Origin of the sequence: Pseudomonas sp. 34 E 7, from assembly GCF_900005715.1 — a bacterium.
In the GTDB taxonomy this organism is placed as follows: domain Bacteria; phylum Pseudomonadota; class Gammaproteobacteria; order Pseudomonadales; family Pseudomonadaceae; genus Aquipseudomonas; species Aquipseudomonas orientalis_A.
Genome location: NZ_CVTX01000112.1, coordinates 1 through 52,522 on the forward strand (window position 1 = coordinate 1; position 52,522 = coordinate 52,522).

At 63.1% G+C, this 52,522-nt stretch carries 40 protein-coding genes and 1 pseudogene; 11 read left to right on the forward strand and 30 right to left on the reverse strand.

The genetic code is table 11. The annotated features are described in order from the left end of the window. The 15 genes and pseudogenes from BFP96_RS09425 to BFP96_RS09495 form a co-directional block, all read right to left on the reverse strand. Positions 1-405 (reverse strand): annotated as a pseudogene (locus BFP96_RS09425) (urea ABC transporter permease subunit UrtB); the annotation flags it as partial. Positions 406-543: 138 nt separating this feature from the next. Next, complete coding sequence (urtA, locus tag BFP96_RS09430) at positions 544-1,809, reverse strand: urea ABC transporter substrate-binding protein (protein ID WP_065894564.1); 1,266 nt, start codon at positions 1,807-1,809, stop codon at positions 544-546. A gap of 183 nt (positions 1,810-1,992) precedes the next feature. Continuing rightward, on the reverse strand, positions 1,993-3,003 hold the full coding sequence (locus tag BFP96_RS09435) for a FecCD family ABC transporter permease (RefSeq protein ID WP_065895738.1): 1,011 nt from the start codon (positions 3,001-3,003) through the stop codon (positions 1,993-1,995). Continuing rightward, a complete protein-coding gene (locus BFP96_RS09440) occupies positions 3,000-3,947 on the reverse strand; it encodes an ABC transporter substrate-binding protein (protein ID WP_065936082.1) in 948 nt (315 codons plus the stop codon). The genes BFP96_RS09435 and BFP96_RS09440 overlap by 4 nt, the downstream gene beginning before the upstream one ends. Beyond that, a complete protein-coding gene (locus tag BFP96_RS09445) occupies positions 3,944-4,732 on the reverse strand; it encodes an ABC transporter ATP-binding protein (protein WP_065894568.1) in 789 nt (262 codons plus the stop codon). Before BFP96_RS09445 ends, BFP96_RS09440 begins: the two co-directional genes overlap by 4 nt. Next, entirely contained in the window at positions 4,732-6,840 is a 2,109-nt protein-coding gene (locus tag BFP96_RS09450) for a TonB-dependent receptor (protein WP_065936083.1), read from the reverse strand. The genes BFP96_RS09445 and BFP96_RS09450 overlap by 1 nt, the downstream gene beginning before the upstream one ends. Before the next feature lie 158 nt (positions 6,841-6,998). Further along, positions 6,999-8,375, reverse strand: a complete 1,377-nt coding sequence (locus tag BFP96_RS09455; protein ID WP_065936084.1) for a PepSY-associated TM helix domain-containing protein — start codon at positions 8,373-8,375, stop codon at positions 6,999-7,001. Between the two features lie 139 nt (positions 8,376-8,514). Then, positions 8,515-10,575 (reverse strand): TonB-dependent copper receptor, encoded by a 2,061-nt coding sequence (locus tag BFP96_RS09460; protein ID WP_065936085.1) that lies wholly within the window; start codon positions 10,573-10,575, stop codon positions 8,515-8,517. Positions 10,576-10,668: 93 nt separating this feature from the next. Continuing rightward, positions 10,669-11,058: a DUF2946 domain-containing protein gene (locus tag BFP96_RS09465; RefSeq protein ID WP_065894574.1), complete on the reverse strand. Its 390-nt coding sequence runs from the start codon at positions 11,056-11,058 to the stop codon at positions 10,669-10,671. 10 nt (positions 11,059-11,068) lie between these two features. Next, positions 11,069-11,551 (reverse strand): copper chaperone PCu(A)C, encoded by a 483-nt coding sequence (locus BFP96_RS09470; RefSeq protein ID WP_065895732.1) that lies wholly within the window; start codon positions 11,549-11,551, stop codon positions 11,069-11,071. A gap of 47 nt (positions 11,552-11,598) precedes the next feature. Continuing rightward, the gene (locus tag BFP96_RS09475; RefSeq protein WP_065894578.1) at positions 11,599-11,991 is read right to left on the reverse strand and encodes a DUF2946 domain-containing protein; all 393 of its coding nucleotides are present in this window, start codon (positions 11,989-11,991) and stop codon (positions 11,599-11,601) included. 282 nt (positions 11,992-12,273) lie between these two features. Further along, positions 12,274-12,597, reverse strand: a complete 324-nt coding sequence (locus tag BFP96_RS09480) for a helix-turn-helix domain-containing transcriptional regulator (RefSeq protein WP_065883425.1) — start codon at positions 12,595-12,597, stop codon at positions 12,274-12,276. Positions 12,598-12,602: 5 nt separating this feature from the next. Continuing rightward, positions 12,603-12,935: a type II toxin-antitoxin system RelE/ParE family toxin gene (locus BFP96_RS09485; protein WP_065936086.1), complete on the reverse strand. Its 333-nt coding sequence runs from the start codon at positions 12,933-12,935 to the stop codon at positions 12,603-12,605. A gap of 56 nt (positions 12,936-12,991) precedes the next feature. Next, entirely contained in the window at positions 12,992-13,717 is a 726-nt protein-coding gene (locus BFP96_RS09490; RefSeq protein WP_065894582.1) for a cobalt-precorrin-6A reductase, read from the reverse strand. Further along, positions 13,714-14,919: a bifunctional cobalt-precorrin-7 (C(5))-methyltransferase/cobalt-precorrin-6B (C(15))-methyltransferase gene (locus BFP96_RS09495; protein ID WP_065895728.1), complete on the reverse strand. Its 1,206-nt coding sequence runs from the start codon at positions 14,917-14,919 to the stop codon at positions 13,714-13,716. The genes BFP96_RS09490 and BFP96_RS09495 overlap by 4 nt, the downstream gene beginning before the upstream one ends. A gap of 38 nt (positions 14,920-14,957) precedes the next feature. Between BFP96_RS09495 and cobG the strand changes: the two genes are divergently transcribed. The 5 genes from cobG (at position 14,958) to BFP96_RS09520 (ending at position 20,309) form a co-directional block, all read left to right on the forward strand. After that, positions 14,958-16,304, forward strand: coding sequence for a precorrin-3B synthase (gene cobG, locus BFP96_RS09500; RefSeq protein ID WP_065936087.1), 1,347 nt, complete (start codon positions 14,958-14,960; stop codon positions 16,302-16,304). Continuing rightward, entirely contained in the window at positions 16,297-16,923 is a 627-nt protein-coding gene (locus BFP96_RS09505; RefSeq protein ID WP_065894588.1) for a precorrin-8X methylmutase, read from the forward strand. Before cobG ends, BFP96_RS09505 begins: the two co-directional genes overlap by 8 nt. Beyond that, entirely contained in the window at positions 16,923-17,654 is a 732-nt protein-coding gene (locus tag BFP96_RS09510; RefSeq protein ID WP_065883437.1) for a precorrin-2 C(20)-methyltransferase, read from the forward strand. The genes BFP96_RS09505 and BFP96_RS09510 overlap by 1 nt, the downstream gene beginning before the upstream one ends. Beyond that, a complete protein-coding gene (cobJ, locus tag BFP96_RS09515; protein WP_065936088.1) occupies positions 17,654-19,291 on the forward strand; it encodes a precorrin-3B C(17)-methyltransferase in 1,638 nt (545 codons plus the stop codon). Before BFP96_RS09510 ends, cobJ begins: the two co-directional genes overlap by 1 nt. Before the next feature lie 238 nt (positions 19,292-19,529). Continuing rightward, complete coding sequence (locus tag BFP96_RS09520; protein WP_065894591.1) at positions 19,530-20,309, forward strand: hypothetical protein; 780 nt, start codon at positions 19,530-19,532, stop codon at positions 20,307-20,309. Here the strand turns inward: BFP96_RS09520 and BFP96_RS09525 are convergent. The 13 genes from BFP96_RS09525 to BFP96_RS09585 all read right to left on the reverse strand — a co-directional run bounded on the left by BFP96_RS09525 (position 20,306) and on the right by BFP96_RS09585 (position 37,723). Then, a complete protein-coding gene (locus BFP96_RS09525) occupies positions 20,306-20,902 on the reverse strand; it encodes a MarC family protein (protein WP_065883442.1) in 597 nt (198 codons plus the stop codon). The genes BFP96_RS09520 and BFP96_RS09525 overlap by 4 nt on opposite strands. A 161-nt stretch (positions 20,903-21,063) precedes the next feature. After that, positions 21,064-23,835: a hybrid sensor histidine kinase/response regulator gene (locus BFP96_RS09530; RefSeq protein WP_065894592.1), complete on the reverse strand. Its 2,772-nt coding sequence runs from the start codon at positions 23,833-23,835 to the stop codon at positions 21,064-21,066. Between the two features lie 101 nt (positions 23,836-23,936). Further along, positions 23,937-25,229 carry a phosphoribosylamine--glycine ligase gene (purD, locus tag BFP96_RS09535; RefSeq protein ID WP_065883445.1) on the reverse strand — a complete coding sequence of 431 codons (1,293 nt, stop codon included), beginning with the start codon at positions 25,227-25,229 and terminating at the stop codon, positions 23,937-23,939. A gap of 134 nt (positions 25,230-25,363) precedes the next feature. Further along, entirely contained in the window at positions 25,364-26,971 is a 1,608-nt protein-coding gene (purH, locus tag BFP96_RS09540; RefSeq protein WP_065936089.1) for a bifunctional phosphoribosylaminoimidazolecarboxamide formyltransferase/IMP cyclohydrolase, read from the reverse strand. An 81-nt stretch (positions 26,972-27,052) separates the two neighbouring features. Further along, positions 27,053-27,373, reverse strand: coding sequence for a DNA-binding transcriptional regulator Fis (fis, locus tag BFP96_RS09545; protein ID WP_007250933.1), 321 nt, complete (start codon positions 27,371-27,373; stop codon positions 27,053-27,055). Beyond that, the gene (dusB, locus tag BFP96_RS09550) at positions 27,370-28,383 is read right to left on the reverse strand and encodes a tRNA dihydrouridine synthase DusB (RefSeq protein ID WP_065883448.1); all 1,014 of its coding nucleotides are present in this window, start codon (positions 28,381-28,383) and stop codon (positions 27,370-27,372) included. Before dusB ends, fis begins: the two co-directional genes overlap by 4 nt. 185 nt (positions 28,384-28,568) lie before the next feature. Next, on the reverse strand, positions 28,569-29,816 hold the full coding sequence (locus BFP96_RS09555; RefSeq protein ID WP_065936090.1) for a DUF3426 domain-containing protein: 1,248 nt from the start codon (positions 29,814-29,816) through the stop codon (positions 28,569-28,571). Positions 29,817-29,846: 30 nt separating this feature from the next. Continuing rightward, entirely contained in the window at positions 29,847-30,725 is an 879-nt protein-coding gene (gene prmA, locus BFP96_RS09560) for a 50S ribosomal protein L11 methyltransferase (RefSeq protein ID WP_065936091.1), read from the reverse strand. Positions 30,726-31,001: 276 nt separating this feature from the next. Continuing rightward, positions 31,002-32,363 (reverse strand): acetyl-CoA carboxylase biotin carboxylase subunit, encoded by a 1,362-nt coding sequence (gene accC, locus BFP96_RS09565; protein ID WP_065894600.1) that lies wholly within the window; start codon positions 32,361-32,363, stop codon positions 31,002-31,004. 17 nt (positions 32,364-32,380) lie between these two features. Beyond that, complete coding sequence (gene accB, locus BFP96_RS09570; protein ID WP_065894602.1) at positions 32,381-32,842, reverse strand: acetyl-CoA carboxylase biotin carboxyl carrier protein; 462 nt, start codon at positions 32,840-32,842, stop codon at positions 32,381-32,383. A gap of 24 nt (positions 32,843-32,866) precedes the next feature. Next, complete coding sequence (aroQ, locus tag BFP96_RS09575) at positions 32,867-33,322, reverse strand: type II 3-dehydroquinate dehydratase (RefSeq protein WP_057724120.1); 456 nt, start codon at positions 33,320-33,322, stop codon at positions 32,867-32,869. Positions 33,323-34,037: 715 nt separating this feature from the next. Continuing rightward, positions 34,038-35,999: a methyl-accepting chemotaxis protein gene (locus BFP96_RS09580; protein WP_065894605.1), complete on the reverse strand. Its 1,962-nt coding sequence runs from the start codon at positions 35,997-35,999 to the stop codon at positions 34,038-34,040. 53 nt (positions 36,000-36,052) lie between these two features. Continuing rightward, entirely contained in the window at positions 36,053-37,723 is a 1,671-nt protein-coding gene (locus BFP96_RS09585) for a response regulator (RefSeq protein WP_065897679.1), read from the reverse strand. A gap of 298 nt (positions 37,724-38,021) precedes the next feature. On the opposite strand from BFP96_RS09585, the gene BFP96_RS09590 reads away from it, so the two are divergent. From BFP96_RS09590 to speA, 4 genes are all read left to right on the forward strand, one after another. Continuing rightward, positions 38,022-39,089, forward strand: coding sequence for a DUF2333 family protein (locus BFP96_RS09590; RefSeq protein ID WP_065883460.1), 1,068 nt, complete (start codon positions 38,022-38,024; stop codon positions 39,087-39,089). Between the two features lie 2 nt (positions 39,090-39,091). Then, positions 39,092-39,628, forward strand: coding sequence for an NUDIX hydrolase (locus BFP96_RS09595; RefSeq protein ID WP_065897678.1), 537 nt, complete (start codon positions 39,092-39,094; stop codon positions 39,626-39,628). 88 nt (positions 39,629-39,716) lie between these two features. Beyond that, on the forward strand, positions 39,717-40,088 hold the full coding sequence (locus BFP96_RS09600) for a translation initiation factor Sui1 (protein WP_057724111.1): 372 nt from the start codon (positions 39,717-39,719) through the stop codon (positions 40,086-40,088). Positions 40,089-40,230: 142 nt separating this feature from the next. Beyond that, on the forward strand, positions 40,231-42,144 hold the full coding sequence (speA, locus tag BFP96_RS09605) for an arginine decarboxylase (protein ID WP_065883466.1): 1,914 nt from the start codon (positions 40,231-40,233) through the stop codon (positions 42,142-42,144). Between the two features lie 110 nt (positions 42,145-42,254). Here the strand turns inward: speA and BFP96_RS09610 are convergent, their stop codons facing one another. Beyond that, positions 42,255-43,598: an MATE family efflux transporter gene (locus tag BFP96_RS09610; protein ID WP_065936092.1), complete on the reverse strand. Its 1,344-nt coding sequence runs from the start codon at positions 43,596-43,598 to the stop codon at positions 42,255-42,257. 947 nt (positions 43,599-44,545) lie between these two features. Here BFP96_RS09610 and BFP96_RS09615 point away from each other — a divergent pair. Continuing rightward, on the forward strand, positions 44,546-49,444 hold the full coding sequence (locus BFP96_RS09615) for an alpha-2-macroglobulin family protein (protein ID WP_065936093.1): 4,899 nt from the start codon (positions 44,546-44,548) through the stop codon (positions 49,442-49,444). A gap of 137 nt (positions 49,445-49,581) precedes the next feature. Here the strand turns inward: BFP96_RS09615 and BFP96_RS09620 are convergent, their stop codons facing one another. After that, entirely contained in the window at positions 49,582-49,875 is a 294-nt protein-coding gene (locus tag BFP96_RS09620; protein ID WP_065886472.1) for a hypothetical protein, read from the reverse strand. Between the two features lie 91 nt (positions 49,876-49,966). On the opposite strand from BFP96_RS09620, the gene pbpC reads away from it, so the two are divergent. Further along, complete coding sequence (pbpC, locus tag BFP96_RS09625; protein ID WP_065934758.1) at positions 49,967-52,297, forward strand: peptidoglycan glycosyltransferase PbpC; 2,331 nt, start codon at positions 49,967-49,969, stop codon at positions 52,295-52,297. Positions 52,298-52,522 lie beyond the last annotated feature (225 nt).

The following is a 52,522-nucleotide window of genomic DNA, read 5'->3' on the forward strand; positions in this document are numbered from 1 at the left end:
GCTGAGGGCGCTGTGCACCTCCTCATCGGTTTCGGCGGCGACCTGCTGGTCGAGGAATTTCAGTTGCGCAGGCACTGCGCTTCTTTGAAGGGTACGCGCAGCACTCAAGCGCACCTTGGGGTCGGCGGCGAGCAATTGCTGGCTGGCTTGTACATTGTCGATCAGGCCGCGCAGACGGTTGTTCAGGCGCAGGGTTTTGGTTTCGCCGTTGAACGTGAGCTGGCCTTGCTGCAGGGCGTCCACCAGCTCGATGCGCGCAGGGTCGGGGTTGGCGGCCCACGCTTGAAGGAGTTTGGCTTGCTGCACCGGGTTGGCGGCAAGGAAGTCGTCGGCGTCGCTGGCGTGTGCGGCCAAAGGCAGCAACAGCAGCAATGCCAGGAAGCAGCGTTGGAGGGCAGTGGGCATACACAATGTCCTGATCATGCGGGGACAGTGTGGGAGGGGGCTTGCCCCCGATTGCAATGTGTCAGTTGATGAATATAGGTCTGACACTCCGCTATCGGGGGCAAGCCCCCTCCCACATTTTTAGCCTGTGGTGGGGCTTCAGTTGCTCTTCACGGCGTAGTCTGGTTTTTTGTCATTGCCCGGAATGTACGGGCTCCACGGCTGCGCCCGAATCGGCGCTTCGGTCTGCCACACCACCGAGAACTGCCCGTCGGCCTGGATCTCGCCGATCATCACCGGCTTGTGCAGGTGGTGGTTGGTCTTGTCCATGGTCAGGGTGAAGCCCGACGGCGCGGCGAAGGTCTGGCCGGCCAGGGCTTCACGCACTTTGTCGACGTCGGTGGACTTGGCTTTCTCCGCCGCCTGGGCCCACATATGGATGCCCACATAGGTGGCTTCCATCGGGTCGTTGGTCACGGCTTTGTCCGCGCCCGGCAGGTTGTGTTTCTTGGCGTAGGCTTTCCAGTCGGCGACGAATTTCTGGTTCACCGGGTTCTCCACCGACTGGAAGTAGTTCCACGCCGCCAGGTTGCCCACCAGCGGCTTGGTGTCGATGCCGCGCAGTTCTTCTTCACCCACGGAGAATGCCACCACCGGTACATCGGTTGCCTTCAGGCCCTGGTTGGCCAGTTCCTTGTAGAACGGCACATTGGAGTCGCCATTCACGGTGGAAATCACTGCGGTCTTGCCGCCGGCGGAGAACTTCTTGATGTTGGCGACGATGGTCTGGTAATCGCTGTGGCCGAACGGGGTGTAGACCTCTTCGATATCCTTGTCCGCCACGCCTTTGGCATGCAGGAACGAGCGCAGGATCTTGTTGGTGGTGCGCGGGTACACGTAGTCGGTGCCGAGCAGGAAGAAACGCTTGGCGCTGCCGCCTTCCTCGCTCATCAAATATTCCACCGCCGGGATCGCCTGCTGGTTGGGCGCCGCACCGGTATAGAACACGTTCGGCGACATTTCCTCGCCTTCGTATTGCACCGGGTAGAACAGCAAGCCATTGAGTTCTTCGAACACCGGCAGTACGGATTTACGCGACACCGAGGTCCAGCAGCCGAACACCACGGCGACCTTGTCCTGGGTCAGCAACTGCCGGCCTTTTTCCGCGAACAGCGGCCAGTTGGACGCCGGGTCCACCACCACCGGCTCAAGCATCTTGCCGTTCACACCGCCCTTGGCGTTGATCTCGTCGATGGTCATCAGCGCCATGTCTTTAAGCGAGGTTTCGGAGATCGCCATGGTCCCGGACAATGAGTGCAGGATGCCGACCTTGATGGTCTCGGCGGCCTGGACGGTCCAGGTCAAGCCCATGGCCGCAATGGATGCCGACAGGGTGAATGCCTTGATCAAACTGCGACGCTTCATAGTGCGATCTCCGTGAACTCAACAAGGGTGTGAAGGACAAGTTGAGCAGGAGATTGCAAGCGCTGTGCCGAGTCGCCAAACCCCATGAAATGCTTGGTTTGCCCGCGTTTTTGCAAGCGTGACGCACCAGGAAATGGCAGGCGCAAGTGTCGGTGCGTGGCTGTGCGCTACAACGGGGCGCGCTCAGCGCCTGCGCATCAAGCCGATAAAAAACAGCCCGCCAATCGCTGCCGTCGCCACGCCAATCGGCAGGTCTTCAGGGGCGATCAGCGTGCGTGCCGCGACGTCGACCCATACCAGGAACACACTGCCCAGCAGCACGCACACCGGCAGCAAGCGCCGGTGCTCGGCGCCTACCAGGCGCCGGGCGATGTGCGGCACCATCAGGCCGACAAAGCCGATGGAGCCGCTGATCGACACCAGCACGCCGGTCATCAGCGACGCGATCAAAAACACCTTGAGCCGCACGTTGCGTGCGTTCAGGCCCAGGGTCACGGCGGTCTGTTCGCCGGCCATCAGGGCATTGAGCGGGCGCGCCATGCCCGATAGCAGGGCCAACCCAAGCACCACGGTGGCGGCGGGAATCGCCAGCAGTTCCCAGCGCGCCAGGCCCAGGCCGCCGAGCATCCAGAACATCACTGCTGAGGCGGCGCGGTGGTCGCCCATGAACAGCAGCAGGTTGGCCACTGCCATCATCACGAATGACACCGCCACGCCGCACAGCAGCAGGCGATCACTTTCCAGGCGGCCATTGCGACTGGCCACGGCGAGCACCACCAGCATGCTCAGCAGCGCACCGATAAAGGCCGCAATGGGCAGGGTCAGCAGGCCGATGACTTCGCCCACATGCAGCACCACGATCACCGCACCGAGGGTGGCGCCGGAGGTCACGCCGAGCAAATGTGGATCGGCCAACGGGTTACGCGTCACGGCCTGCAACACCGCGCCGATCAACGCCAGCCCGGCGCCCACCAAGGCGCCGAGCAGCATGCGCGGCACGCGGATCAGCCAGACGATATGTTCCTGGCCCGCGCTCCAATCCACTTCACCGATGCCGCACGTCTTGTGCAGCAGGATCCGCCACACCACGTCCACGGGCACCCGCGCCGAGCCGAACCCCAGCGAGATCACGCAGGAGATCAGCAAAAACGCGCCCAGGGCACTCAGCAGCAAGGCGTAGCGACGGTCGATCATTCGCCGTGGAACCCCTTGGCCAGGGCTTGCACCGCCAGCACGTTGTCGATACCCGGCGTGGCCTGCACGTACGGGATCACGATAAAGCGCTGTTTCCTGATGGCGTCCACCGATTGCAGGGCCGGGTTATCGAGCAGAAATTGCTCTTTCTGTTTGGCCGTGATTTCGCTGTAGTCGACGATCACGATCACCTGCGGGTTGCGTTCCACCACGGTTTCCCAGTTGACCCGGGTCCAGCTGGCGTCGACGTTGTCGAGGATATTGCGCCCGCCAGCGGCGTCGATTAACGCGTGTGGCATGCCCAGGCGTCCTGACGTCATGGCGCGGTCTTCGCCGCTGTCGTAAAGAAACACCCGTGGCTTGTCGGCGGGCAGGTCTTTTTGTACCTCGGTCACTTGCGCCTGCATCTGGGCGATCAGCGCGTTGGCACGGTCTTGTACGTCGAAGATCCTGCCCAGGTTGCGCAGGTCGTTATAGGTGTCTTCGAGTGTGGCAGCGGGGCGCTTCATCACGAACGCACACGACTCGGTCAGCTCATACACGTTGATACCCAAGGGTTGCAGGGTGTGCGGCGTGAGGTCGCCGCCCACGCGCATGCCGTAGTCCCAACCGGCGAAGAAGAAATCCACGTTGGCATTGAGCAAGGTTTCCACTGATGGGTACTTGCTCGCCAGCTCCGGCAGGCCGTCGAGGATCGCGGCCATGTCCGGCGGCACTGACTTCCAGCCCGTCACGCCGCTGTAGCCGGCCATGTGTGGCTTGAGGCCCAGGGCGAGCATCATCTGGGTCATGTTGATGTCGTGGCTGACCGCGTGTTGCGGGGCTTGCTGGAAGGTCACGTCGCGGTTGCAGCTCTTGATGGTCAGCGGGTAGTGGGTGGCTTCGGCGAGCGCTTGGGCAGTGGCGAACATCAGGGCGAGAGACAGCAGGGCGCGCAGGATCATGGTTGGGTTATCCAGGTGATTCGGGGGTAGCCGGACAAGGGATGGGTGTCGATCAGGGCTTGGACGCCAAACACGTCGCGCAGCAACGCGGCGGTCAGCACTTCATGGGGCGTACCGCTGGCGACGATGCGCCCATGATGGATCACGTACAGGCGATCACAGAACGCGGCGGCCAGGTTCAGGTCGTGGATGCTCGCCAGGGTGCCGATGTTCAACTGCTTGACCAGCCTTAACAGCTCCAGCTGATAGCGCGGGTCGAGGTGGTTGGTCGGCTCATCGAGGATCAGCAGTTGCGGTTGCTGGGCCAGGGCGCGAGCCAGGATGACGCGCTGCTTTTCACCGCCCGAGAGGGTGGCGAACGCATGGTCTGCGAAACCCTGCATCCCCACCGACTGCAGTGCGTTGCGGATCAGTTGCTGGTCGTGCTGGGTGTCGCTGTCGAACAAACCCTTGTGGGGCGTGCGGCCCATGGCGACCACTTCATCCACGCGCAAGCCGAACGCGTCGGGGAATTCCTGCAGCACCACCGCGATGCGTCGCGCACACCACTTGGCGCTTTGCTTCCAGACGTTCTGGTGCTCAAGCATTACCTCGCCGCGCTCCGGCCGGGTGAATCGATAGGCGCAACGCAACAGGCTGGTCTTGCCGCTGCCGTTAGGCCCGATCAGGCCGACAAACTCCCCGGCAGCGACCTGCAGGCCGGCGTCACGCAGTTGGAACCGGTGAAGGCAGTGGTCGTGGCCGGGTGGAGTCCAGGCCAGGTCGGTGAGGGTGAGCGAGGTCATTAAAAGGTGTAGTCGGCAGTAATGAACATGGAACGAGGTACACCCAGAATCCACTGCTGCCCATCGTTGTACTGGCTGACTGCGTAAGTGCGATCGAACAGGTTGTTGAGTTGCAGGCCCAGTGTGGTGTTGCGCATGGCGTTCCACGACAGCGTTGCATCGACCACGGTGTAGCTCGGCACCTCGTTCTGGTTGGCCATGTCGGCATACCGTGCATCTACATAACGCACACCGGCACCGGCACGCACGTTGTCGGTCACGGCCTTGCTCAGCCACAGGTTGGCGGTGCGGCGCGGCACGTCCACTGGGCGGTTGCCGTCGCGCGACACCTGCACGCCGCCGACGTCCTGTTTGAAGTCGTCATACTGCGCTCGCACGATGGCGGCGTTGGCTTGCAACTGCCAGGCGTGAGGCAGTTGCAGGTCGAGGCTGGCCTCCAGGCCGTTGGAAGATTGTTGGCCGACTTGCTGTTTGAACCCCGGGACGCCCGGCACGTCCGTCAGCAGCTTATCCTTGACGATGTGGTAGGCCGCCAGGGTCCATTCACCCCGTGCGTCCCAGAATGCTTGCTTGATACCGACCTCGGTCTGCCTGGCGCTGGACAGGTCGAACTGCTGCTGGCTCGGGCTCAGGGAAATCAGCCCGCCGACGCCGTCGGTGCTGGTGGCGTACTGGCCGTAGACCGAAGTCTGCGGGGTGATCGCGTAGACCAGGCCGGCTTTCCAGTTATTGCCGGTGAGGGTTTTGTCGGATTGGCCACCGGTGCGCAGATCGTCGCGGTCGATGTGCGCGTAGTCGCGGCGGACGCCGGTGACCAGCGCGAGTTTATCCGTGAGTTGCAGGCGGTTTTCCGCGAAGCCGGCCACCGTCCTGGTGGTGGTGGCGAACACCGGTTTGAACGGGTCCTGGCTGGCAAATGGCGCAGGCGCCGGGTGATACAGGTCGACGGGTTGGCCGGTTTGCGCCACGTCATTAAACGGCGTGTTGCTCGCCAGGCGGAAGCGGATGCGGTTGTATTCCACGCCTGCCACGGTCTGGCTGTCGAGGCCGAACAGGGTGTGCTTGAAGGTGAAGGTCTGGCGGTCGCCCACCTGTTCCTGATCGTGCTTGATCCCGAAGTTGCCGCTGCGGGTCAGTTGGCCGTTGGTGAAGTTGTAGTTCTCGGCGTTCTGCCAGCGACGCTGGTTTTTCAGGTAGTACAGCTCGTTGGTGGCGCTGACGTTATCGCTCGGTTGCCACTCGCTGGTCAGGCGTGTCCACTGGTCGTTGTAGTGCTGGGTGTCGTTGCTGACGTTGTAGTTCTTGTCGCGCAGGCCCTTGTGCAACTGGCCGTTGATCAGGGGCGTGCCGAAGTAGTTTTGTGGGCGCTGGTCGCCGTAGTCACTGGCCAGGGTGAAGCTCAGGTTGTCGGCCGCCTGCCAGCGCAGGGCGCCGCTGATGAAGTCGCTGCTGGCGTCGCCACGGTCGATGAAACCGTTGCTGCGCAGACGGTTGAGGTTCAGGCGGTAGCTCAGGGTATCGGTCAGTGAGCCGCCGCTGTCCAGGGCTTGTTGCTGGCGGTCGTAGGAACCGTAGCCGAGGCGGATGCGGTTTTCGATCGCGCCCGTGAAAGGCTTTTTCGGGATCGTGTTGACCACCGCGCCGGTAGCGCCTTCGCCGTACAGCACCGAGACCGGGCCACGCAGCACGTCCACCCGTTCCACTGCCCAGGTGTCCACCGGGAAGGTCGAGGTGCCCATGCCGGTGTACATGCGGTTACCGTCATACAGTTGCATCACCGAGCTTTGGCCGGTAAAGCCACGGGCTTGCAGCGAGGTGCCACCGTCGCCCGGGGTGCCGGTGCGGGTGATGCCGGTGGCGCGGGAGATGGCGTCCTGCACGCTGGCGTCGCCACGTGCTCGGATCTGCGCGCCGGTCTGGCTTTCTACGCTGCCGGGAGTTTGCAGCGCCGTCAGGTTCAGGCGCGAACCGGCGGTAGTCGGCGTATTGAGCTCGACACGTTCGTTATCGACTGCCGGTGCCGTGATGGCGCTCTCGGGCAGGGTCATGGCCTGGGCGTTGGTATGCAGGGCGAGCAGGCACAGGCCGCACGCTAGAGAGTTGTTCATCGGTCGATTCAATCGCTTCTTGAAGGGGGGCTCGCCGCAGGGCGCGGCGAGCAACGATAACGCAGAAAGTGTTATAAGTTAACACTTATTGGCTGCGCGACAACAGTCGCGCAAGGCTACACAAGCCCGCAGCGTCGGGCATCTCGCCTGTTTCATGCTTAACCTGAGGCAGATTCACCTTGGGCAAAAAAGCGTGACAGCACCAGGCGATCCAGCGCCCACACCAGGATCAACGATGCGCCCACCAACGGGAAAATGATCGCCAGCCCGAGCATGATCACCATCGCGGTTTTCCACTTCGGCACGTCATGACGCAGCGGCGGCACACCCAGCCCGCCCTGTGGCCGACGCTTCCACCAGATCACCACGCCACTCACCGCACTGAGCAGGATCATCAGGCAGATCACCAGCACGATCAGTTGATTGATCCAGCCGAACATCTTGCCTTCGTGCAACATCACGCCGGTCTCGGTGGCGCGTGCGACCAGGTTGTAATGCTCCCAACGCACATCGGCCAGGACCTTGCCGGTGTACTGGTCCACATGCAGGGTGGCGTCATTGCGCGGGTCGTTGGCGAACACCGCGACGGTGAATACCCCCGTGGCGGTGGTGGGGAAGGTGATGCTGTAGCCGGGCTCGACCTTGCGCGCATTGGCCAGGTCGACCACCTGTTGCAGGCGCACGGTCGGCGCGGCGGGGCCTGCATGCATGGCGCCGTGGTTCATGTGTTCGGCGTGGTCGCCGGACATCGGCATCGGCGTGTTTTCCAGGGCCCAGGGCACGGTCTGTTGGGTGGCCGTGTTGAGCACGCGTGCCTGCTGGTCGGACTGCGGCACGTTGTTCCACATCGCCGCCGGAAAAGTGTTCCACAGCGCGGCGTATTGCTTGCCCCAGAAGCCCGTCCAGGTCATGCCGCTGAGCAGCATCACCAGCAAAAACGCTGCGCCCCAGAAACCGGCGACGGCGTGCAGGTCGCGCCAGAACACGCGGCCACGGCGGTTGAGTCGGGGCCACAATACGCCGGCCGATGACTTGCCGCGCGGCCACCACAGGTACAGGCCTGACACCACCAGCATTACGCCCCAGCCGGCGGCGAGCTCTATCAGGCGATCACCGGTGGTGCCGATCATCAACTCGCCGTGCAGGGCGCGGGCGATGGCTTGCAGGTTGTATTTGGCGTCCTGCTCACCCAGGACGGTGCCGCGATACGGGTCGACGAATACGCTGATTTCGCGGCCCTGGATATGCATCACAAACTGTGCGCTGCTGGTTGCATTGGCAGGCGGCAGGTACTTGCTGATCGCAGCCTGGGGGTAGGCGGCTCTGGCGCGTTGCAACTGCTCGTCGGCGCTCAGCGCGTGTTCGGCGGCGGGAACGCTGAGCAGGTGGCCGTACATCAGCGGGTCGAGCTGGGGTTTGAACAGGTAGATGATGCCGGTCAGTGCCAGCAGCACCATGAAGGGGGCGACGAAGAGGCCGGCGTAGAAGTGCCAGCGCCAGGCCAGGTTGTAGAAGGAGATCTTTGGTGTGCTCATCAGGGGCTCCGCAAGGCTTTTGATTTTTTGTGTCGGTTACACCGCTATCGGGGGCAAGCCCCCTCCCACATTGGATTGGGTTCACATAGTTGGATTTGGGAACCCGTCAAGTGTGGGAGGGGGCTTGCCCCCGATGCTGTTAGAAGCTCATATCCACCTTGGTCCAGAGCGTACGCCCCGGTTCCTTGATGGCCTGCGGGTCGCTTGCCGGGTAACCGAACCCGGCATTCCCCGCCAGGTTCAAATGCTCGGCGTATGCCTTGCCAAACAGGTTGTCGACCCCGCTGCTGACCTTGAAGTGCTTGTTGATGCGGTACGCGGCATTGAGCGAGAACACGCCAAAACCGCCGCTTGTGTCGTAGTCCTTGCCGACCACGTTGCCCTTGTTCGGGTCGATGCGGTTCTGCGCCGCGACCACGCGCCACAACGCGCCGGCACTCCAATCGTCCTGGCTGTAGGTCAGGCCCAGGCGCGCATCCAGCGGCGGCATCTGCGGCAGGGCTTTGCCGTCGCTGCTGTTCTTGCCCCAGGCGTAGGCCAGGCTGGCATCGGCTTTCCAGTGAGTGGTCAGCTTGTACGCCGCGCCCAGTTCACCGCCCATGATGCGTGCGTCGACATTGCGCGCCTGGGAGGTGGTGCCCATCATCCCGGGCCGGTAGTCGAACAGGATGAAGTCGCGCACCTGGCCGACATAAGCCGAGGCCCAGGCGTCAAGGTTGGCGGTTTTGTATTGCGCGCCAACATCCAGCTGGGTGGTCTTCTCCGGCTTAACGCCGTCGAAGGCATTCACCGAGCCGGCCGCGCCGGTGTTGGGGGAGAACAGTTCCCAGTAGTCCGGGAAGCGTTCAGCGTGACCCAGACCCGCATAAACGGTAGTGGGCGTGTCCGCAAGATCATGCTCAAAGCGCACGAAGCCCGAGGGCAAGGTGTCTGCGCGGGTGGCGTCGGCGGTGGGGTTGGCGCGGCTCATCATTGCCGAGCCGGTGCGTTGGCGAAAATCCCTGGCCGAGGCACGATCCAGGCGGGCGCCGGTGATCAGGCGGTCAGTGTCGGCGGCGTACCAGGTCAGTTCACCGAACACGCCGTAGTTGTGAAAGTCGGCGTCCTTGCTGCGCGGCAGGTCCTTGTAGGTGTCGATGCCCATGCTGCTGCGCGCGCGGTGCTCGTTGGTCTGCGCGTCCAGGCCGCCGATCAGTTGCACATCGGCCCAGCGCCAGGTCGCCTTGATCCGCCCACCGAGGGTGCGCCGATCGACGTTGGAGGCCATGGGCCCGGCCATCATGCCGGTGCCCGAGGGGACGCGCAGGCTGTAGTTGTCCATGACGTGGTCGGCGTAGTTGTAGTAGACCTGGGCCTCGACTTTGTCCAGCACCTCGCCGATGTTGGACTTTTCGAAACGCAGGCCGAGGCTTTCGCGCAGGAACTGCGAGCCGTCCATGCCGCGCCCGGCATAGCGCGCTTCGCCATCGCCACGGCCGGCGGTGAGTTCCAGCAGGGTATCGGCGTCGGGGGTGAAACCGACGGCCACGTCGCCATTCCACTTGTCATAACGCGAGGCCACGCGGTCGTTGTTGCCGTCCTTGTAGTCGTCGGCATGGGCCTGGTTGCCGATCACCCGCACATAGCCCAACGGCCCTCCGGCAGCGGCATCGATGACCTTGTCGAAGCGCCCGTTGGAGCCGGCCAGCACACTGGCATTGACCCGGGTGCCCAGCTCGCCGAACTGCTCGGGCTCGCGCTCGAACAGGATCGTACCGGCTGACGCGCCGGGGCCCCAGAGCACGGTTTGCGGGCCTTTGATCACGGTGAGCTTGTCGTAGGTTTCCGGCGAGATATACGAGGTGGGCGCATCCATGCGGCCCGGGCAGGCGCCGAGCATCATGCCGCCGTTGGTAAGGATATTCAGGCGCGAACCGAACATGCCGCGCAACACCGGGTCCCCGTTGGTGCCGCCGTTGCGCACCAGGGCGAAGCCTGGGATGGTCTTGAGGTAATCGCCGCCATCGCTGGCGGGCACCGGCTGGCGTGGATCCTTGGGTTGGGTGACAACGGTGAGCGGCGAGCTGGGGGCGATCGCGGTGACGACCGTGGGGCTCAGCTCGTGTTCGTCAGCATGGGCGTGTGGCGCAAGCAGCGCGCCGCACAGAACGGCGAAAACCGGGGCAGCGCCCAATCGGGTGTCAGCAGAAAACCTGGACATGAAAAATTCCATCAATCAGTCGTAAACAACACGGCCAGCAGCCTGCGGCTGTCTGTTTGAAGTCGGCCGGGGTGAAGTAGCGCGGTGAAGGGCTTACGACGCGATGGGCGGCGCACGACTGCGCGCGCCGGGGAAGATGCTCTGCCGGGCATGACCCAGGCGCGGGGTGGGAATGAGCGCGTTGGCGGGCGGCGGGGTGCCGAGGGTGATGTAGGAGACGCTGCCGGGCAGGGCCGGGCAACTGAACAGCAGGCTGCAATAGCCGCATTTTTCCCAGAGGACATGATGTTCGTCGGGGGCTTTGCTCGGCTTGGGCTCGCCGTGGCACGCGGGCATGTCCATGGACATACCGGCGTGATGATCCATCGGCATCGCCTGGGAAATCAGCGGACCGATAAAGATCATCAACATGGCGAACAGGCTGACCCAACTGCCGCGCATCAAGCGGCGGCGTGGAGACAACCTGGCGCTGCGGGCGCCCATCGGGGGAGTCCTACTGGGCGTGCTTATGCTCGTGAGCGGTCATCGGCGGCGACTTCTGAACCGATACGTTCACCTCGACCTTGCCGGCTTTTTCAAACGTCAGGGTCAGTGGGAATTGCTTGCCATCGGCCAACAGGCTGCGGTCCTTGAGGCCCAGCAGCATCACGTGATAGGCCATCGGCGCGAACGTCAGCTCGCCCTTGGCCGGTACGGCAACGCTGGGCACTTGCTGCATCTTCATCAGGTCGCCCTGCATCACATGCTCGTGCAGCTCGGCTTTTTCGGCCACGCTGGTTTCAACGCCAAGCAGGCGATCCGGGGCAGTCCCGGTGTTATGAATAACAAAGTACGCCGCGACCGTGGGCGCATTCGGTGGCAACTCCTGGGACCAGGGGTCGCTGACCAACAGGTCACCGGCCTTGTAGTCCTCGGCATTGGCAGCACTGAACACCGGCAGCAGCAACGCCGCCAGAAGCAGGGAAGATTTGAGCATGGCAGTTCTCCGGAACGGTTCTAAACGCAGTTCACTTGCGAAGAAGATCAGACCGTTGGAGAAGCGCGGGGATTGAGGCTCGGCCATTGCCGGCGCGGGGCTGGATTGCGCAACACGCGCGGCGGCAGGCTCTGCAGCGCTTGCTGGCGCGTCACATACAACTGCGGCGCATGCCCCGGCAACGCCACCCACGGCGCCGAGCCCGAGCAACACCAGCAATGCTGCATGGCAGAGTGATCGTCCGGCGCTGCCGGGATTTCCAACTGGCCCAGGGCAATGGCCTGCAGGCTGGCGCCATTGGACGAACAGAACCCACCCAACAGCAGGCGCTTGACCGGGTCATCGGTCTGCTGCATCGCACTGGCCAGCGGCATGGCAAACGCATTGAACAGCACTGCAAGGCAGGCGATCCAGGCAATTGCAAAGCGTTGACGGGCCATGGCGGATAATCCGTAGGGTTAAACGATCAGGCGGGTATTTAGCCTGATCGGGGTGGATAAGTAAAAACGCGTGGTGTGGTTTGGTGTCGCAGTGTCGGGTTTGAGGATAGACGGGGAATTGAGTGGGTGCCGAACTTCAAGGCTGCGCAGGTCAACTGTGGGAGGGGGCTTGCTCCCGAGTGCGGAGGATCAGCCAGAAAATCAGTGACTGACGCACCGCTATCGGGTTCAAGCCCCCTCCCACATTGCCTGTAGCACCGCTGATGCTGGTTGTTGTACCAATTATGCAGCGGGAACTCCGTGCACCTGCATGTCGACACCTAAGGCTTTTCTGATCACTGCAAAAATCGCGGCGAGGTTATCCATGCTTGGGTTACCGCTGGCTGAGAGCATTCGGTGCAGGCTTTTACTCGGTTTGGCAGTTTCTTTCGCAAGTCCTTCAAAACCCACCGTGGCGTTGACCAAATCACGCAGAATCACGCGGGAAACTTCCGGCTCACCGTTGAGAAACAGCGTAGCGGCCTCGTCGAGAAGAGCTTGGGCAAATGCAGGGTCGCGCTGGGCACGTTCAGCGATGGTGTGCTTGTAGCTACGGGTTAACGCCATGCTGGTTACCTCTTTTGTTTCAATTTCTTGTGACGCTGATGCTCATTGATCAGCGACTTAACGACTTTTATATCGCGCTTTTGACTGGACTTGTCCCCGCCACCGAACAGGATGATTAATCGTAGGCCTTCCTGTATCAGATAGATTCGCAGGCCTGGCCCCCAATCGATGCGGTATTCACCGAACCCGTCGCACCACTTGATGTTGCTGGTGTTGCCCATTTCAAGTCGAACCAGAGCGGTCGTAACTCTGGTTGCCGCCGGCACACTCAAGGATGAAAACCACTCATCGAACGGGCTGGACAGGTTGTCACGTCGGTATTCTTCAATCTCGATCATTCGCCGTTCTGAAGGTAACAAATAGGTTACTTATCAAGCAAGCGAGAGATCCTGACTTATCGAATGAAATTTGCCAACGCGATGAGTGTTTCTTCAGGCGACAAGAGTTCACGGTCTACATGAGCCAACACCGGCCGCTTCAACACCAACACCGGCACCCCACATTCCCGCGCCACTTCCAGCTTCGGTTCGGTGGCGGTGCTGCCGCTGTTCTTGCTGATCAGCACATCAATCCGGCGTCGTTCGAATAACGCCCGCTCATCCTCGATCAGAAACGGCCCGCGTGCGCCGATCACTTCACAGCGCTCATTGCCCGGGTACACGTCCAGCGCGCGCAATGTCCAGAACTGGTCGGCGGGGATTTCATCGAGATGCTGCAAGGGTTCGCGACCCAAGGTGAACAGCGGGCGCTTGAAGGGCTTCAACGCTTGGATCAGCTCAGCCCAGTCAGACACTTCGCGCCAATCATCCCCGGCCTGCGGCTGCCACGCCGGACGTCGCAATGCCCAGCACGGCACAGCGCACAACCGTGCAGCCCGGGCCGCGTTGTGGCTGATCTGCGCTGCGTACGGATGGGTGGCATCGAGGATCAGGCTGATGCGTTCATCGCGAACAAACTGCGCCAACCCTTCAGCGCCTCCATAACCGCCGACGCGCACCTGGCAGGTCAGGTCGGTCGGCACGCGGCCCACGCCGGCCAAACTGTAGATATGCTCCGGCCCCAGGGTGCGGGCAATGGCCAGCGCTTCCGTCACGCCGCCCAGCAACAGAATCCTGTTCATAGCGGCTTGATCACTTCCAGCAGCGTGATCGGCAACGCCTGGCGCCAGGTGTCGAACTCGCCCAGTGGCTGCGCCTGGGCGACGTGGATGCGGGTCAGTTCGCCGCCGTGCTCGGCGCGCCAGTTCATCAAGGTCATTTCGCTTTGCAGGGTCACGGCGTTGGCGACAAGGCGCCCGCCGGGGCGCAGGTGTTGCCAGCAGGTGTCGAGCACGCCGTCGCGGGTGACGCCGCCGCCGATGAAGATGGCGTCGGGTACCGGCAGGCCGTGCAACGCGTCCGGGGCTTTGCCGCGAATCAGGTGCAGGCCGGGCACGCCGAGGGCGTCGCGATTGTGTTCGATCAGGCCTTGGCGGCCCGGGTCGGGCTCGATCGCCAGGGCACGGCAGCTGGGGTGCGTGCGCATCCATTCGATGCCGATGGAACCGCTGCCCGCGCCCACATCCCACAGCAGTTCGCCGGGCATCGGGGCGAGGCGGGCGAGGGTCATGGCGCGCACATCGCGTTTGGTCAGTTGACCGTCGTGCTGGAACGCCGAGTCCGGCAGGCCTGCCAGGCGCGACAAGGGCGGCGTGTCGCTGCAGGCCAGGCAATCGATGGCGACCAGGTTCAGATCGGCAGTGCCGAGGTGATGCCAGTCTGCGGCCAGGCCGTCCAAGCGCCGCTCGTTCGCGCCGCCCAAGTGTTCAAACACCGTCAATCGGCTGGGCCCGAACCCTGCCTGCGTCAATAACGCGGCAATCAACGCAGGGCTGCCACCATCATTGCTCAGCACCAGCAAGCGCACACCGCTGGCCAGGTGCGCGTTGATTGCCGCGAAGGGGCGGGACACCACGGACACCGTCACCACGTCCTGCAACGGCCAGCCCAAACGCGCCGCCGCCAGGGACACCGACGACGGAGCCGGTATAACCAGCAGCTCATCCGCCGCAATCTGGCGCGCCAGACTGGCGCCGACGCCATAGAACATCGGGTCACCACTGGCCAATACGCACACAGGCTCCCCACGCCGTGACAACACCGGCTCCAGGGAAAACGGGCTCGGCCACGCCTGGCGCTCGCCACTGATACACAATGGCAACAGGTCCAACTGGCGTTGGCCGCCTATAATCCGCGTAGCGCGCAACAGGGCGTGCCGGGCATTCCTGCCCAGGCCCTTGAAGCCGTCTTCACCGATGCCTACAACCGTCAGCCAGGGCGACATAGCAATTCCTTGAACGACATCCGACGGGCAGGCTTTTCATGCCGCCGGACAAAGCAGGCATAATACCGCGCCTTTACCCGTCAACCGGTAGCCCCGTGAACCCAACGCCCGCTGTAAATACCTTGCGCCCCTCGGCCTGTCCGGGGTTGCTGCGTATTGTCCAGGCGTTGGACGGCGGTATCTGTCGGGTCAAACTGGCCGGTGGTTCGCTTACCGCGGCCCAGGCCAACGCCGTGGCGGACGCTGCCCAGGCGTATGCGGGCGGGGTGATCGAGGCGACCAACCGCGCCAACCTGCAGATTCGCGGGATCGGCGCCGAGCAGGACGCCTTGATCGCAATGCTGCTGGCGGCCGGCCTCGGCCCGAGCAACGCGGCCGGTGATGACGTGCGCAACCTGATGCTCAGCCCCAGCGCCGGCATCGATCCGCAGATGCTGTTCGACACCCGCCCGCTGGCCGCGCAGATTCTTGCCACGTTGGACAGTCATCCGCGTTTTCATCAGTTGTCGGCCAAGTTCGCCGTGCAGCTGGACGGCGGTGAAGCCCTGGCGATGCTCGAGCATCACCATGACCTGTGGCTGTCGGCGTTTGTGCGCGAGGGGCAAACGCTGCTGGCGTTCGGCCTGGCCGGCTGCCCCGGCCTGAATGCGCCCGTGGCGGCCGTGCCGCTGGACCAGGGCCACGCGCTGGTGGTGGCGGTGCTGGAGGCCTTTCTCGACCTGGCGACGCCCGAGCAAACGCGCATGCGTCATCTGGCTGTGGATAAGTTATTGAGCCGCCTGAGCCTGCCGCTGCTGTCGGCCCAGGGCTTCAAACGCCCGGCCGGTGGTGCGTTGCTGCACATCGGAAGTTATCCCCAGCCCCGGAAGAATCAGTTCTACGTCGCGGCAGTCGCGCCTCTGGGCCGTCTGGATTCGCAGATGCTCCAGGGCGCCGCGCAACTGGCCAGCGATTACGGCGATGGCACGTTGCGCTTCACGCCCTGGCAAGGCGTGCTGCTGCCCAACATTGCACGCCCTGGCGCCGTCACCGACCGCTTGGGGCAACTGGGCTTTCTCTGTTCAATCGAGCAACCCCTTGCGCGCATGATTGCCTGCACCGGTTCCAGCGGTTGCGGCAAGGGCCTGGCCGATACCAAGGCCGACGCAGTGCAATTGGCCACCCTGCAACCCGGCGTGGAGGTGCACCTGTCCGGTTGCCCGCGCTCCTGCGCCGCCGCGCACACCGCGCCGGTCACCTTGCTGGCGGTGAGTCCCGGCCATTACGACCTTTATTTTCGCGACGCCGCCCATCCAGGTTTTGGCCGGCTGCACGCGCGCACTCTTTCCATTGAAGCGGCGGGCGCCCTGTTACGCGCTCGCCCACGGAGCAACACCGATGATTGATTACATCCGCGACGGTCAGGAGATCTATCGCAACTCCTTCGCCATTATTCGCGCGGAAGCCAACCTGGACCGCATCCCGGCCGACCTGGAAAAACTCGCGGTGCGGGTGATTCATGCCTGCGGCATGGTCGAGGCGATCGACGGCCTGCAATTCTCCGAAGGCGCGGGCAAGGCCGGGCGCGATGCGCTCGCGGCGGGCGCACCGATTTTATGCGATGCGCGGATGGTCTCCGAAGGCGTGACCCGCGCGCGCCTGCCGGCCAATAACGCGGTGATCTGCACCCTGCGTGATGACAGCGTGCCTGAGCTGGCGCGGGAGTTGGGCAACACCCGTTCCGCTGCCGCCCTGGAGCTGTGGCGCCCGCACCTGGCAGGCAGCGTGGTGGTGATCGGCAACGCGCCGACTGCCTTGTTCTACCTGCTGGAAATGCTCGACGCCGGCGCGCCGAAACCGGCGTTGATCCTCGGCTTCCCGGTGGGCTTTGTCGGCGCCGCCGAATCCAAGGCGATGCTTGCCGCCGACAGCCGTGGCGTGCCGTTCGTGATCATGCAGGGCCGTCTGGGCGGCAGTGCCATGGCCGCCGCCGCCGTCAATGCGCTCGCCACGGAGGTCGAATAATGCACCCACGCGGACGTCTGATCGGCCTGGGCGTGGGCCCCGGCGATCCGGAGCTGATCACCCTCAAGGCCCTGCGCCTGCTGCGCGAGTCGCCCGTGGTGGCGTACTTCGTGGCCAAGGGCAAGAAGGGCAATGCGTTCGGCATCATCGAGGACCATCTGGTGCCGCAACAAACCCTGATGCCCCTGGTGTACCCGGTGACCACCGAGGCGCTGCCGGCGCCGCTGTCCTATGAGCAAGTGATCAGCGACTTCTACGACACCGCCAGCGTCGATGTGGCGGCGCACCTGGATGCGGGTCGCGATGTGGCGGTGATCTGTGAAGGCGACCCGTTCTTCTACGGCTCCTATATGTACCTGCATGACCGCCTTGCCGAGCGCTATGAAGCGCAGGTCATCCCGGGCGTGTGTTCGATGCTGGGCGGCGCTTCGGTGTTGGGTGCGCCGCTGGTGTATCGCAACCAGAGCCTGTCGGTGCTGTCGGGGGTGTTGCCGCACGACGACCTCAAGCGCCGGCTGGCGGACGCTGACGCGGCGGTGATCATGAAGTTGGGGCGCAACTTCCACAAGGTGCGCCAAGTGTTGGAGGAACTCGGTCTGGCCGGGCGTGCGCTGTACGTGGAACGCGCCACCATGGCCAATCAGAAAATCGTGCCGCTGGACCAGGTGGAGCCGATGTCGTCACCGTATTTTTCCTTGATCATCGTGCCCGGTGAACGGTGGCAAGGTTGATGAGCCCGGCGATTGTCATTCTGGGCCAGGGCAGCCTGGCGACTGCGCGCAGGATCCAGCAGCTTTACCCGGCGGCGCAGATCCATGGCCTGACCGGTCGGGTCGACGGCGCGGACCTGGTCTACAGCGAATTCGGCGCCACACTGCGCCAGCTCTACCAACAGGGAACACCGCTGATTGCGCTGTGCGCCGCCGGCATCGTCATCCGTACCCTCGCGCCGCTGCTGCTCGAAAAGGGTGAGGAACCGGCCGTGCTGGCCGTTGCCGAAGACGGCAGCGCCGTAGTGCCCCTGCTGGGCGGGCTGGGCGGTGTGAATGTGATGGCGCGGGAGATTGCCGCCGCGTTGGGTGTGGCGGCGGCGATCACCACCAGCGGCGAGTTGCGCTTTGGCACCTGCCTGCTCAACCCGCCCAGGGGCTATGAGTTGGCGGACCTGGAGTTGGGCAAGCGCTTCGTCTCGGACCTGCTCGCCGGTGAAAGCGTGCGCATTGAAGGCGCGGCGCCCTGGCTGGCGCAGGCCAACTTGCCGCAGGCCGCGCACGCTCGCCTGGCGATACATGTGGGCAGTGCCGAGCGCGTGCCGGCCGCCAACGAATTAGTGATTTATCCGAAAACCGTCTGCGCCACCTGCAAGCCGGGCGCGCACCTGGCCGCACGTGTGCGCACCGCCTTGCATGAGGCAGGCATTGCCGTGCAGTCGCTGGCGTGCCTGCTTGCCAGCGACCTGCAGATGGCCGAAGCGTCGCTGCATGAGGCTGCGCTGGAACTGCGCGTACCGCTGCGGTTTGACAAGGTCGAGCCGCCGGCGGACATCACCCTCAGCGTCGCCGAACAGCCGTTGGACGTGTCACAGGTCGGTCGCCCACGCGGGCGCCTTGCCGTGATCGGGCTCGGCCCGGGCGCCGCTGAATTGATGGTGCCGGCGGTCAAGGCCGAGTTGGCGCGCTGCACTGACGTGCTGGGCTACGAAACCTACGTGCGCATGGCCGGGCCGTTCCGTGAAGATCAGGTGCAGCACTGCACGGACAACCGCGAAGAAATGCAGCGCGCCCGGCACGCCTTCGAGCTGGCCGCCCAAGGGCGCTCGGTGGTGGTGGTGTCGTCCGGCGACCCGGGTGTATTCGCCATGGCCGCTGCGGTGATCGAGGCGTTGCATGAGTCCAGCGACCCGGCCTGGCACCAGGTCGACCTGCAAATCCTGCCGGGCGTCTCGGCCTCCCTGGCCACCGCTGCCCAGGCCGGGGCGCCGCTGGGGCATGACTTCTGTGTGATGTCGCTGTCGGATAACCTCAAGCCGTGGTCGATCATCGAAAAGCGTCTGGACCTCGCGTCCCAGGCCGACCTGGCCCTGGCCTTCTACAACCCGATTTCCCGTGCGCGGCCGTGGCAACTGGGGCGTGCGCTGGAAATCGTCGCCCAGCACCGCACCCCTGAAACGCCGGTGGTGCTGGGCCGCGATATCGGTCGCCCGGGCCAGACGCTGCGCGTCACCACGCTGGGGCAACTCACCCCGGACCAGGTGGACATGCGCACCATGGTGCTGATCGGCTCGTCCACCACCTGCACGTTTGCGCGTGCCGGTGGCGGTGAGTGGGTGTACACCCCGCGCTGGTACGGCGATAAACCCGCCGGCTGAAAACAGCTCGGCGGTGGCCCGAAAGCTCCGAATGACATCAGGATTTTTCTGTTGTCGTTCGGGGCTTTTTCTTTTTTTTACGACGAAACCACGAGGCTCATCGTGCATGCCGCGTTATTGCGGGTCGGCGCGTTTTGCCGGGCCGCGCCAAGGGATGTTTGTTGCCTGGAAAGCCCGTCGCTGAGTGGACTAGTGTGGTTACAAGCCCCGAGTCGGGGTGTACGTGGAGAATTGGGAAATGGAGCGACACCACAGAAGGATCAACAGTACAAAACGGCGCAAGCTGATTGCCGCCTACAAATTGCCGGGCGCGCCGGGCACGCCCGCGACGTTACCGCTGGACACCGAAGATGACTGCAACGCGGCGGTGGTCAACAACGGTGTGATTTCCTTTGCCGAGGGGCTGTCCGGGCTAAATCGCGAATACATCCGTAAAAGCTACCTGCTGGCCAGCAGTTACGTGAGCGATGTATTGAAGGTGCATCGGGGCACCGAGGCCTGGTACGACGAATTCATCAAAGTGATGGTCAGCCTCGGCTGGCTGCCGGTGCGCAGCAGCTTCGAGCGCGTCTCGCGCGCGGGCAGGGGGCTGACGGTGCAACTGACGGCGCTGAATATCATCGGCGCGATGCTCGCCTCGATGTCCATGTCGGGGCCGTTGCTCAGCCTGCTGCCGAAACTGGCCGCCGATGCGCTGGAGACCTTGAAGCAACTGCCGGCATCTTTCGATTTGTTCAAACGCAACAGCAGCGTGCACCAGGGCGGTGACTTCGGCGTGGCGTCCTGCGCTGAAACCAATGGCGAAGTGATGATGGTCCTGGTGACCTACAGCAGCCATGGCGTGAGCAAGCAGGTGGGGTTGCCGTTCCTTGAATGGGACAGCTCATCGTTCGAGGCCTTCAGCGGGCAGACCTGCCTGGTGCTCAACACCTCGGTGGTCAATGAACAGACCCTGCAACTGATGCGCGACAGTGCGGGTGACAACGTGCAGTCGGCCATCGCCAAATACCGGATCTAGGTCACCAGATAGCCACGGACCCCGGTAAAGATAATTTGCGCGGCCAGGGCGCACACGAACAAGCCCATCAACCGACTGACAATCTGCAAGCCCTGGTCGCCAAGAATGCGTTCGATCCGATTGGACAGGTACAGCACCACCCCCACCGTGAGACTGGCCAGGGCGATGCTGAGGATGGCGGTGAGCTTGTCGTCCCAATGGGGCTGGCTCACGCCCATTACCAGCAATGCACCGATGGTGCCGGGGCCGACCGTGAGCGGGATGGTCAGCGGTACGATGGTCACGTCCTGCTGCACGTTATCGGTTTGCACCGCCGACTTGCCTTGGGCCATGCCCAGGGCGGAGATAAACAGCACGCTGCCGGCGCCGATGCGGAACGCGTCCACGGTGATGCCGAACACACTGAATATCACCCGGCCGAACAGGTACAGCAGCACGCTCGACACCAGCGTCGCCAACGCGACTTTCCAGGCCAGGCGCCGCCGCTCCTTGCTGGAATAGCCGCGGGTCAGGCTGATAAAGCAGGACAGCACGAAGAACGGGCTGTAGAGCACCAGCATCTTCAGGTAAACGCTGAATAACACGTGGAGCATGGGGGGACTCGCGGGCGGTGGAAGTGCAGTGAGTCTATCAGGCGACGCGCGTCAAATGTGGGAGGGGGCTTGCCCCCGATTGCGGAGTGTCAGCAGATACATCTGTGGCTGACCCACCGCTATCGGGGGCAAGCCCCCTCCCACATTTGATTGGATTTCAATCAGGACGGCGCGTGTTCCGGGCGTTGCTGGCGTTGCACAACCCAGTAATCCACCAGCTCGCGCAGCTGTGACAGTTCCACCGGCTTGGCCATATGCCCGTCCATCCCCGCCTGGCGCGCGCGTTCTTTATGTTCCGAGAGAATATGCGCCGTGAGCGCCACCACCGGCGTGCGCACACGTTGGTGGCTGACTTCCCACGCGCGCAGCTGCTGGGTGGCGGAGAAACCATCGAGGATCGGCATTTCACAGTCCATCAGCACCAGGTCATAGCGCTGGGCTTTCATCGCCTCCAACGCTTCTTCGCCGTTGCTGGCGGTATCCGGGTTGAGGTTGAGCTTGCCGAGCATGCCGCGTATCACTTTGGTGGAGATACTGTTGTCCTCGGCCACCAGGATGCGGAAGTCGCTGGGCACGGTAATGGCTGCCGGCGCGGCGGGAGCGAGGCGAGGGTGGGGGGCGCCTTTGCTGCGCTGGGTCAGTTCGTCGGCCAGGGTGGTCTTGAGCGTATAACCGGCCACCGGCTTGGCGAGGATGCGCTTGATCCCGCAGTTGCGCGCGATGATCTTGCTCGGCGCGTTGCTGATGCCGGTGAGCATGATCAGCAGGATATCGTGGTTCAGGCTCGGGTCTTCCTTGATCTTGGCCGCCAGTTGCATGCCGGTCATGCCGGGCATGTTCTGGTCCAGCAACACCACGTCGAAGTAATCGCGCAGGTGCGCCTTGGTGCGCAGCAGGGCCAGGGCCTCTTTGCCCGAAGCCACGGCGCTGACGTTCAGACCCCAGGCCGAGCATTGCTGCAGCAGCACCTTGCGGCAGGTGTCGTTGTCGTCCACCACCAGTACCCGTGCGTCCTTGAGCGGGCCGTCGAGATCGGAGGTCGGGTGTTCGAGGCGTTCGGGGTCCAACGGCAGGGTCAGCCACAGGGTGCTGCCCTGGTGACTGCCGCTCTTGACGCCGAATTCGCCGTTCATCAACAGGATCAACTGGCGTGCGATCACCAGGCCCAGGTGGCCGCTCAAGCGTGTGGCCGAGAGGAAGTTCTTGCTGTGCAGTTCGCTGTGCATCAGGGCGTCGCGCTCGGCGGCGTCCATGGGCACGCCGCTGTCTTGCACGGCAATGCGCAGGCGTGGCTGGGTGCTGCGCTCGTCGAGGGCAACGACGATCAGCACCTCGCCCTCGTCGGTTTTATGCAGGGCGTTTTCCAGCAGGCTCAACAGCGCCTGGCGCAGGCGTGTCGGGTCACCGCTGATCACGCGCGGCACCTGGGGCTGGATAAAGCTGATCAGCTCGACATTCTGCTGCTCGGCCTTGGCGCGGAAGATGCTCAGGCAGTCGTCGATCAGCGCGTTGAGGTCGAACTGCACATCATCGAGTTCGATCTGCCCCGATTCGAGCTTGGAGATGTCGAGGATTTCGTTGATCAGCGTGAGCAATTCGTTGCCGGCGCTGTGAATGGTCTGCACGTAGTCGCGTTGTTTCACCGACAACGGCGTGCCCAGCAGCAACTCGGTCATGCCCAGCACGCCGTTCATGGGGGTGCGGATTTCGTGGCTGATCTTCGCCAGGAACTCGGCCTTGGCCGCGATTTCGGCATTGCTCGCGGCCAGGTCGCGGCTGAGGCTGAAGCGCGTTTCAACAATGGCGCGCTGGCGTTCGCCGAGGGCCAGGCTCATCAGCAGGCCGCTGATGCAGATGAAACTCAGCAGGGTGATGATCAGGCCTTGCGGTGCCAACAACGTGAGGCCGAGCAGGGCGGGAAGAATGATCAGCGTGCCGATGTTGAACACCACCATCCCCGCCACGAACAGGCGCGCCGGACGATAGCCCCGTTGCCAGTGATAGGCCGAGACAAACAGCATGCTCAGGCCGGCCAGCGCCACCAGGGCATAGGTGATGATGTTCAGCGGCAGGGTGTTGACGAACAACAGCAGCAGGCCACACAGCACGATCACCAATATGTCGGCCATCAACAGTTTGTTCAGCGGGTGCGGGCCCAGCGGCATGAAGAAGCGATAGGCAAACATCAGCCCGCACGGCGCGGTCAGCAGCAGGGCGAGGTAGGCGCCGGGGGTCTGGATCGCGTGCCAGTTGGGCAACCACGGCCCCACCACGTTGAGCAACAGCGCCAGGCTGAGCATCAGCAGGAACTCACACGCGGCCAGCCACAGGCTGCTGCGCGAGCGGTGGTAGGCGAAGCGCGTGAGGTTATGCAGGATCAGCATCAGCAGGACGCCGAACAGCAAGCCGTAGACCAGCGTCTGGTTCTGGTTGGCGGCGGCGAGTACGGCGGGTTCCAGGGTGATATAGGGGCGCAGCTCGTGTTCCGACACCAGGCGCAGGTAAACCTCGAGCGGGCGCTGGCTCTGTGGCATCGGCAGCATGAAGTCACTGCTGGGCAGCGGTCGCTCGGCCTGGGGTTGGCGCGTGCCGGTGGTCTGCTGCTCCACCAGGCTGTTGCCGTCCAGCACATACAGGCTCAGGCTCGACAAGTCCGGGGCAAACACCCGCAGCACCTGTTCATGCTTGCCGGGTTGCAGCTTGAAGCGTACCCACAACGCACCGTCCGGCGGCGCGGCAGTAATCCGGTCCAGTTCGATGGGGCTGAATTGATTGGTGTAGCGCGAGGAACGGATGTCGCTCAGTTGCAGGTCGGCCTGATCATCGAGCAAGACTGCCCAACCACTGCCTTGCGCCGCGGCTTGAGCCGGGACCAGGCAGAGCAGGGTCAGCAGACTGACGGTAAAACCTAAGGCGATCCTGAGCCAGCGCACGGCGAAGTCCCTTCGTAGGTGAATGCACGGGTTAACTATGCGCGGGGCGGCATGAGTACGGCAAGGGCCAGAGGCCCTTACCTACCCGAACGGATAGCTACTCAGTGGTTCTCGCCGCGTTCACGGGCAATGGCGCGGTAACCGATATCAGTGCGGTAGAAGCAGCCTTTCCAGTCGATTTTCGCGGCCAACTTGTACGCTTGCTGCTGCGCGGCGTCGACGCTGGCGCCCATCGCGGTGGCGCACAGCACGCGGCCACCGGCGGTGACGACCTTGCCGTCCTGCAGCGCAGTGCCGGCATGAAACACTTTGCCTTCCAGCGCAGCCGCGGCGTCCAGGCCTTCAATCACATCGCCCTTGGCGTAATCGGCAGGGTAACCGCCGGCCGCGAGCACGATGCCGACGCTCGGGCGTGGGTCCCACTGTGCTTCGACCTTGTCCAGGGCCTGGGCCAGCGCGGCCTCCACCAGCAGCACCAGGCTCGATTGCAGGCGCAGCATCACCGGTTGGGTTTCCGGGTCGCCGAAGCGGCAGTTGAACTCGATGACTTTCGGGTTGCCGGCTTTGTCGATCATCAGGCCGGCGTAGAGGAAACCGGTGTAGACGTTGCCTTCGTCGGCCATGCCGCGCACGGTCGGCCAGATCACCAGGTCCATGACGCGCTGGTGCACCTGGGCGGTGACCACCGGCGCCGGGGAATAAGCACCCATGCCGCCGGTGTTCGGGCCGCTGTCGCCGTTGCCGACGCGCTTGTGGTCCTGACTGGTGGCCATCGGCAAGACGTTCTTGCCGTCGACCATCACGATGAAGCTGGCTTCTTCGCCGTCGAGGAATTCCTCGATGACCACGCGCGAACCGGCATCACCAAAGGCGTTGCCGGCGAGCATGTCGCGTACGGCGTCCTCGGCTTCCTGCAGGGTCATGGCGACGATCACGCCTTTACCGGCGGCCAGGCCGTCGGCCTTGATCACGATCGGCGCACCTTTTTCACGCAGGTAAGCCAGGGCCGGCTCGATCTCGGTGAAGTTCTGGTAGTCGGCGGTCGGGATCTTGTGGCGCGCCAGGAAGTCCTTGGTGAAGGCTTTCGAGCCTTCCAGTTGAGCGGCACCGGCGGTCGGGCCGAAGCAATCCAGGCCACGGCTGCGGAACAGGTCGACGACGCCGGCAACCAATGGGACTTCCGGACCGACGATGGTCAGGGAGACGTTCTTTTCGGCAAAGTCCGCCAGTTGCTCAAGCGCCAGTACGTCGATGGCGACGTTTTCGCACTTGGCTTCAATGGCGGTACCGGCGTTGCCGGGCGCAACGAAGACTTTCTGCACACGGGGGTCCTGGGCAACTTTCCAGGCCAGGGCGTGTTCACGGCCACCGCTGCCAATGATCAAAACATTCATTTCAAAAACCTCAAATTCTGTGGGCTGATCGTTCCCACGCTCTGCGTGGGAATGCAGTCCGGGACGCTCTGCGTCCCAAGCGTGACGCGGAGCGTCACAAGAGGCATTCCCACGCGGAGCGTGGGAACGATCAATCAGTGGCGGAAGTGGCGCATGCCGGTGAAGACCATCGCAATACCGGCTTCATCAGCAGCCGCGATGACTTCAGCATCACGCATCGAACCACCCGGTTGGATCACGGCGGTCACGCCGGCTTTCGCGGCATTGTCCAGGCCATCACGGAACGGGAAGAACGCATCGGACGCCATCACCGAGCCCACCACCTGCAAGCCGGCGTGTTCAGCCTTGATCGCGGCGATACGCGCCGAGTTCACACGGCTCATCTGGCCGGCGCCGACACCGATGGTCTGGCGGTTCTTGGCGTAGACGATGGCGTTGGATTTGACGTACTTGGCCACTTTCCAGGCGAAGATCAGGTCGTTGATCTCTTGCTCGGTGGGCGCGCGTTTGGTCACCACTTTCAGGTCTTCGCTGCCGATCATGCCGATGTCGCGGCTCTGTACCAGCAGGCCGCCATTGACGCGCTTGTAATCCCAGGCAGCGGCGCGGTCAGCCGACCATTCACCGCAGGCCAGCAGGCGCACATTGGCTTTGGCCGCGACGATGGCGCGGGCCTCTTCGCTGACGCTTGGCGCGATGATCACTTCAACGAACTGGCGCTCGACGATCGCCTTGGCGGTCTCGGCGTCCAGTTCGCGGTTGAAGGCGATGATGCCGCCGAACGCCGATTCGGTGTCGGTGGCGTAGGCCAGTTCGTAGGCCTGGCGAATCCCGCCTTCAGCGTCCGGGCTCACCGCCACGCCGCACGGGTTGGCGTGCTTGACGATCACGCAGGCCGGCTTGACGAAGCTCTTCACGCATTCCAGCGCGGCGTCGGTGTCGGCCACGTTGTTGTAGGACAGCTCCTTGCCTTGCAGCTGGGTCGCAGTGGCAATGCCGACTTCGGCCGGTTTTGCCTCCACGTAGAACGCCGCGCTCTGGTGCGGGTTCTCGCCGTAGCGCATTTCCTGGGCCTTGATGAACTGGCTGTTGAAAGTGCGCGGGAACTGGCTGCGCCCTTCTGTGCTCAAGGTCTCGGCGGCCTGGTTCACGGTGCCCATGTAGTTGGCGATCATGCCGTCGTAGGCGGCGGTGTGTTCGAACGCCTTGAGCATCAGGTCGAAACGCTGGGCGTAGGTCAGGCCACCGGCTTTCAGGTTCTCCAGGACGTTGGCGTAGTCGCTGGCATTGACCACGATGGCCACGTCTTTATGGTTCTTGGCGGCCGAGCGGACCATGGTCGGGCCGCCGATATCGATGTTTTCGATGGCGGTCGGCAGGTCGCAACCTGGCTTGTTGATGGTGGCTTCGAAGGGGTAGAGGTTGACGGCGACCAGGTCGATCGGCTTGATGCCGTGCTCGTTCATGATGGCGTCGTCGATACCGCGACGGCCGAGGATGCCGCCGTGAATTTTCGGGTGCAGGGTTTTGACCCGACCGTCCATCATTTCCGCGAAACCGGTGTAGTCCGCGACTTCTACTGCGGCCACGCCGTTGTCCTGCAGCAGTTTGAAGGTCCCGCCCGTGGAGAGGATTTCCACGCCCAGGGCTTCCAGCTCCCGGGCAAATTCGAGGATCCCGGTCTTGTCGGAAACACTGATCAAGGCGCGGCGGATCGGCAGGCGGGTAGTCTGGTCGGTCATTTCAATTTCCATCAAAAGCAAAGGAGTCAGCAAAAAAGGCGACCGTTTTTACGCGGGCGCCTTTCTGGTTTGATTGAATGCTTACAGCAAATCGTACTGCTTGAGCTTTTTGCGCAAGGTCCCACGATTGAGGCCCAGCAGCTCACTGGCTTTGGTCTGGTTGCCCTTGACGTAGTTCATCACGCTTTCGAGCAGGGGCGCCTCGACTTCGGAGAGCACCAGGTTGTACACGTCCGTGACGGAAGCACCCTCGAGGTGGGCGAAATAATTGTGCAGCGCCTTCTCGACACTCCCGCGAAGGGTCTGGCCTTCTTCGCTCGGCGTGTTGAGGTGCTGTTTCAAATTGACGTTGTCGCTCACGGGTGCTGTTCCACTCACTAAAGTCTCGGTCATCAAGGTCATGCGGCCACCCCTTCTCCATCCCCTGTTGCCAGGCTCTTGTCACGTTCGGCGAAGAATTCACGAACGATGGCGACCTGTGCCTGCGTTTCATCCAAACGATTGAACTGAGCGCGCAATTCCTTGGCGCCCGGCAAGGTGGCGAGGTACCAGCCGACATGCTTGCGAGCAATACGTACGCCCATCACGTCCCCATAGAAGGCGTGCAGGGCGGCCAGATGCTCCAGCAGAATACGTTCCACCTCGGTCAGTCCCGGTGCCGGCAACACGTCGCCGGTACGCAGGAAATGCTCGATTTCACGGAAAATCCATGGCCGCCCCTGGGCGGCCCGGCCGATCAACAAGCCGTCGGCACCGGTGGCGTGCAGCACGCGCCGGGCTTTTTCGGCTGAATCGATATCGCCATTGGCAAACACCGGCATCGACACGGCCTGCTTGATCGCGGCAACCGTGTCGTACTCGGCTTCCCCGGTATAAAGGTCGGCGCGGGTGCGGCCATGCACCGCCAGCGCTGCAATACCCGCCTGTTCGGCGATCTTCGCCACCGTCAGGCCATTCTTGTTGTCCCGGTCCCAGCCGGTACGAATCTTCAGGGTCACCGGCACATCGACTGCGGCGACAACGGCCTGCAGGATCTCGGCAACCAACTGCTCATCTTTCAACAGGGCGGAACCGGCGGCCTTGTTGCAGACCTTCTTGGCCGGGCAGCCCATGTTGATATCAATGATCTGCGCGCCCAGCTCCACATTGGCCCTGGCCGCATCCGCCAGCATCTGCGCATCTCCCCCGGCGATCTGCACCGAGCGCGGCTCGGGATCACCTTCGTGGATCATGCGCATCCGCGACTTGCGGGTGTTCCACAAACTCATGTCGCTGGTGACCATTTCAGAGACTACTAGACCCGCGCCCAAACGTTTGCAGAGCTGACGAAAGGGCTGGTCCGTGACGCCCGCCATCGGGGCGAGGATCAAGCCGTTGTGCAATGTATATGGGCCGATGCGTACCGCCGACATAGGACTTCCCTGTTGTGGGGCCGGATCATTAGAGTTCGAAAAAGGGTTGGCATGATACCCGCTCTCGATGACTGGATAAAGGCTGAATTGGATAAAATCTGAACAGTTATTTTTTTATCGCCATCGGTTTGGTTGACGCCGGTGCAGTCAATAATCCGTCGTCAAACCACGGTTGCGGCGTGGCTTCATTCGGGCGAATGGAAGGTCAGGCTGTAATTCACGGCTTTGTTGCCGGGGTCGAGGATGTCCAGGGAGATGTGGATCGGCACCTGCGACGGCATTTCGCTGACCCCGGCCAATTCGCCGCTGAGGTATTCGGCGGGCTTGAAGCGCCGACTGGCGATCAGGCCGCCGTTGAGGTCGGCAAAGCGCAGTTCCAGCAGCGGGAAGGGCTGGGAGAAGGTTGCGCGGTTGTAGATGATCGCATCCACCACAAGGGCCCCGGCGAACTCCGGGTGGCTGCGCACCACCAGGTTGCTGCTCTTGATATGGGCGATGTCGACCCGCGATGGCACGCTGCAGCCCAAGGACGGGCACAGTTGCTGGAACCACGGGCGGTAGGTGTCCTGGCGGGCCAGTTCGTCGAATTGGTAGGCGATGTACTGGCCTGCCAGGCCGGCGGCAGCCAGCAGTACCAGCACGATCCAGATCAGGCGGCGACCCCAGCCTGACGCGCGCTTGTGCGCATACAGGTGCAGCGGATCGTCTTCCAGCTCCTGGAACAGGTCGTCGTGGGCGCTGGAATCGGCGCGCACTCGCTTGCGCCGCGATTGCGCACGCTCGTCGACTGCGTTCGCCGCCGGGGTCAGGGGCGTGAACGGTGGGTCCGGATCATCGTCGTCGTGCGGGGCCTCGCGCAGTGGCGGCTCGTCGTCGATATCGTCGGTGTGAAAGGACATGGACGGTTCGGTGCGTGCACTCAGCGCAGGTTCCGCTTCGGCGGGCAGGTCGCGTTCCTGCGGCGGCTCGCTGAACAGACTGGCGGCCCATTTTTCTTCCTCGGCCTTGACCGTATGGCGACTGGCGCTGAGGGCGTCGTCCTTGTGCCGGCGGTCGGCCCCCGGCTGGCGCCTTTCTGCGCCGACGGGCTGGGTGTGCTGAATCTCGCGGCGCTCGAGTTTGGCCAGCTCTTCGTCCAGGTCCAGGTTGTCCAGGTCCAGTTCTTCGGCCGTCCACTGCTTCTGGCTGATGGCGCGTGGGGCTTCGGCGGCAGGCTCAAGCACCGGGGCGTGGTCGGGAGCATAGTCAGGAGCTTGGTCAGGAGCGTGGCCAGGTTGCATTTGCGCCCGTTGCTCCAGCAACTGGCGAGCGGCATTGAACACTTGCAGGCACGAGCCGCAGCGCACCACGCCGCGGGCCACGTTCAACTGAGCGTGGCTGACGCGAAAGCGCGACTGGCAATGCGGGCACTGGGTGACGAAACTGTCGGTCATGCGGCCATCCGATTCAGGCAAGCGCTCATTCTAGCGCCGACGTCCACTGATGCGCACCCAACCGTCACGGTTGGCGATGGGGTCCAGCTCGAAATCCCTGGCGTAGGCGGCAGCGACCTCTTCGCCCTGCTCGGCGAGGATGCCCGACAGCGCCAGGCGCCCGCCCGGCCTGACCAGGCTCGACAGCTGCGGTGCCAGTGACACCAGCGGCCCGGCGAGGATATTGGCGACCAGCACATCGGCCTGCACCTGGGGCAGGTCCTCAGGCAGATAGAGTGGGAATTTGCCTTCAGGAATGTGGTTGCGCCCGGCGTTATCGCGGGAAGCTTCCAGTGCTTGCACGTCGATATCGGTGCCCACGGCTTCGTTGGCGCCCAGCAGCAGGGCGGCGATCGCCAGGATCCCCGAGCCGCAGCCGAAGTCGAGCACGTTGCAGTCGGTCAGGTCCTGGCCGTCCAGCCATTCCAGGCACAGCGCGGTGGTGGGGTGAGTGCCGGTGCCGAACGCCAGGCCCGGGTCCAGCAGCAGATTGACGGCCTCCGGCTCGGGTGCGGCGTGCCAGCTCGGTACGATCCACAGGCGCTGGCCGAAGCGCATTGGCTGGAAGTTATCCATCCAGCTGCGCTCCCAGTCCTGGTCTTCGATCACTTCGCTGTGATGCTCGGGCAGCGGGCCGCCGGTGAGCAATTCCATATGCGCCAGCACGGCGGCGGCATCGGTGCCGTCTTCGAACAGGGCCAGCAGATGGGTGTGGGACCACAGCGGGGTGGTGTTGAGTTCCGGTTCGAAGATCGGCTGGTCTTCGGCATCCATGAAAGTCACCGATACGGCGCCGACTTCGAGGAAAGCGTCTTCGTAGGTTTCGGCTTGTTCCGGGCTGATGGCGAGACGAACTTGCAGCCAAGGCATGGCGGGCACCTTTGAAAAAAATGAGTGTGCAGCGCGTAGGCCGCGAAAGCGCGCAAGTTTACGCGAGCGAACGGCAGAAGACGACATTACTGAATGAATGCGGAGCAAATGTGGGAGGGGGCTTGCCCCCGATTGCAGTGTGTCAGTCTCAATATCTGTAACTGATCCACCGCTATCGGGGGCAAGCCCCCTCCCACATTTGGACTGTGTATGGCCTGAAAGTTGGGGTGCAGAAACAACAAAACCGCCCGAAGGCGGCTTTGTTGGGTGGAGCGCTTACTGGTTGGCCAGCTTGTGTTCCAGGTAGTGAATGTTCACACCCCCTTCGCAGAAGCCTTCATCACGAACCAGGTCCCGATGCAGCGGGATGTTGGTCTTGATGCCGTCGACCACGATTTCGTCCAGGGCGTTGCGCATGCGGGCCATGGCCTCGTCGCGGGTCGCGCCCCAGGTGATCAGCTTGCCGATCAGCGAGTCGTAGTTGGACGGAACCTTGTAGCCGCTGTACAGGTGCGAATCCACACGTACGCCGTTGCCGCCGGGCGCGTGGAAATGCTTGACCAGGCCAGGGCTCGGCATGAAGGTTTGCGGGTCTTCGGCGTTGATCCGGCACTCCAGGGAGTGGCCGTGGATCTTCACGTCGTCCTGGGTGAAGGACAGCACGTTGCCGGCGGCGATGCTGAGCATCTCCTTGACGATGTCGATACCGGTGACCATCTCCGAAACCGGGTGTTCTACCTGCACGCGAGTGTTCATCTCGATGAAGTAGAAACGGCCGTTCTCGTAGAGGAACTCGAAAGTACCGGCGCCACGGTAGTTGATGTCGATGCACGCCTTGACGCAGCGCGCCAGGACTTCCTGGCGAGCCTTTTCGTCCAGACCCGGTGCCGGCGCTTCTTCCAGGACCTTCTGGTGACGACGTTGCAGCGAGCAATCGCGGTCACCCAGGTGGATCGCGTGGCCCTGGCCGTCGGACAGTACCTGCACTTCCACGTGACGTGGGTTGGTCAGGTACTTCTCCAGGTAGACCATCGGGTTACCGAACCAGGCGCCCGCTTCGGAGCGGGTCTGCTTGGCGGCTTCGATCAGGTCTTCTTCCTTGTGCACCACGCGCATGCCGCGACCACCACCACCACCGGCGGCCTTGATGATCACCGGGTAACCGACTTCGCGACCAATGCGCAGCGCGGTTTCCTCGTCTTCCGGCAACGGGCCGTCGGAACCTGGAACGGTTGGCACGCCGGCTGCAATCATGGCGTCCTTGGCCGAAACCTTGTCGCCCATCAGGCGGATGGTTTCGGCTTTAGGGCCGATGAAGGCGAAGCCGGATTTTTCCACCTGTTCGGCGAAATCGGCGTTTTCCGCGAGGAAGCCGTAGCCTGGGTGGATGCCATCAGCGCCGGTCACTTCAGCGGCCGCGATGATGTTCGAGACTTTCAGGTACGAGTTCGTGGCCAGTGGCGGGCCGATGCAGATGCTTTCGTCCGCCAGTTTCACGTGCATCAATTCGGTATCGGCCGTCGAGTAAACAGCGACGGTCTTGATGCCCTCTTCCTTACAGGCGCGCAGGATACGCAGCGCGATCTCGCCGCGGTTGGCGATCAGGACTTTTTGCAGTTTCTTCGCAGGTTTCAACATCGAAGGTGCTCCGCGGTTCAAACGATGGTGAACAGCGGCTGGTCGTACTCAACCGGCTGACCGTTTTCTACCAGGATGGATTCAATGACGCCGGCTTTTTCCGCAGTGATGTGGTTCATCATTTTCATCGCTTCCACGATGCAGATGGTGTCGCCCACTTTCACGGTCTTGCCCACTTCAACGAAGGCCGGCGAGGTCGGTGCCGGGGTGCGGTAGAAGGTACCGACCATTGGCGACTTGACCACGAAACCGTTCAGCTCAGGGGCTGCCGGGGCCGCAGGTGCTGCGGCTGGAGCGGCGGCGGCAGGTGCGGCAGCGGCTGGCGCCGGTGCTTGCATCTGGGGGGCGTAGAACTGTTGGGCCGGGGTCTTGCTGTGACGGCTGATCCGTACGGACTCTTCGCCTTCCTTGATTTCCAGCTCGTCGATACCGGATTCTTCCAGCAGTTCGATCAGTTTCTTAACTTTACGGATATCCATGAATCATCAACTCCCAAGGGTCGGTCAGGGGCGTTTAGCCTGTTCTTCAACGTGTTCCAGGGCGGCCTCCAGGGCCAGTCGGTAACCGCTGGCGCCAAGGCCGCAGATCACTCCTACCGCTACATCGGAGAAGTAAGAGTGATGGCGGAAAGCTTCGCGTTTGTGCACGTTCGATAAATGCACTTCGATGAATGGGATGCTCACCGCCAGCAGCGCGTCACGTAATGCAACGCTTGTATGCGTGAAAGCGGCGGGATTGATCAGAATAAAGTCCACACCTTCGCCGCGCGCGGCATGGATGCGATCAATCAATTCATACTCGGCATTGCTTTGCAGGTAGAGCAAATGGTGGCCGGCAACACGGGCCCTCTGTTCCAGATCGAGGTTGATCTGCTCCAGCGTCACTGCCCCGTAGACGCCCGGTTCACGGGTGCCGAGCAGGTTCAGGTTGGGTCCGTGAAGAACCAGTAAGGTCGCCATCGGCTGTTCCTTGTTATTGGTTGGGGTAGCGCAGAACCCGGCGACTATGCCGCAAAGCCTTTGTGACTGTCCAGTTCTATGCAGTAGCCAGCACGATTAGCGAGGATAGCGCGAAATTTGTGACTGTGACTTGGGATTCGGTCATGGGTAATACAGTCACAGGATTGCGCCGGATTCAATGTGGGAGGGGGCTTGCCCCGATGGCGGCCTCTGGGCCGACCAGGGTTTTGTGTCGATCTCGGTCCAAATGTGGGAGGGGGCTTGCCCCCGATGGCGGCCTCCGGGCCGACCAGGATGTTGGATTGGGTTGAGTACATATCCGTTTCTGCGGTAACGGCCACTTAGGGTTCCGCCCTTACGGCGGCTCACTTTTGAAAAGCGCAAAAGTAAGCAAAACGCTCTTGCCCCACCACTCGGCACCTCGCTTAGGCTCGGTGTGCCCTCTCTCCGGCTTGAATCCGTGGGCCGCCGCAATGGGCCATCCATGGCCCAGTGCGGCTAACCCGGCGTCCTGCCGGGTTACCCACGGATTCAAGCCTGCGTTCGGCCAGCGTGGTTTAACGGGGCGCCTGAGATCAAGATCAAAAGCCAGATCAAGATCACGAGCGGCTCGCTTCGCATCGTGGTTACGGTTGGGCGCTACAGGGTTGTGTAGATACCTATGGCTATCGGGGGCAAGCCCCCTCCCACATTTTGATCTCCACTGGAGGGGAGATTAGACGCGGAAGGCCTGCACCGCCGTGTTGAGCTGCCCGCCCAGCACCAGCAGGTGTTCGCCCTGGCTGCGCCCCTGGCCGATGCGCAGCAGGTTGTCCTCGCCCAGTTGGTGAATGCGTTCGCTGTTATCGCGAATCTCGCTCACGGCGCCGCTTTGCTGCGCAGTCACGTCAGCGATGCGTACCGCCGTCTCGGAAATGGTCTGGATCGCCCCGACGATTTCGTCCAGCGCGCCATCGGCGGCCTGGGCTTGCTCGGCGGTGGCTTCGGCGTGTTCGACCTGCGCACGCATGCCTTGCACCGATTGGTGGGCGGCGCTTTGCAGGCTGCTGATCAAGCCCTGGATTTCGGCGGTGGCGCCGGCTGTGCGTTGGGCCAGGGTGCGCACTTCATCGGCGACTACGGCAAAACCCCGGCCGGCCTCTCCGGCGCGGGCGGCTTCGATAGCGGCATTGAGCGCCAGCAGGTTGGTCTGGTCGGCGATCGAGCGGATCACCGTGAGCACGCCGCCGATGGTGGCGGATTCCTCGGCAAGTTTCTCGATCATCTGCGCGTTTTGCTGCACTTCTCCCACCAGGGCGTGCAGCCCGGTCAGGCTCAGGCCGATGACGCGCTGGCCTTGTTCCACGGCGATGCCGGCACTGCGACTGGCGCCAGCGGCCTGGCTGGCATCGCCCGCCACTTGCTGGATGGTCGCTTCCAGTTCGCCCAGGGAGTCACGGATCTGCGCGGTATCCCCGGCCTGGCGTTCGGCGCCGTCATGCAGGCCGCTGCTCAGTTCGGCAAGGGCGCGGCTGCTGCCGGCGACTTCTTCGGCGTTGCCGCGAATCGTGCCGACCAGGTCCACCAGATAAGCGCGCAGGCGGTTGAGCGAGGCCTGGATATCGTGCAGTTCGCGGTTGGTCCTGCCCAGGTCGATCGGCTGGCTGAAGTTGCCTTCGGCCCAGGTGGACAGCGCCGGGGCGAGGGCGGTCAGCACCCGCGCCAGGCGACGCTGCAAGGTGTCGATCAACAGGGCGATCAGCAGGATCAGGCCAATCATCAGCCCTTGTATCAGGCGCACTTCGCCCTGGATGCTGGCGTGTTGCGCGCGCACCACTGGCTCCAGGCCGGCGATGGCTTGGCGCACACCGGTGATCTTGGTGCGTGTGGCGGCGGCGAGGTCGGCGCGTTGCTGGATCTGTTCGCGGGTGCGCTTGAGCTCGGCGGGGTAGCGGGTCAACAGGCCGTTGAGTTCACGCTTGAGGTCAACGCCGGTGTCCAGCGCTTCGGTTTTTTCAGTGTTTTCCAGGCCCATCAAGGCGGAAAAATCGTCGGTGCTGGATTCGGCGCTGGCCTTCACGCCCAGTAACGGCAGCTGTGCCAGCAGGTCGGCCTGGCTACGGATGTTGGCGATTTCACGCTCGACGTCATCGGCCAGCTCGGCGCGCCCGCTGCTGACCAGTTTTTCGCGCGCCAGGGACAACTTGCCCAGGTGTTGCGAGGCGGCCAGCAGCGGCGGCAGGTAGCGCGCGGCGTCCGCAGAATTGGCCGCGCCGGCGTACTGGCTCAGTTGCTCCAGGTTCGCCCCCAGTTCGCGTTCGGCTTGCAGCAGCAGCGCTTGCGGGTCGCCGGCCAGTTTACCGGCGGCGAGCAGGTCGGTTTTGCTGAAGGCATCCAGGTCCGCAAGGCTGGGGCGCAGGCTTTGCGCCAACTCGGGCGGCAGTGAGTCGAGCTGCTGCAGCAGGCTTTCCAGGCTCTGGCCGGCGCTGCTCAACCGCAGGGCATCGCCGCTGGCCAGGTAGTCGTCGATATTGCGTGCGGTCTGGTTCTCAAAGGCCTGGGACAGCCCCAGATAGCGCTCCATCAACAGGTACGGGCGCTCCAGTGCTCGTTGCGACCACCACAGCGTCGCGCCAAGTGCCAGGCACACGGCAACCAGAAGAAGGGTATTGAGATTGGTCAGCAGCTTCAGGCGCATGCGTGGTTTCAACCGACAGCAAAAGATAAGTGCCTGAAGTTATTGCGTTTCTATTACAGCGTTATGACCGAATCAGTGAATCCCGGTGAAAAGATGGCACTTTGCTTTGATGGGCGAGCCGCCTGCACGCGGTTGCGTCCGGCATGCTTGGCACGGTACAGCGCCTCGTCGGCCTGGGCGGCCATCATCAGGCCGTCGGAGCCGTCGCACAGTTCCACCAGCCCGGCACTGAAGGTGCACCATAAGTCCTGCGGCTGGGCCGGGTAGTGGATTTCGGCAAAGCGCCCACGAATGTCGTCCAGCACCCTGCAGGCCGATTCGAGGTCGGTGTCGGGCATCACGATGGCAAATTCCTCACCGCCATAGCGGCCGATGTAATCGGTCTTGCGCAGGCGCTGCTTGAGGAACAGGGCCAAGCTCTTGATGACGCGATCGCCCATGGGGTGACCGTGGCTGTCATTGACCCGCTTGAAGTGGTCGATATCCAGCATGGCGAAGCTCAGCGGCTTGTTTTCGCGACGGGCGCGGAAGCTGCAGTCTTCGAGCAATTGCAGGATATGCGTGTGGTTGTACAGCCCGGTCAGGCTGTCGCGCACCATCCGCGCCTTCAGATTGCGCGCACGCGCCGCGCGGTTGCGCACGGTGGTGATCAGATGGCGCGGCTTGATCGGCTTGGTCAGGAAGTCGTCACCGCCTTCGCTCATCGCGTCGAGCTGTTTGTCCAGGTCGTCTTCGGCCGACAGGTAGATGATCGGCACGCTGACATAGCGGTCGTTGTGGCGAATCACCTTGGCCAGCTCGGTGCCGGTGCAGGCGGGCATGTACATGTCGAGGATGATCAGGTCGGGCTGGAAGTCCGCCAGCTCGGCCATGGCCTGGATCGGCTCGATCAAGGTGCGGGTGACGATGCCGGCGCTGTTGAGCAGGCGCTCGGTGTGCAAGGCCTGGGCACGGGAGTCGTCAATGATCAGCACTTTATACGGCTCGTATTGAGCGACGCAGGTCAGCACTTCGATCTTTTCCAGCAGGCTTGAGGCTTCCAGCGTGCCGGTGAGGAATTCTTCGCCGCCGGCGCGCACGGCGGCCAGGCGCGTCGGCGTGTCGGTTTCATGCAGGCTGAAAAACAGCAGCGGCAGCTTTTGCTCCAGGCCCTGCTGGGCTTCGGCGGCCAGTTTGAGCCCCAGTCCGGGGCCGCAAAAATCCACGTCCATCACGATCGCCGACGGCAGGCGCTCGGCCATGGAGGCGCGAAACGCTGCGACGCTGTCCAGGGACTGCGCGCTCATGCCGAAGAATTCCAACTGCTTGGCCAGGCGCTCGGCGCGGTCATGGTCGGCCAGCATTACGTAGATCGGTTTGCGCATCGGCGGCAGCAGGGTTTGCTCGAGTTGATCGCCCTGGCGCAGCCCGGTGCGCGACAGGCGCTGCATCAAACGGTTGAGTTCGGTGATCAGGTGGCTGCTCAGGCGGCCACGGTTTTCGTCCACGGCCTTGAGGGACTCGCCAATGTGCTGGGCCAGTTGACGGTGCTCGGGCTGTTCAAAACGCTCGGCAAAGCGCAGCAGGCGCAGATTGGCTTCGCTGAGCTCGGAGAAGTCGGCGTTCGACCATTCGCTGCGTTGCAGGCGCTGCCAGATCTCAAGAATTTGACGTGCCTGATGAATTACCCGCTGGGCAAAATGCTGCTTGAGACGCTCGCGGCTGGGGTCTTCTGACTCGGTCATATCCTGACTACTGTGAGGGTGCATGCTGAGGTCAACTAGTGGCCCTATGCTAGCACCTCTTTTCTATTGTATGAGTGTCATACGTCAATTAAGTACGCGTCGGCGGTATTCATTTTTTGACCTCGTGGTCGCGCTGTGTAAAAAGCGTGCATCCTTTATAGTTCACCCTCGGGTATGCGCCAGTCTGGTTTAAAAGCGCCGCACCGATGGGCACGATGGGGTAGGGTTGTGGTCGGAGTGTTTGACCGCACCCGGACAATTGATGTGCATGAACTCAAGTGATTGAAAGGATATCGCCATGCTGGACTGGAAAAACCGTGAAGGCAGTGCCAAAGGCCCCGCCCCTGAGCCCAAGTCGGCCAACCGCAGCTACGTTCGCAACCTGCTCATGAGTCGCGCCTTGCTCAGCGTGATCTGCTTGTACCTGCTGGTCACCGGTGGCCTGGGTTGGTATTGGAGCCAGGAGCCGGCGTTGTTTCCGGTCCAGCAAAACGCCCAGCTTGCCGCCGAGAAGGAAGGCAAACAGATGGTGATCGGCTACACCACCGTCGAAACCCTGAAAAACGTGGTCGGCACCTTGCTCAACAAGCCCGGCGGTTATATTTCCAATGACCGTTTCCCGCCAGGCCTGTGGATGGACAACATGCCGAGCTGGGAGTACGGCGTGCTGGTGCAGGTACGTGACCTGACCCGCGCCCTGCGCAAGGATTTCGCCCGTTCCCAGTCGCAGTCGGCTGAAGACGCTGACCTGGCCAAGGCCGAGCCGCGTTTCAACTTTGACAACAAGAGCTGGGTGCTGCCGTCCAGCGAGTCGGAATACCAGGAAGGCATCAATTCCCTGAGCCGTTACGAAGCACGCCTGTCCGACCCCAACCAGAAGGGCGCGCTGTTCTATGCCCGCGCCGACAACCTGAACAACTGGCTGGGCGATGTCGCCACCCGTCTGGGTTCGCTGTCGCAACGCCTGTCGGCCAGTGTGGGCCGCGTGAAGCTGAACACCGCGCTGAAAACCGAAGCGCTGGCGCCGGGTGAAGTGCCGCAGGTCGATGAAGAAGTGGTGGAAACCCCCTGGATGCAGATCGACAACGTGTTCTACGAAGCCCGTGGCCAGGCATGGGCACTGTCCCACCTGCTGCGCGCCATCGAAGTCGATTTTGCCGACGTGCTGGCCAAGAAAAACGCCACCGTCAGCGTGCGCCAGATCATTCGTGAGCTGGAGGCCTCGCAGGAACCGGTGTGGAGCCCGATGATTCTCAACGGCAGTGGCTTCGGGGTACTGGCGAACCATTCGCTGGTGATGGCCAACTACATTTCCCGGGCCAACGCTGCAGTGATCGATTTGCGTCAGCTCCTCAATCAGGGTTGATGATGGACGCTACTCAAAAGGAGGCCGCCCACCGGGTAGCCTCCGATGCTGAACTGATCCAGTGGGTTGACGAACATGACAACCCGCTCGGCAACCTCGTCAGGTCCGACCTGCGCAACCGCGGGCTGATTGGCCGTTGCACCTTTATCTTTCTGTTCAACTCCAGGGGCGAGCTGTGTGTGCATCGGCGCACCCTGAGCAAAGCGCTGTACCCCGGGTTCTGGGACACGGCAGCGGGCGGGATGGTCGCGGCAGGGGAAACCTATGCCGATTCGGCGGCCCGTGAGCTTGCCGAAGAACTCGGCGTCAGCGGCGTGGAATTGATCGAACATGACCATTTCTATTTTGAAGACGGCGACAGCAGGCTTTGGTGCACCTCCTACTCGGCGGTATGGGACGGGCCACTGTGCCTGCAGCCCGAAGAAGTCATGGAAGCGCGCTTCCTGCCGATTGAAACGGTGTTGAGCGAGGCCAGACACAAGCCTTACTGCCCGGACGCGCAAGAAGGCCTGCGGCGCTATCTGGCCTTGCGTCGCTAAAGTTGCATGAAATGGCGCCATTTGGCCCTTAGCAACTTGGCTTTTTGCCGTTACACTGCGCCACTTTTCATCCCCTAGAGGATTGCCGGTGGCCAAGAAAGCCGCATCCTTCGCCGCCCTGGGTGGCCTGGTATTTTCCACCGATGCAGGTCGACACTGCCCGGACTGCCGTCAGCCCGTGGATTCGTGCACCTGCAAACAAACCCTGATTCCCGAAGGCGACGGCATTGCCCGCGTACGCCGCGAGAGCAAAGGCCGTGGCGGCAAGACGGTGACCACCATCACCGGTGTGCCGCTGGCCGAAGAGGCGCTTAAGGAACTTGCCACCACGCTGAAAAAGCGCTGCGGCACCGGTGGCGCGTTGAAAGACGGGGTCATCGAAATCCAGGGCGAGCATGTCGAACTGCTGTTGGCCGAGCTGATCAAGCTCGGTTACAAGGCCAAGAAGTCCGGTGGCTGAAAGCCTCTTCCCGACCTGTGTCTAAACTCTGCCCTGCGAGCGAGGTCTACCTCCCTTACAGGCAAATCGTCATTTTCATTCTTTAGACTGCGCCAGCCTCCGCTTGAGGTGGCGCCTTCGCCTTCATTTATAGGGGACTTCGATGTCCGTACGACGCACACGCAAAGACGATGGCAGCCAATGGACAGTTGCGGACAGCCGCAGTGTTTACGGGATTCGCCATTGGGGGGCCGGTTATTTCGCGATCAATGAAGCCGGTCGCGTAGAAGTCCGTCCGAACGGTCCGAACAGCACGCCTGTCGATCTGTACGAGCAAGTCGACGAGCTGCGCAAAAGCGGCCTGTCGTTACCGCTGTTGGTGCGCTTCCCCGATATCCTGCAAGACCGTGTACGCCAGCTCACCGGTGCTTTCGATTCGAACATCGAACGCCTGGAATACCAGAGCCAGTACACCGCGCTGTACCCGATCAAGGTGAACCAGCAGGAAGCGGTGATCGAGAACATCATCGCCACCCAGAACGTCTCCATCGGCCTGGAAGCCGGCTCCAAGCCGGAGCTGCTCGCCGTGCTGGCCCTGGCGCCGAAGGGCGGCACCATCGTCTGCAACGGTTACAAGGACCGTGAATTCATCCGCCTGGCGCTGATGGGCCAGAAGCTCGGCCACAATGTGTTTATCGTGATCGAGAAAGAATCCGAAGTTGAATTGGTGATCGAAGAGGCCGCCAGCCTCAAGGTCAAGCCGCAGGTGGGCTTGCGTGTGCGCCTGTCGTCCCTGGCCTCAAGCAAGTGGGCGGACACCGGTGGCGAGAAGTCCAAGTTCGGTCTGTCGGCGGCGCAGCTGCTGTCGGTGGTCGAGCGTTTCCGCGCGGCCGGCCTGGACCAGGGCATCCGCCTGCTGCACTTTCACATGGGTTCACAGATCGCCAACCTGGCCGACTACCAGCACGGGTTCAAGGAAGCCATTCGTTACTACGGCGAACTGCGCAACCTTGGCCTGCCGGTGGACCACATCGACGTGGGCGGCGGCCTGGGCGTGGACTACGACGGTACCCACTCGCGCAACGCCAGCTCGATCAACTACGACATGGACGACTACGCCGGCGTGGTGGTGGGCATGCTCAAGGAGTTCTGCGACGCGCAGAGCCTGCCGCATCCGCACATCTTCTCCGAGAGTGGCCGTTCGCTGACCGCCCACCACGCCATGCTGGTGGTGCAGGTGACCGACGTCGAGAAACACAACGACGAAATCCCGACCATCGAAAACAAGGAGAGCCTGCCGGAAACTGTGCAATGGCTGGTGGACCTGCTGGGCCCGACCGATATCGAGATGGTCACCGAAACCTACTGGCGCGCCACTCACTACATGAGCGACGTGGCCACCCAGTACGCCGACGGCAAGCTGACCCTGGCCGAGAAAGCCCTGGCCGAACAGTGCTATTTCGCCGTGTGCCGTCGCCTGCACAACTCGCTCAAGGCTCGCCAGCGCTCGCATCGCCAGGTGCTGGACGAACTCAACGACAAACTGGCCGACAAGTACATCTGCAACTTCTCGGTGTTCCAGAGCCTGCCGGACACCTGGGCCATCGGCCAGGTACTGCCGATTCTGCCGCTGCATCGCCTCGACGAAGAGCCGCTGCGCCGCGCCGTGCTGCAAGACCTGACCTGCGACTCCGACGGCAAGATCAAGCAGTACGTCGACGAACAGAGCATCGAGACCAGCCTGCCGGTCCATGCCTTGAACGAGGGCGAAGACTACCTGCTGGGCATCTTCCTGGTCGGCGCGTATCAGGAAATCCTCGGCGATATGCACAACCTGTTCGGTGACACCGACTCGGTGAACATCTACCAGCGTGAAGACGGTTCGGTGTACAGCGCCGGTATCGAGACTCACGACACCATCGAAGACATGCTGCGCTATGTGCACTTGTCGCCGGAGGAATTGATGACGCATTACCGTGACAAGTGTGCGAGTGCGAAGATCAGTGCGTCGGAACGTACCCAGTTCCTGGACGCGCTGCGCCTGGGCCTGACGCGATCCTCCTACCTGTCCTCGTAAAAAAATGTGGGAGGGGGCTTGCCCCCGATAGCGGAGTGTCAGGCAACTGATTTGTTGCTGATGTACTGCTATCGGGGGCAAGCCCCCTCCCACATTTGGATTGCATTTCTTCAGTTTTTACCGAGCCACAGCCCTTGCCGATTCAGGCGCCAGGCAATTGCCCACAGGGTCAAACTGCGCACCGCCATGAACAGCAGGAAGGTGATCCACAACCCGTGGTTGCCCAACCCCTGCAATGCCCACGCAAGCGGCACCACCAGCAGCACCGTCAGCAACATCCCATTGCGCATTTCCCGCGCTCGCGTGGCGCCGATAAACAATCCATCGAGCAGATAACTCCACACCGCAATCAACGGCAATACCGCAAGGTAGGGCAGGTAGCGGTCGGCGGTTTCGCGCACGCTGGGAATGTCGGTTTGCATGGCGATAAACAGGTGGCCGCCGAAGGTGAACAGCAGCGCGAAACCGACGCTGGCGATCAGTGACCAACCACAGGCAACCACCAATGATCGTTTTAACGCCTGGCGGTCACGTGCGCCGATGGCGTGGCCGCACAGGGCCTCGACAGCGTGAGCGAGGCCGTCCAAAGCGTGTGCCGTCAGCAGCAGGCCGTTGAGCAACAGCGCATTGGCCGCCACGGTCGCATCCCCCAGCCGCGCGCCCTGTACGGTGATCATGAAAAACACCGACTGCAACGCCAGGCTGCGGATAAAGATGTCGCGGTTTACCGCCAGCAATGGGCGCCAGCTTTGCCACAGCTTGAGCGCGGCCCAGGCGATATGGCCGGGGTAGGCGCGCAAGGCTTTCTGGGTGAGGGCCAGGCCGAGCAGGGCACCGGTCCATTCGGCAATCACCGAGGCGCGGGCCGAACCGACCACGCCCCAATCCAGGCCCAGAACGAACCACAGGTTCAGCGCGATATTGACCAGGTTGGTGGTCAGCAGGATCGCCAACGGCGCACGGGCGTTCTGGGTGCCGAGGAACCAGCCGACCAGCGCATAGCTGGCAAGGGCGGCGGGCAGGCCGAACAGGCGCGTATGGAAGAATTCCCGGGTCAGTTGGTTCAGTTCGGCCGAGGGTTGCATCCACTCGAGCGCCAGGTGGCTGAGCGGAATGCCCACGCTGCCCAGCAACATGGCCAGTCCCAGCGCGAGCAGCAGGCCTTGCAGCAGCACCTGGCGCAATGCCGCGCCGTCATTGCGCCCGGCGGCCTGGGCGGCAAAGCCGGTGGAGCCCATGCGCAAGAAGCCCATGGCCCAGGCGAGGAAGGTATACAGGCTGGCGCCGACGGCCACGGCGCCCAGTTGGTGGGCATGGGGCAGATGGCCGATGACCATGCTGTCGACCAGGGCCACCAGCGGCACGGAGATATTCGACAGGATCATCGGCGCGGCCAGGGCCCAGACACGGCGATGGGTGGGGCGGTGGCGCCAGTCGGCGAGCAGGGCGGTCATGAAGGCTCCTAGGTGGAGCGCCATTGTAACCGGCCATTAACCCCACGGCAGATCCAATGTGGGAGGGGCGGTACGACGATCGACTTGCCCCCAATGGCGGCCTCTGGGCCGACCAGGATGTCGTGTCGATCCCGGCCCAAATGTGGGAGGGGGCTTGCCCCCGATGGCGGCCTCAGAGCCGGCCAGGATGTTGTGTCGATCCCGATCCAAATGTGGGAGGGGGCTTGCCCCCGATGACGGCGTCAGGGCCGACCAGGATGTTGCGTCGATCCCGATCCAAATGTGGGAGGGGGCTTGCCCCCGATGACGGCCTCAGGGCCGACCAGGATGTTGTGTCGATCCCGATCCAAATGTGGGAGGGGGCTTGCCCCCGATGGCGGCCTCAGAGCCGACCAGGATGCTGGATCAGACCGAGTACATATCCGTTTCTGCGGTCACGGCTGCTTAGGGTTCCGCCCTGACGGCGGCTCACTTTTGAAAAGCGCAAAAGTAAGCAAAACGCTCTTGCCCCACCACTCGGCACCTCGCCTAGGCTCGGTGTGCCCTCTCTCCGGCTTGAATCCGTGGGCCGCCGCAATGGGCCATCCATGGCCCAGTGCGGCTAACCCGGCGTCCTGCCGGGTTACCCACGGATTCAAGCCTGCGTTCGGCCAGCGTGGTTTAACGGGGCGCCTGAGATCAAGATCAAAAGCGGCTCGCTTCGCATCGTGGTTACGGTGGGCTACAGAGTTGTGTGGGTACGTCAGGCAACTTTTGTTGCTGATGTACCGCTATCGGGGGCAAGCCCCCTCCCACATTTTGATCTGCATTTTATGTGGGATTTGGTTTGGCCCCAATGACACCCAGAACCAACACACCCTCCGTCGGTCAATGTGACCAGCTCCGCAGCAGCTTGGTCGGTGCTGATATATAGTTCACCCTCGGTTTCCTCTGACTATGAGTGCCCCATGCTTAACAAAGGATTGTTCCTGGCCTGTGCGCTGGCCCTGCTGAGCGCCTGCGATTCTTCCGATAAACCGTCCGCGCCCTCTGCCCCGGCGGCGAGTGTGGCGCCCAAGCCGGCCAAGGCGGCGGTGGATGTGGCGGCGTTGAAGCAGCGGTACGCCGGGCGTGAGTTAAGCGTGGTGGATGTGTCCGAGGTGCAGTTGGACGGGGCCAGCACCCTGTCGGTGAGTTTTTCCATTCCCCTGGACCCGGATCAGAAGTTCGCCGACAAAGTCCATTTGGTCGACAGCAAGTCGGGCAAGGTCGATGGCGCCTGGGAGCTTTCCGATAACTTGATGGAATTGCGCCTGCGCCACCTGGAGCCGCAGCGCAAGTTGGTGCTGACGGTGGATGCCGGGGTGAAGGCGGTCAACGACAACCTGCTCGCCGCCGAATACACCGCTCGCCTGGAAACCCGCGACCTGCAAGCCACCGTCGGCTTTGCCAGCCGTGGCACGCTGTTGCCCACGCGCCTGGCTGAGGGCCTGCCGGTGATCGCGCTGAACGTCGACAAGATCGACGTTGAATTCTTCCGGATCAAGGCCGAGTCCCTGCCGGCGTTCCTGGCGCAGTGGGGGCGCAACACCAGCCTGCAAAGTTACGAATCCCGCGAATTGCTGCCGATGGCCGACCTGGTGTACGGCGGCCGTTTTGACCTCAACCCGGCGCGCAATACCCGCGAAACCCTGCTGCTGCCGATCGCCGGTCTCAAGCAATTGCAGCAGCCGGGTGTGTACCTGGCGGTGATGCGTGCCTCGGGCACCTACAACTATTCGCAACCGGCCACGCTGTTTACCTTGAGTGATATCGGCCTGTCGGTGCACCGCTACGCCAATCGCCTGGATGTGTTTACCCAGGCGCTGGAAGGCGGCAAGGCGTTGAACGGCGTCGAGCTGGAAATCCTCGATGCCGAAGGCCGCGTACTCGGCCAGGGCAAGACCGAAGACGGTGGCCACGCCGAGTTGCCGCTGCCGAAAAAAGCCCAGGTGTTGCTGGCCAAGCAGGGTGAACAAACCAGTTTGCTGCGTCTGGACAGTGCCGCGCTGGACCTGGCCGAGTTCGATATCGGTGGGCAGCCGTCGCACCCGTTGCAGTTCTTTGTGTTCGGCCCGCGTGACCTGTATCGCCCCGGTGAAACCGTGCTGCTCAACGCCCTGTTGCGCGACAAGGACGGCAACGCCGTCAAGCCGCAGCCGGTGAGCGTCGAAGTGCGCCGCCCCGATGAGCAGGTCAGCCGCAAATTCGTGTGGGAGGCCGACGCCTCCGGTCTCTATCAATACCCGCTGCAACTGGCCGGCGAAGCACCGACCGGGCGCTGGCAGCTGGTATTCGACCTGGGTGATGGCAAGCCGCAGCTGTATGAATTCCTCGTCGAAGACTTCCTGCCCGAGCGCCTGGCGCTGGAGCTCAAGGGCAGTGACACGCCACTGAGCCCGGCGGATGACGCGGTCATCCAGGTCAATGGCCGTTATCTGTACGGCGCGCCGGCCTCGGGCAACCGGGTCAGCGGGCAGGTCTACGTGCGCCCGCTGCGCGAGGCGGTCAAAAGCTTGCCGGGCTACCAGTTCGGCTCGGTCACCGAAGAAGAGCTGAGCCAGGATTTCGAGCTGGACGAAAGCACGCTGGACGCCAAGGGCCAGGAAGAACTGACCCTGGAAAGCAAATGGGCCGAGGCCAAGTCGCCTCTGCAATTGATCGTGCAGGCCAGTCTGCAGGAGTCGGGCGGGCGGCCGATCACCCGACGCCTGGTACAGCCGATCTGGCCGGCCGAGCAGTTGCCGGGCCTGCGCGGGCTGTTTGATGGCACTGAAACCAACGGCGACGGCCCGGCGGAATTCGAAATGCTGGTGGCCAACCAGGACGGCCAGAAACTTGCCGCGCAGAACCTCAAGGTGCGTCTGGTGCGTGAGCGCCGCGACTATTACTGGAACTACTCGGACAATGATGGCTGGAGCTATCACTACAACGAGAAATTCCTCAACCTTGACGAACAAACCCTCGACATCAAGGCCGGCGACACCGCCAAGGTCAGCTTCCAGGTGGAATGGGGTCCCTACCGCGTCGAGGTCGAAGACCCGCAGACCGGCTTGATCAGCAGCCTGCGCTTCTGGGCCGGCTACCAGGCCCAGGACAACACCGAAGGCGGCGCCGTGCGCCCCGATCAGGTCAAGCTGGCATTGGATAAGCCCGCCTATGCCGATGGCGACACCGCCAACGTCACCGTCACGCCGCCGGCGGCCGGTAAAGGCTACCTGCTGGTTGAGTCCGCCGAGGGGCCGCTGTGGTGGCAGGAAATCGACGTGCCGGCCGAAGGCAAGAGTTTTGCCGTCAAGCTCGACCCGAAATGGTCGCGGCATGATCTGTACGTGAGCGCGCTGGTGATCCGTCCCGGCGAGCGCAAAGCCAATATCACCCCCAAACGCGCGGTGGGCCTGCTGCATCTGCCGTTGGACCGTACCCAGCGCAAGCTTGGCCTGACGCTGACGGCGCCGGAAAAAATGCGCCCCAAACAGCCGCTGACGGTGAAGATCGCCGCCAAAAACGCCGACGGCAGTGTGCCCAAACAGGTGCATGTGCTGGTGGCCGCAGTGGACGTTGGCATCCTCAATATCACCGAATACCCCACACCCGACCCGTACTCCAGCCTGTTCGGTCGCAAGGCCTACGGCGTGGACCAGTTCGACATCTACGGCCAGTTGATCGAAGCCGGGCAGGGCCGTCTGGCCAGCCTGGCGTTCGGGGGCGATGCGGCACTGGCCAAGGGCGGCAAGCGCCCGGACACCAGCGTGACCATCGTCGCCCTGCAAAGCGCGCCGGTGACGCTCAACGAGCAGGGCGAGGGCGAAGTCAGCGTCGATATTCCGGATTTCAACGGCGAGCTGCGCCTGATGGCCCAGGCCTGGAGCGATGACCGTTACGGCATGGCCGAAGGCAAGACGGTGATTGCCGCGCCGCTGATTGCCGAGTTGTCGGCACCGCGCTTCCTGGCCGGTGGTGACGAGACGACGTTGGCGCTGGACCTGTCCAACCTGTCGGGCAAGGCGCAGAAGCTGGACGTACAACTGAGCGCCGAAGGGCAGTTGCAGCTGGTCAACGGCGGCTCGCACAGCGTCGAGTTGAAACAAGGCCAGCGCACCACGCTGCGCATCCCGGTGAAAGCCTGGGGCGGCCTGGGCAATGGCAAGGTCAAGGTGACGGTCAACGGTTTGGATCTGCCCGGTGAAAACCTGCCGCCGTTCAGCCGGGAATGGACCCTGGGCGTGCGTCCTGCCTACCCTGCGTTGCTCAAGCATTACCGCGCCGTGCTCAAGGACCAGCCGTGGAGCTTGCCTGCGGGCACGCTGGAGCAGTTCGACAGCGCAGGCAGCGAGGCGTTATTGAGCCTGTCCAGCCGGCCGCCGTTGAACCTCGGCGCGCAGATCAGCGCGCTCAAGGCCTACCCCTACGGTTGCCTGGAGCAAACCGCCAGCGGCTTGTACCCATCGCTCTACGCCGATGACGCGTTGCTTAAACGCCTGAGCATCAAGGGCGAGCCGGATGCCGAGCGTAAACGCAAGATCGAGTTGGGCATCGAACGCCTGCTGGGCATGCAGCGCTACAACGGCAGCTTCGGTTTGTGGGGCGCCGACGGCGAGGAAGAATATTGGCTGACCGCCTATGTCACCGACTTCCTGCAGCGCGCCCGTGACCAGGGTTTTGCAGTGCCGGCCGAGGCGCTGAAGAAAGCCAGTGAGCGTCTGTTGCGCTATGTGCAGGAGCGCAACTTGATCGAAGTCGACTACAGCGACAACGCCGAACACACCCGCTTTGCCGTGCAGGCCTATGCCGGCATGGTTTTGGCGCGCAGTCAGCAGGCGCCGCTGGGGGCCTTGCGCAGTATCTTCGAGCGACGCAGCGATGCGCGTTCCGGCTTGCCCCTGGTGCAGTTGGCCATTGCCCTGCAGAAAATGGGCGACCAGCCGCGTGCGGACCAGGCGCTGCTCGCCGGCCTGGCCGCGCAGCGCAGCGCCAAGGAATGGCTGGCCGACTACGGCAGCCCGTTGCGCGATCAGGCGATGATCCTGGCGTTGCTGGAAGAAAATGACCTGGCCAAGGGCAAGCGCGAGGAACGTCTGTTCGCGCTCTCGGACCAGTTGGCGGCCAGCCCGTATTTGTCGACCCAGGAGCGTAATTCGCTGTTCCTCGCCGGGCGGCTCGGGCTCGCCCAGCCAGAGGCGAACTGGCAAGTGTCGCTGACCGGCAGTGGTGGTGTGCGTGAACTGAACAACCAGCAATCAACCCTGCAACTGGATGACAAGCTGCTGACCAGCGACTTGAGCCTGAGCAATCAGGGGGACACGCCGGTGTACCAGCAACTGACGATTTCCGGTTACCCACAAGTGCCACCGGCAGCGGGCGGTGAGAACCTGAGCATCCGTCGCGAATACCTGGGCATGAACGGCCAGCCGCTGAACCTGCGCAGCCTCAACAGCGGCGACCTGGTGCTGGTGCATTTGGCGGTCAGCGCCAAGCAACGCGTGCCGGATGCCCTGGTGGTCGACCTGCTGCCCGCCGGCCTGGAACTGGAAAACCAGAACCTGGCCCAAAGCGCGGCCAGCCTGGAGAACGCCAGCAGCCAGGTGAAGGAATGGCGCGAGTCGATGCAGAACGCGTCGCTCAAGCATCAGGAGTTTCGTGATGACCGCTACGTGGCGGCGATGAACCTGGACGGTTACGGCGGCACCACGCACTTGCTGTACCTGGCACGGGCAGTGACACCGGGCACCTACCGCGTGCCGCCGCCCCAGGTGGAGTCGATGTATCGGCCGAACTGGCAGGCGGTGGGCGAAACCCCGGCAGATATGGTGATCAAGGGCCGCTGATTGCTGAAGTTGAAATGGAGATCAATGTGGGAGGGGGCTTGCTCCCGATAGCTAAGTGTCAGCCAATGATGTTTTGACTGATTCACCGCTATCGGGAGCAAGCCCCCTCCCACAAGGGATTGGGGCGGTCAGATAAATCAGTGCACAACCCAGCTCAACAACCACAGGCCCAGCACCAGCCAGATGATCCCGATAATGACCGAGGCGCGCATAAAGGCGCGTACCGCCGAGTACAAAAAGAGCAGCCCGACGATCAGGGTGATAATGCTGATGATCGAGGTGTCCATGCCCAGGGTGCGCGACAAGCCATCGATAAAGTTGCCGCCGGCGTGGGTCAAGGCTCCGAACAAGCCGCTCAGACCGTCGACGATAAAGCGGATGACGGAGCCGAGCGCCTGGCCCAACCATTCGAAAAAGCTTTCTACCTGCATGTGCGTGTCCTGATTAAGAAGGTGGGCGTAACTGTGCCTTTGGTCGTTGTTGCGACAGGCGAGTTCCCTGCAAGCATAGAGGTTTGCCCGGTTGAATTTGCGTTTTGTTGCTCGCTGGACACTGGTGAGCCTGTTGTTGGTCATTGCCCTGCTGTGGCTGGCCGACCGTATCTGGCCCTTGCCGTTGCCCCAGGACGACCTGGCCCGGGTGGTGCTGGCCGAGGATGGCACGCCATTGTGGCGCTTTGCCGATGCCGATGGCGTGTGGCGCTATCCGGTGCACACCCGCGAGGTCTCACCGTATTACCTGGACGCGGTGCTGACCTACGAAGACCGTTGGTTCTATCGCCATCCCGGGGTCAATCCGTTGGCGCTGGTGCGGGCGACGTGGCAGAACCTGACCGGCGCACGGGTGGTGTCGGGCGGCAGCACCTTATCGATGCAGGTGGCGCGCTTGCTCGACCCGCATTCACGCACCCTGCAGGGCAAGTTGCGGCAACTCTGGCGTACCGCACAGCTGGAATGGCATCTGTCCAAGGACGAAATCCTCACCCTGTACCTGAACCGTGCGCCCTTCGGCGGCACGCTGCAGGGCGTGGCGGCGGCCAGTTGGGCCTATCTGGGCAAATCCCCGGCGCAACTGACCCACGCCGAAGCCGCCCTGCTCGCGGTATTGCCCCAGGCACCGAGCCGCCTGCGCCCGGACCGTCACCCGCAACGCGCGCAGCAGGCGCGGGACAAAGTGCTGCGCCGCCTCGCCGAGTTCCAGGTATGGCCGCAATCGGCGGTCGATGAAGCCCTGGAAGAACCGCTGCTGCTCGCGCCGCGCCTGGAACCAAGCCTGGCCCCCTTGCTTGCGCGGCGCCTGAACCGGCCGGACAGCCCGCCCTTGATCCGCACCACCGTGGACGCCACCCTGCAACGTCGCCTCGAAGACCTGCTGCTGGGCTGGCGTGCGCGTTTGCCCGAACATACCTCGGCGGCGATCCTGGTGGTGGAGGAAGAAACCATGGCCGTGCGCGCCTACCTCGGCTCGGTGGACATCAATGATGCCAAGCGTTTTGGCCATGTGGACATGATCAACGCGCTGCGCTCGCCCGGTTCCACCTTGAAACCCTTCCTCTATGGCATGGCCCTGGACGACGGCCTGATTCATTCCGAGTCCCTGCTGCAGGACGTGCCGCGCCGCTACGGCGATTACCGGCCGGGCAATTTCTCCATGGGCTTTACCGGGGCGGTGCCGGCGAGTACGGCGCTGTCCAGCTCGCTGAACCTGCCGGCGGTGCAATTGCTGGAAGCCTACGGGCCGAAACGCTTTGCCGCGCAGATGCGCATCGGCGGCATGCCGCTGGCGTTGCCGGCGCTGGCCGAGCCGAACCTGGCGTTGATCCTGGGCGGTGCCGGCAGTCGCCTGGAAGAGCTGGTCAGCGGCTACAGTGCATTGGCCCGCGACGGCAAGAGCGCCACCCTGCGCCTGCAGCCGGATGACGCGCTGCGCGAACGGCCATTGCTGTCGCCAGGGGCGGCCTGGATCGTGCGGCGTATCCTCAGCGGCCAGGCGCGCCCCGACCGCGACCCACGGGCCGAACTGGTGCAGCGCCCGACGCTGGCCTGGAAGACCGGCACCAGCTATGGCTTTCGTGATGCCTGGGCGATTGGTGTCGGCCCGCGTTATCTGATCGGCGTCTGGATCGGTCGTCCGGACGGCACGCCGGTGCCGGGGCAGTTTGGCCTGGCGTCGGCGGCGCCGTTGATGTTGCAGGTGCATGACGTACTGACCAACCGCGACAGCCAGCGCGGCATCAGCGCGCCCGTCAAGGCCGTGCCGGCCAATGTGGGCGTGGCGGCAATCTGTTGGCCGCTGGGCCAGCCGATGAGTCGCAGCGATCCCAACTGTCGTCGCCAGCGGTTTGCCTGGACACTGGATAACACCACGCCGCCGACGTTGCAGGCACTGGATCAGCCGTTGAGCGTGGGGTTGATGGAAAACCTCTGGGTCAACGCCAAGGGCTTGCGCGTGGACGCCCATTGCCCTGGCGCCGAACCGAAGCATATCGCCCTGTGGCCGGCTCCGCTGGAGCCCTGGCTGCCCAGGGTGGAGCGCCGTGAAGCACGCATCCCGGCCGCCGACCCGGATTGCCCGCCGCCGGCACTGGCCGCCGCTTCGCCATTGTCCATTGTGGGCGTGCGCGAGGGCGATCAACTGCGTTTGCCCGCTGCCAGTCAACAGGCCCTGCGCCTGAAAATCTCCGCACTGGGCGGCAGCGGGCGGCGCTGGTGGTTTCTCAATGGTGCGCCGTTGGGGGATAGCGCCAATCAGGACAGCATCAATGCCAGTTTCGAGCGGTTGGGGCGCTATCAGCTCAGTGTGTTGGATGAGGCCGGGCAGACTGCCAGGCTTGAGTTCAGTGTTGTGGATTAGGGCCTCATCGGGGGCAAGTCGAATCGTCGCACCGCTCCTCCCACAATTTTGATCTGTGAACACTTTTCAAATGTGGGAGGGGGCTTGCCCCCGATGGCGGCCTCTGGGCTGGCCAGGATGCTGGATTGGAACGAGTACATATCCGTTTCTGCGGTAACGGCTGCTATGGGTTCCGCTTTTACAGCGGCTCACTTTTGAAAAGCGCAAAAGTAAGCAAAACGCTCT

What these genes read in the sequence shown, in the direction of transcription:
- BFP96_RS09555 (WP_065936090.1), bottom strand. Translation starts at nt 29,816, where the DNA reads ATGACCGACAGTTTCGTCACCCAGTGCCCGCATTGCCAGTCGCGCTTT.
- BFP96_RS09485 (WP_065936086.1), bottom strand. Translation starts at nt 12,935, where the DNA reads ATGATCGAGATTGAAGAATACCGACGTGACAACCTGTCCAGCCCGTTC.
- BFP96_RS09495 (WP_065895728.1), bottom strand. Translation starts at nt 14,919, where the DNA reads ATGTCGCCCTGGCTGACGGTTGTAGGCATCGGTGAAGACGGCTTCAAG.
- accC (WP_065894600.1), bottom strand. Translation starts at nt 32,363, where the DNA reads ATGTTGAAACCTGCGAAGAAACTGCAAAAAGTCCTGATCGCCAACCGC.
- purH (WP_065936089.1), bottom strand. Translation starts at nt 26,971, where the DNA reads ATGACCGACCAGACTACCCGCCTGCCGATCCGCCGCGCCTTGATCAGT.
- BFP96_RS09475 (WP_065894578.1), bottom strand. Translation starts at nt 11,991, where the DNA reads ATGGCCCGTCAACGCTTTGCAATTGCCTGGATCGCCTGCCTTGCAGTG.
- BFP96_RS09525 (WP_065883442.1), bottom strand. Translation starts at nt 20,902, where the DNA reads ATGCTCCACGTGTTATTCAGCGTTTACCTGAAGATGCTGGTGCTCTAC.
- urtA (WP_065894564.1), bottom strand. Translation starts at nt 1,809, where the DNA reads ATGAAGCGTCGCAGTTTGATCAAGGCATTCACCCTGTCGGCATCCATT.
- accB (WP_065894602.1), bottom strand. Translation starts at nt 32,842, where the DNA reads ATGGATATCCGTAAAGTTAAGAAACTGATCGAACTGCTGGAAGAATCC.
- BFP96_RS09470 (WP_065895732.1), bottom strand. Translation starts at nt 11,551, where the DNA reads ATGCTCAAATCTTCCCTGCTTCTGGCGGCGTTGCTGCTGCCGGTGTTC.
- fis (WP_007250933.1), bottom strand. Translation starts at nt 27,373, where the DNA reads ATGACCTTGATGACCGAGACTTTAGTGAGTGGAACAGCACCCGTGAGC.
- BFP96_RS09480 (WP_065883425.1), bottom strand. Translation starts at nt 12,597, where the DNA reads ATGGCGTTAACCCGTAGCTACAAGCACACCATCGCTGAACGTGCCCAG.
- aroQ (WP_057724120.1), bottom strand. Translation starts at nt 33,322, where the DNA reads ATGGCGACCTTACTGGTTCTTCACGGACCCAACCTGAACCTGCTCGGC.
- BFP96_RS09595 (WP_065897678.1), top strand. Translation starts at nt 39,092, where the DNA reads ATGGACGCTACTCAAAAGGAGGCCGCCCACCGGGTAGCCTCCGATGCT.
- BFP96_RS09440 (WP_065936082.1), bottom strand. Translation starts at nt 3,947, where the DNA reads ATGATCCTGCGCGCCCTGCTGTCTCTCGCCCTGATGTTCGCCACTGCC.
- BFP96_RS09490 (WP_065894582.1), bottom strand. Translation starts at nt 13,717, where the DNA reads ATGAACAGGATTCTGTTGCTGGGCGGCGTGACGGAAGCGCTGGCCATT.
- dusB (WP_065883448.1), bottom strand. Translation starts at nt 28,383, where the DNA reads ATGTCGGCGGTACGCATCGGCCCATATACATTGCACAACGGCTTGATC.
- purD (WP_065883445.1), bottom strand. Translation starts at nt 25,229, where the DNA reads ATGAATGTTTTGATCATTGGCAGCGGTGGCCGTGAACACGCCCTGGCC.
- BFP96_RS09615 (WP_065936093.1), top strand. Translation starts at nt 44,546, where the DNA reads ATGCTTAACAAAGGATTGTTCCTGGCCTGTGCGCTGGCCCTGCTGAGC.
- speA (WP_065883466.1), top strand. Translation starts at nt 40,231, where the DNA reads ATGTCCGTACGACGCACACGCAAAGACGATGGCAGCCAATGGACAGTT.
- BFP96_RS09455 (WP_065936084.1), bottom strand. Translation starts at nt 8,375, where the DNA reads ATGAGCACACCAAAGATCTCCTTCTACAACCTGGCCTGGCGCTGGCAC.
- BFP96_RS09465 (WP_065894574.1), bottom strand. Translation starts at nt 11,058, where the DNA reads ATGGGCGCCCGCAGCGCCAGGTTGTCTCCACGCCGCCGCTTGATGCGC.
- BFP96_RS09520 (WP_065894591.1), top strand. Translation starts at nt 19,530, where the DNA reads ATGGAGCGACACCACAGAAGGATCAACAGTACAAAACGGCGCAAGCTG.
- cobG (WP_065936087.1), top strand. Translation starts at nt 14,958, where the DNA reads ATGCCGCCGGACAAAGCAGGCATAATACCGCGCCTTTACCCGTCAACC.
- BFP96_RS09460 (WP_065936085.1), bottom strand. Translation starts at nt 10,575, where the DNA reads ATGTCCAGGTTTTCTGCTGACACCCGATTGGGCGCTGCCCCGGTTTTC.
- BFP96_RS09620 (WP_065886472.1), bottom strand. Translation starts at nt 49,875, where the DNA reads ATGCAGGTAGAAAGCTTTTTCGAATGGTTGGGCCAGGCGCTCGGCTCC.
- BFP96_RS09450 (WP_065936083.1), bottom strand. Translation starts at nt 6,840, where the DNA reads ATGAACAACTCTCTAGCGTGCGGCCTGTGCCTGCTCGCCCTGCATACC.
- BFP96_RS09505 (WP_065894588.1), top strand. Translation starts at nt 16,297, where the DNA reads ATGATTGATTACATCCGCGACGGTCAGGAGATCTATCGCAACTCCTTC.
- BFP96_RS09585 (WP_065897679.1), bottom strand. Translation starts at nt 37,723, where the DNA reads ATGACCGAGTCAGAAGACCCCAGCCGCGAGCGTCTCAAGCAGCATTTT.
- prmA (WP_065936091.1), bottom strand. Translation starts at nt 30,725, where the DNA reads ATGCCTTGGCTGCAAGTTCGTCTCGCCATCAGCCCGGAACAAGCCGAA.
- BFP96_RS09610 (WP_065936092.1), bottom strand. Translation starts at nt 43,598, where the DNA reads ATGACCGCCCTGCTCGCCGACTGGCGCCACCGCCCCACCCATCGCCGT.
- BFP96_RS09590 (WP_065883460.1), top strand. Translation starts at nt 38,022, where the DNA reads ATGCTGGACTGGAAAAACCGTGAAGGCAGTGCCAAAGGCCCCGCCCCT.
- BFP96_RS09580 (WP_065894605.1), bottom strand. Translation starts at nt 35,999, where the DNA reads ATGCGCCTGAAGCTGCTGACCAATCTCAATACCCTTCTTCTGGTTGCC.
- BFP96_RS09435 (WP_065895738.1), bottom strand. Translation starts at nt 3,003, where the DNA reads ATGATCGACCGTCGCTACGCCTTGCTGCTGAGTGCCCTGGGCGCGTTT.
- BFP96_RS09510 (WP_065883437.1), top strand. Translation starts at nt 16,923, where the DNA reads ATGCACCCACGCGGACGTCTGATCGGCCTGGGCGTGGGCCCCGGCGAT.
- BFP96_RS09445 (WP_065894568.1), bottom strand. Translation starts at nt 4,732, where the DNA reads ATGACCTCGCTCACCCTCACCGACCTGGCCTGGACTCCACCCGGCCAC.
- cobJ (WP_065936088.1), top strand. Translation starts at nt 17,654, where the DNA reads ATGAGCCCGGCGATTGTCATTCTGGGCCAGGGCAGCCTGGCGACTGCG.